The following is a 55,134-nucleotide window of genomic DNA, read 5'->3' as shown; positions in this document are numbered from 1 at the left end:
CCGCTCAGGGAGGACTTCACGGTCGACCTTTCCGACTATGACCGGCCCTGCGGCGCGATCATCCTGCCCAACCCGAATGCGCCGACGGGGATCGGCCTGCCGATCGCCGCGATCGAGGCGCTGGTGGCCGCGCATCCCGATCAGCCCGTCGTGATCGACGAGGCCTATATCGACTTCGGCGGCGAGAGCGCGATTTCGCTGACGCGCAAATACGACAACCTGCTGGTCGTCCACACGCTGTCGAAGTCCCGCTCGCTTGCCGGCCTGCGCGTCGGCTACGCGATCGGCCAGCGGCCGCTGATCGACGCGCTGGAGCGGGTGAAGGACAGTTTCAACTCCTATCCGCTGGATCGCGTGGCGCAGGCGGGTGCTACGGCGGCGATCGAGGATGTCGTCTGGTTCGACGAGACGCGGGGCAAGGTGATCCAATCGCGCGAGCGCGTCACCGGTGCGCTGCGCCAGCGGGGCTTCGAAGTGCTGCCCTCGCAGGCGAACTTCGTCTTTGCCAGACACCCTGACCATCGCGGTGCGGACATTGCGAAGGGATTGCGGGAGCGCGCGGTTCTGGTGCGGCACTTCGCCAAGCCGCGGATTTCGGATTTCCTGCGTATCACGATCGGCACGCCTGAGGAATGCGACAGGCTGGTGGCGGCTCTCGACGAGATCGTCTAAGGGCGGGCGGCAGCCTGATGTGACCGTGCAGTCGCCGCTTCGTCGCCGATGTTGCGCTGAGCGTCGGCGGCGAATTAGGGCCGAGCGAAGCTTGCGGAGGTTCAGACAGTGCAAGAGATCCTGCCTTATTTGCCGCAGCTAGCTGTCGGCTGGACGGCCTATCTGATCGCCACGGCTTCGCCCGGACCGGCGATCCTTGCGATCATCGCGACATCTGTCGGCCAGGGTCGCAGTTCGGGTTTGGCTTTGGCATTCGGCGTGCTTACAGGCTCCTACTTCTGGGCGCTGCTGACCGCATCAGGGCTGTCCGCGCTGGTGCGGGCTTACGGGCATGCGATCATCGTGCTGAAGGTCGCAGGCGGGCTGTATCTGCTCTGGCTTGCCTGGAATGCGATGCGATCGGCGATGCGCGACGGTGCGGCATATAATGCACGGCAGGTCCTGGCGGCACTTTCATTGCGCAAGCAATATCTGAAGGGGCTCGGCATCCACCTGACCAACCCGAAGGCAATTTTCAGCTGGATCATGCTGACCTCGCTCGGCATGCCGGCGGGTGCGCCGTCATGGACCATGGCCGTCTTCATCGGCGGCTGCATGATGATCGGGCTTGTGACCTTCGTCGGGTTCGCACTGGTGTTCTCGCTGGCGCCGGTGCACCGTGCCTACCTGCGCTCGCGCCGGGTGATCGAGGGCGCGATGGCGGCGTTCTTCGCCTTTGCCGGCCTCAAGCTGCTGACGACCCGGATCTGACTATTCCGCCGCCGCCTGACCCTGGCCGAAGCGCTGCTCGATATAGTCGGTAACGAGGGCTTCGAAATCGCCGGCGATATTGGTGCCGCGCAGCGTCATCGCCTTCTTGCCGTCGATATAGACGGGTGCAGCCGGCAGTTCGCCGGTGCCGGGCAGCGAGATGCCGATATCGGCGTGCTTGCTCTCGCCCGGTCCATTGACGATGCAGCCCATCACGGCGACCTTCAGCGCTTCCACGCCCGGATATTTCTCGCGCCAGACCGGCATGTTCTTGCGGATGTCGTCCTGGATCTTCTGGGCGAGCTCCTGGAACACCGTCGAAGTCGTACGGCCGCAGCCGGGACATGCGGCGACGACCGGCACGAACTGACGAAAACCCATCACCTGCAACAGTTCCTGGGCCACCTGCACCTCGCGGGTGCGGTCGCCGCCCGGCTCGGGGGTCAGCGAGATGCGGATCGTGTCGCCGATGCCCTGCTGCATCAGGATGCCGAGAGAGGCCGACGAGGCGACGATGCCCTTGGTGCCCATGCCGGCCTCGGTCAGGCCCAGATGCAGCGCATGGTCGGAACGGGCCGAAAGCATGGCGTAGACGGCGATGAGATCCTGGACATTGCTGACCTTGGCCGACAGGATGATGCGGTGGCGCGGCAGGCCGATCTCCTCGGCAAGCTCGGCGGAGAGCAGCGCAGAAGCGCAGATCGCCTCGCGCATGACCTGCTGGGCGGTGAGCGGAAAGCCCTTGGCCTGATTGTCGTCCATCATCCGGGTCAGCAGTTCCTGGTCCAGCGAACCCCAGTTGACGCCGATGCGCACCGGCTTGTCGTAGCGGATCGCGGTCTCCACGATCGCGCCGAACTGCTTGTCCTTCTTGTCCTTGAAGCCGACGTTGCCGGGATTGATGCGGTACTTCGCCAGCGCCTCGGCGCAGGCGGGGTGGTCGGCGAGAAGTTTGTGGCCGATATAGTGAAAGTCGCCGACCAGCGGTACGTCCATGCCGAGCCGCAACAGGCGCTCGCGGATCTTCGGCACGGCGGCAGCGCTCTCGTCGCGATCGACGGTGATGCGGACGATTTCCGAACCCGCGCGGAAGAGGGCTGCGACCTGTGCCACCGTGGCGTCCACGTCGGCGGTATCGGTGTTGGTCATCGATTGAACGACGACAGGCGCCCCGCCTCCGACCATGACGCCGCCGACGTCGACGCCGACGGACTGGCGGCGCGGTTTTGGCTCGAAATCGAAGGAGAAGGACATGGCTGCCTCGTCGTGGCCTTGCTGCTTGCGCCCATCGGCAGACATTGGCAGCGAAATGGGGGTTTTGTCCTCATTCAGGTGGAACAGGAAATGTGGCTTGTCAACTGCCGCGCCGGCATTGACGGCGAGTTGATGGCGCGGGCGATCCGCCTATCGCCCGACGGCTGCCGCCACGAGCCGGACGAGATCGGCGATCGCGCGCTCCGCGTCACCGAGCGAGGTCATGCGCATCTTGATCCCCTCCATGGTGTCGATGATCAGGCGGGCGAGCCTTGCCGGATCGAGGCCGCTCGCCGTGAAATCCAGCCGCCCTGCTTGCACCTCCGTGGCAAGAGCCTCGGCGAACGCCGCTTCCGCCCCTCCCATCCAGTCAACAAAGAGATCGGAGGCGATCTCCTTGTTGACGCCCAGCAGTTCGTCCCCGTGCGGAGAATCGCTGATCAGCCGGTGAGGGGAAAGAAAGGCGCCGTCGAGGGCGGCTGTGAGCTTGTCCCTGAACGCGCCGTCGCCGGCGAAGGCGGCGCTGATTGCCTGCAGCGTCGTTTCCTTCATCAGGACCACATAGGCGCGGAATATGTCGGCCTTGCTGTCGAAGTGCTGGTACAGGGCGGGACGGGAAAGCCCTGCGGCGGTGGCGATGTCACTCATGCTGGTGCGGCGGAAGCCGTAGGTGACGAAGACCTTGAAGGCGGCCTGCAGGATGAGGTCGCGGCGCGGATCGTCGTTTTTCGCTTCCATCTTTTGACGTTCTGACATTTTTTGTTATTTTGTCAAAGGCAATCGAATCCCGATAAAACCTATCATATCGAAAGACAGGCGGAAAAGCCGGTATACTGTCCGCAAAGCTCTGCGAGGAGGCGATGATGAAGCTGAACGTCAATGGCAGGGACCACGAGATCGAGGTCGAGCCCGAAATGCCGCTGCTCTGGGTCCTGCGCGACGAGCTTTCCATCCTCGGCCCCAAATTCGGTTGCGGCATCGCCCAATGCGGGGCGTGCACGGTCTTTCTGGACGGTGAGCCGGTGCGTTCCTGCTCGGTAACGGTCGGCGAGATTTCCGGGGCGGTGACGACCATCGAGGGGTTGATGCCAGACGGCCGGATGCATCCGGTCCAGCAGGCATGGCTCGACGAGCAGGTCGCCCAGTGCGGGTACTGTCAGGCGGGCCAGATCATGACCGCCGTGGCGCTGCTCGAGGCGATTCCCAACCCGACCGACGAGGATATCGACAACGCCATGTCCGGCAATCTCTGTCGATGCGGCACCTATCCGCGTATTCGCGCAGCCATCAGGCGCGCGGCCAGCGCCAATGCGGGAGCGTGACCATGGGAACGCTCGGAAAGATCGCGCGGCGCACCTTCCTGATCGGAACCGGCCTCGTCGCCGGTGGACTGGCCGTCGGCTACTACTATTATCACAGGCCCTATCCGAACCCGCTCGAGGGCGAACTCGAAGACGGCGAGGTGACCTTCAATCCCTACGTCAAGATCTCGCCGGACAATACCATCACGCTTGTCGCCCCGCGCGCGGAAATGGGGCAGGGCGTTTCCACGACCCTTGCCGCCCTCGTTGCCGAGGAACTGGACGTCCGCCTGGACCAGGTGATTGTCGAGCATGGGCCGGCGGGCCATGCCTATGCGAACACGACGATGCTGGAGGAGGGGGTGCCTTTCCCGCATTTCGACGAATCGACCATCGCCGAACTGATGCGGTCGGGGATGGCGGTTGCCGGCAAGTTCCTGGGCCTGCAGGGAACCGGCGGGTCAACCTCGATTGTCGACGGCTATTACAAGATGCGGCAGGCGGGTGCGGCGGCGCGCGAGGTGATGAAGCTTGCGGCGGCGAAGCGGCTCGGTGTGGAGCCCGGCACGCTCTGGACGGCGGACGGCGCGATCACCGATCCCGCGTCCGGCAAGATCTTCACCTATGGCGAACTGGCTGCCGAGGCGGCGGCGCTTGCACCGCCATCGGAGATCCGTCTGCGCGAGAAGGCGGACTGGAAGATCCTCGGCAAGCCGCAGAAACGGATCGACATGCGCGCCAAGGTGACCGGCGCACCGATCTTCGGCATCGACGTGCGCCTGCCGGAGATGCTGTTTGCGACGTTGCGAATGAACCCGTACCGCGGTGGGCCAATTGTGGGGCTCGAGGCAAGCGCGGCCGAGAAGATGCGCGGCGTGGTCAAGGTGATCAGGCTGGAAACGAGCATCGCCAACGGCTTTGCGGTGATCGCGGACAATACCTGGCGGGCGTTTCAGGCGGCGGACGCGGTTCAGGCCGAATGGGGAAAGGGCGCCTACCCTCCTGATGATGCCGGCATTTTCGATGCGCTCGACGAAGCGCTCAAGAGCGGCGAGGCCAGCTACGGGCGCGACGACGGCAATGTCGAGAGGGCGTTCGCCGATGCGCCGCGCGAGCGGATCGTCGAGGCGGAGTACCGCGTGCCCTATCTTGCGCACGCGACGATGGAGCCGATGAATGCGACCGCACGGCTGAAGGACGGTCGGCTCGACATCTGGGCGCCTAACCAGATGCCGACACTGGTGCGCCAGCTCGCCGCGAAGGCCGTCGGGATCGAGACGGAGAACTGTTTCGTCCACACCACCTATCTCGGCGGCGGTTTCGGCCGGCGGGGCGACGTCGACTATGCAATCTACGCGGCGCTGGTCGCGAAGGAGACTGACGGCAGGCCGGTTCAGGTCACCTGGACGCGCGAAGAGGACACGCAGCAGGACATGTATCGCCCGGCGGCTGTCGGCCGTTTCCGCGCCAGGCTTGGAGACGACGGCCTGCCGGTTGCCGTGGACATGCGCATCGCCGCGCCGTCGATCATCGCCAGCATCCTGCCGCGCTACTTTCCGAGCCTCTCGCCCGTCGGGCCGGACAAGTCGATCACCGACGGTTCGGCGAACCAGCCCTATGTGATCGCCAATTATCGGGTCGGCGGCGTCAAGGCGCCCGTTGCGATCCCGGTCGGTTTCTGGCGGTCGGTCGGCAACTCCTTCAACGGTTTCTTCCACGAGGGTTTTCTCGACGAGATCGCCGTGGCCGGAAAGCTGGATCCGCTGGACATGCGTCGCAAGCTGATGGCGGCCTATCCGACCGCCGTCAACGTCGTCGACAAGGTCGCGGCCATGTCCCGCTGGGGCGAGACGCTGCCTGCGGGCACAGCCAAGGGGTTCGCCTTCACGCTTTCCTTTGGCACCTGGGTCGCCCAGGTGGTGCAGGTTACCGATGTCGGCGGCAGGGTCAGGATCGAGAAGGTCTGGTGCGCCGCCGATCCCGGCCAGGTCATGGATCCCGCAATCTTCGAGGCGCAGATGATGTCCGGGATCGTTTACGGCTTGTCGTCAGCGATCGGTGAGGAGATCACCTTTGCCGACGGCGCCGTGCAGCAGTCGAATTTCCATGACTACGGGCCGATGCGGATGTTCCAGTGTCCGCAGATCGAAGTCGGTCTGCTTGAGACGGCGCATCGCATGGGCGGGGCGGGCGAACCCGGTACGCCACCCGCGATCGCGGCCCTTGCGAACGCCGTGCATGCCCTTACCGGAAAGCGCATCCGCTCCATGCCGTTGTCGAAGGAAGTGGAGTTCGTATGATGCGTCGGCACCTTTCCGCAATCGGCCTTGCGGCGGCGGTCTTTTTTCTGCCTGCAGCCTCCGCCGGCGCACAGGATGCGGGGCTTGAGGCGTGGGAGAAGATCTATGGCGTCTTCTCGCACCCCCGTTGCGCCAACTGTCACGTCGAGGACGAGCGCCCGCGTTGGTCTGGCGCTCACTATGGCGCAACGCGCGTTCACGGCATGAACGTCCGGCGCGGCCCAGACGGCTTTGGCAATGCCGGCATGCGCTGCTTCACCTGTCATCAGCAGGACAACGCCGCCCAATTGCATGGCCCGCCGGGCGCGCATGGATGGCATCTGGCACCGGCAGAGATGGTCTGGTGGCAGAAGTCGTCGCGGGAGATCTGCGAGCAGGTGAAGGATCCCGCGCGCAATGGCAACCGCACCCTGGAAGAAATCGCAACCCATGTGCGGGACGACGGGCTCGTCGCCTGGGGCTGGGCGCCCGGCAAAGGGCGGGAGCCCGCGCCGGGGTCGGCAGAGGAGACCTACCTGTTGCTGCAGCAGTGGGCGGCGGCCGGAGCGCCGTGCCCGGCGAAGTGACCGCCACTCATCTGGCAGCCGGCCGGGTCAGTCCTTGTGCCGCACGTCGGCGTGGACGGCATGACGGGAGAGCAGGAGCACGACCAGCAGCAGAATAGGCAAGGTCGAGAAGACCCAGGCGAAGCTCGTATGCTCGGCGATGAAGCCGATCGTGGAGGGGGCGAAGAGCGAACCGGAGTAACCCATCACGGTTGCCACCGACAGCGCCACGCCCTGGGCGAAGCCCGGCAGGTTGCCGGCCGCGGAGAAGGCGATCGGGACCATGTTGGAAATGCCGATGCCGCAGACGGCAAAACCGGCCATTGCCACATAGGCGTTCGGTGCCAAGCCCGCGATCACCATTCCGACGATCGCAAGCAACGTAGAGACGCGCAGCGTCGTCACCGCACCGAGGCGGTCGCGCACGTGATCGCCGGCAAAGCGCATGATCGCCATGGTGGCGGAGAATGCGCCGAAGGCGAAGCCGGAGAGCGCCAGCGACGCGCCGAGTTCGTCGCGCATATAGAGCGCGCCCCAGTCGAGGATCGAACCTTCCGGGATCATGCTGAAAAGAGCCATCAGGCCGATCAGCCAGGGCAATGGCGTCAGCGGCAGGCGCGCCTTCTGGCGGCCTTCGGCTGCATGGGGCTTGTCCGGCAGGATCGAGGTCCAGACGGCGGCGAGGGCGGCAAGCGCGATCACCGTGAGCAAAAGGGCGTGGCCGAAGGTGCCGATGGTCTCGATCAGGAAGCCGCCGGTCGTGGCCCCGAAGAATGCACCGAGGCTCCAGAAGGCGTGACAGGAGGACATGATCGCCCGCCGCATCGATTTTTCCACCTCCACGGCGTTTGCGTTCATCGCGATATCCATCGCGCCCGTCAGCCCACCGAACAGGAAGAGGGCGCCGGCCCCGGTCCAGACGTTGGGGGCGATCGAGAGGAGAACGAGCGTCGGCAGGAATATAAGGGTCGCCGCCTTCAGCGAGCGCGACGCGCCCAGATGGGCGATCAGAATGCCCGCCAGCGGCATGAGGATAATGGATCCGATGCCGAAGCCGACGATCATCAGGCCGAGCTGTGTTTCGCTCAAGGAGAGGCGGCTGGCGAATTCCGGTATCTTCGTCGACCAGGCGCCCATATAGGTGCCGTTCAGCAGGAACAGTGCCGAGACTGCTATCCGCGTGGCGGGAAAATAGGCTGAACGGGATGCGGTCGAGGTCGCCGCGTTCTCTTGAATGCTCATCGTGAATTCCAGTTTCCCAGGCGCGGTCGTCGCGAGCCGCATACGGTATCGCCACCGCGTGACAGCTACGAAGTGGCGTTGTTTCGCGTGCGCCGGACTGGGCGCGCCGCCGTCAGTGCAGCCCGCGTGATGCGCAAACCGGCTGCGGCAAATTCTTCGACTTCCCGCCCATCTGCATCCGCTTCTAACACGGCATGGTCGAGGCGGGAGAGGGCAACCACGGAGTAGGGGGCAGCCATGGCAAGTTTGTCGTTGGTGACGGCGGTCAGGACCGCCTGGCTGCGAAGCGCCACGAACCGCTTGAACTCGGCCTCTTCGAAACTGAAGGCCGTGACGCCCGCGTCGGGATGCAGGCCGCAGGCCCCGAGTATGCAGAGGTCCGGACGCAGAGCCTCGGCATCGAGAAGGGCTTTGGCACCGGCCGCCGCGCCGGTCTTCCTGTCGATCGGTCCGCCGATCTGAATGACGTCGATCCCGGCGTTGTCGATCAGAGCTGCCGCGATCGCCGGGGCATTCGTCGCGACCGTCAGCTGCCGGTCTGCGGGAAGCGCCCGGGCGATCGCCAGATTGGTGCTGCCGGAATCGAGGAAGATGGCGGAACCCGCAGCGACGAATGGAACCACGGCCCGCGCCAGCGCGTCCTTGCGCTCGGTGTTCGTGCCTGTGCGTTCGCTGAACGTGGTTTCTGCGGCCGGAGGAAGCGCGCCGCCATAGACGCGGCGGCAAAGGCCGGCAGCGGCCATCTCGCGCAGGTCGCGGCGGATCGTGTCTTCCGAGACGCCCAGTTCCGCGGCAAGGTCTGCCGCGATGACGCGACCGTGCAGGGCAAGCCGCTTTTCGATAAGGCTCTGGCGCTCCCCGAGCAGCAAATCCAGAACTGACATCGCTCCTCCAATCATGTATCAACGTGCGTAACTACGCACAATCATGCAGACGGATCAAGAGGAGATTTTGCCTGGTGCCAGATGGCCTATCGCCAGGAAGGCGATTTCCATGCCGCTGGCCAAAACTAAAAACCCCGCCGGAACCGGCAGGGTGAAATGTCTTACAGTGCCTGTTCGACCGAAGTCGAAGCCTGTTAGTCGTTGCGGTTTCCGAGGAAACGCAGCAGGAACAGGAACAGGTTGATGAAGTCGAGGTAAAGCGTCAGGGCGCCCATGATCGCCTTGCGACCGGCAACCGCTACCTCGTCTGCTTCGTAGTACATTTCCTTGATCTTCTGCGTATCCCAGGCCGTCAGGCCGGCGAATACGAGAACGCCGATCGCGGAGATCGCGAAATCGAGAGCCGAAGACTGCAGGAAGATATTGACGAGCGAGGCGATGATCAGGCCGAACAGACCCATCACCATGAACGTGCCCATGCCGGAGAGATCACGTTTCGTCGTGTAGCCGTACAGCGACAGGGCGCCGAAGGCTGCAGCCGTGACGAAGAAGGTCTGTGCGATGCTGGCGCTGGTGTAGATCATGAAGATCGACGACAGCGACAGGCCCATCAGGCCGGCATAGACCCAGAAGGTCATCTGCGCGGCTGAAACGCTCATCGTATGGATGCGGAAGCTCAGGAAGAAGACCAGCGCCAGCGGAGCGAGCATTACGACCCACTTCAGCGGGCTGACGTAGATCGCCTGACCGAACGCGGTGAGCTGGCCGCCCGAGAAGGCAGCCTGCGATGCGAAGAACGCGACGACGCCGGTGATCGCAAGCCCCAATGCCATCAGGTTGTAAACCCTCAGCATATAGGCGCGAAGCCCCTCGTCGACGACCGCACCGGCCTGTGCGCCGGTGTTCGTCATTCGCGTCTGATAATTGCGAAAATCAGCCATTTTTTCCTCTCAAAAGCCCCGTTAGTTGCTACGGTGTCGGGTATCCCGTCCAATCCATTCCGGATCGCGGTATCTTTCGGGCTGTCCGGTCCAGGACCAGATTCAGCCCGCACACCCAGGCGCCGCTGCGGGGCTCCAGCATGCCTTTCGTCAATATGAGCACGAACACGGCCGACTACAAGTGGCAATAGCCCGCGCTCGATCAAATTCACGCGAGGTGACGGCCGGAAACTGGGCGATTTCAAAGGCTAAAGCTCGCGCAAAACCGGTGCCGCCTTCTGTCCGAGAACGCGCCACGTGCCCGCCAGGCCAATGCCGACGGTCATCAGCAGCGCGATCACCACCGTCATGACCGCAACATCGGGCAGGAAGCTCGAAGGCAGCGTCATGATCCGGCTCACGACGAACCAGGCGGCGATGCCGCCCGAGAAGAGCGCGAAGACGGCGGTGGCGAGGCCCAGCATCATGTACTCATAGCTGAAGGCACGGATCAGCGTCGTGCGCGTGGCGCCGAGCGTCTTCAGCACCACTGCATCATGCGTCCGCGCCCGGTTTCCGGCCGCAAGCGCGCCGGCAAGGACAAGGACCGAGGCAACCAGGGCCACGGCGGCGGCGGCGCGCACGGCGGTGGCGAGCTGCCCCATCAGTTCGTTGACGATGTCGAGCGCGTCCTTCACCCGCACGCTGGTGATCGTCGGATAGGCGTTGGTTATCGCCCGCAGCGTGCTGGCCTCCTGCTGCGCGGTGGCGTTCGGGTCGATCATCGTCGCAAGCCAGGCATGTGGTGCGCCTGCGAATGTGTTGGGCGAAAAGACCATGACGAAGTTGATCGACAGCGATTCCCATTCGACATTACGGAAGTTGGCGATGCGGGCGGTGATGTTGCGGCCCAGCACATTGACGGTGACGGTGTCGCCGACCTTCAGGCCAAGCTCGCCCCCTTCCTCCGCGGAGAAGGAGACGAGAGGCTCTCTGGAATAGTCGGCTGGCCACCATTCGCCCGAAGCCAATGTGGAATTCTCCGGCAGGTTTTTCGCATAGGTGATGCCGCGGTCCCCCTGCAGGACCCAGCGGCCGGAGGCCGGCACATTGCGGCGCGAGACGTCTTCGCCGTTGAAGGCGGTGATCCGGCCGCGCAGCATCGGTACCTCGACGACCTTGCCGTCGGGCATGTTATCCGACAGCACCTTGCGGAAGCCGTCGAGGTCGTTTCGCTGGATGTCGATGAAGAAGAAATTCGGCGCGCGTTCGGGCAGGCTACCGGTCAGTTCCCGGCGCAGATTTCCGTCGATCAGTGTCAGGGTGACGAGCAGCGCCAGGCCAAGTCCGAGGGACAGGACCACGGACGGCGTCAATGCGCCGGGCCGGTGGATGTTGCCGATCGCAAGCCTGAGCGCCGGCGAATTGACCCGCGGCGCGCGCCGCGCGAGCGCGGTCACCAGATAGGCGACGAGCCGCAGCACCACGAAGGCGAACGTGATCGCGCCCAAAAACACGAAGGCGATGTAGCGGTCGTAGGCCGTCCAGACGGCGAGCCCGGCCAGGGCCGCCAGGAACAGGCCGGCGCCGGCGATATAGGGCCACGCCGGCAGGCGGGTGCGCTCGAATCCCTGCTCGCGGAACAGCGCGGTTGCAGGCACTTCGCGTGCGTGGCCGAGCGGCATGACGGCAAAGGCAAGGGCCGTGATAATGCCGAAAGCCGCCGCCAGCGCCAGCGCGCTGGGGTAAAGCGTGATCTGCGAGGGTATCGGGAGGACACCCTCCAGGAAACGCGTTGCGACGACGGGAATGATTGCACCGAGCACGAGGCCGACGGCGATGCCGATCACGGCGATCAGAACGATCTGGATAAGATAGATCGCCGAAATCAGGCGCGCTGGAGCGCCAAGGCACTTGAAGGTCGCGATCACGCCGCGTTTGGTCTCGAGATAGGCGCGCACCGCATTGGCGACGCCGACCCCGCCGACGATCAGCGCCGTGAGGCCGACCAGCGTCAGGAACTGGGAAAAGCGCGTGATGTTGTTGGTCAGCGAGGGTGTCGCGTTGTTGCTGGCGCGGATGGACCAGCCGGCAGACGGAAACGCCTTTTCCGCGGCCTTGCGGATGTCGGAGAGCTTTTTCGCATTCGGCTGGTCGAGACGGATCTTGTACTGGTTCTCCACGAGGCTGCCCGTCTGCACGAGGCCGCTTGCGGCAAGCGCTTCGCCGGACACCATCAGGCGTGGCGCAAGGCCGAAGCCGTCGGAGAGGGCGTCGGGTTCGCTGTCGATCGTGGCCATGATCCTGACCCGCGCATTGCCGAGAAGCAGGTCGTCGCCCACGCGGATTCCGAGGCGCTCCAGCAGCAGGGGGGCTGCGAGGGCGCCGAACCTCTGGCCATCCTTGGCAAAGAGCGCGGTGGTGGGTGCGGTCGGCGTGGTCTCGAGCGTTCCGTAAAGCGGATAGGCCCCGTCGACGGCCTTAAGCTCCACCAACGCCTGATCGGATCCATCCGGCAGGCGCGCCATCGAGCGCAGTCCGGCCGACACGGCAACCGCGCCGAGGCCGTCGAAATAGGCACGCTCCTCGGCGGTCGCGACCCGGTTTCTCAGCTGGAAGCGGAGATCACCTGCAAGAAGCGACTGCCCCTGCGTCTCGATCGAGCCGCTGATCGCGCTCGACACCGAGTTCACGCCGGCGATCGCCGCCGTCCCCAGCGCGATGCAGGCGAGGAAGATGTAGAAGCCGCGAAGCCCGCCGCGCATCTCGCGCAGGGCCAGGCGAAAGGCCAGCGGCAGCCAGGCTGTGGGGGACGATGCCCCGCTCATGCCGTCACCCGCTTTCCGGCGGGAGCGGCCGATGTCTCGGAAGCGTCGACGATCTGCCCGGAGCGCATGCGGACCTGTCGGCCGCAGCGGGCGGCGAGGGCCGGATCGTGGGTTACGAGCACGAGCGTCATGCCGCGCCGCTCCTGTTCGGCAAAGAGCAGGTCGGAGATCTGGCGGCCGGTGTCGCCGTCGAGGTTGCCGGTCGGCTCATCGGCGATCAGCAGCCTCGGCTGCGGCGCAAGAGCGCGCGCAATTGCGACGCGCTGCTGCTCGCCGCCGGAGAGCTGGCCGGGATAGTGCGAAAGCCGCTGGCCAAGTCCCACCGCCTCGAGCTCCTTGCGGGCGATCTCGAAGGCATCTCGGACATTGGCAAGCTCGAGCGGAACCGCCACGTTTTCAAGTGCGGTCATATTGGGAATGAGATGGAAGGATTGGAAGACAATGCCGATGTTTCGGCCACGGAAATCGGCGACCTGGTCCTCGCTCAACGCGTGCAGGGCGGCCCCGCCGATGGTGATCTCGCCGGCATCGAGGCGCTCCAGCCCGGCCAGAACCATCAGCAGCGTCGATTTGCCCGATCCCGACGGGCCGACGATGCCGACCGATTCGCCGGCTGCAATCGAAAGGTCGATCTGCTTCAGCACGTGCACAGAAGCGGCGTCCTGCCCCAGAGTGAGATCGGCCTTTTTGAGATCGATGATGGTTTCGCCCACGAAAATCTATCCTATATCTTGATGCAAAGCGGGATCGGCCGGGAAACTGCTCGCCCGCCGGTGCCGAATTCGCGCACCTCACCCCCGGCGGTTCCGGACTGCGGAGCTGTGCCAGCAACTTAGGATCAGCGAAATGCCGTTTAAAGCCACTCACGGAATTTTCATCGCCATGGCGCTTGCCATGCTGGCGCTGGCCCGCCCGGCTGCGGCCGAACCGGTCCAGATCGTCGGCTTCGGCGACAGCCTGATGGCGGGTTACGAGCTTCCGGCCGAGGCGGCGTTTCCGGTGCAGCTGGAACGGGTGCTGAAGGAGAAGGGGCTGGACGTCGCCATCGCCAATGCCGGCGTATCGGGCGATACCACCTCGGGCGGGCTGGCGCGGATCGAGTGGTCGGTGCCGGACGGAACGAGGGGAGTGATCCTGGAACTGGGCGCCAATGATGCGCTCCGCGGCATCGCGCCTGAACAGACGGAACAAAATCTCGAGAAGATGGTTTCGGATCTCAAGAAACGTGGCATCGCCGTCCTGCTCGTCGGCATGCTCGCTCCGCCGAACATGGGAGCGGAGTATGCCGAACGCTTCAACGGTATCTACGGGCGCATCGCCGAAAAGCATGAAGTCCCGCTCTACCCATTCTTTCTCGACGGGGTGGTGACCCATGCCGATTTGCAGCTCGACGATGGCATGCATCCGAACGAGAAGGGCGTTTCCGTCATGGTCGAGAAGATGCTGCCGACAGTTGAGCAATTTCTAAAAAGCCTGGGGGTAAGCGGCTAAGGGTTTTCGCGGGTGCGAAATTGGAGTTGCGCAGAGGGGTAATGCGTGATTCCCTGAGCATACGAACACAGATTCGGGGAGCTCGCCATGCCGAGACTTTTTGTTGCCCTCGAAGTGCCGCGTAACGCCGCCATGAGCCTTTCATTGCTCCGTGGGGGCCTTCCGGGAGCCCGCTGGATCGACGTCGAAAACTTCCACATCACATTGCGGTTCATCGGCGATATCGACGGCCGTACCGCCGATGAGGTGGTCGACCGGCTCGATCGCATCGAAAGACCCGAGTTCCAGCTATCTCTGTCGGGCGTCGGATCCTTCGGTTCGAAGAAGCCGCATTCCATCTATGCCGGCGTGACGCCGGCCCCGGAAATGTATGCCCTGCAGGCGGAGATTGAACGCATCTGCCAGAGGCTCGGCCTTCCCGCCGATCCGCGGAAATTCACCCCGCACGTCACCCTCGCCCGGTTGCGGAACGCCCGTCTCGACGATGTGGTCGGTTATCTTTCGGGGCGCGGCAACTTCTTCTCTTCGCCCTTCATGGTGAATCGCTTCGTGCTGATGTCGTCGAAGGAATCGGTCGGCGGCGGTCCGTATGTGACGGAGGAAGTCTTTCCGCTCTATGAGAGTGGATGGTCGCTCGGCCCCTCGACGATGGTCGCGCATCCGCGGTAAAGCAAACGGTAGACCGCCTCGAAATCGGCATGCCCACCGAAATAGGGGTCCGGCACGTCATCTGTTGCGCCGAGCGTATGGGTGCAGAAAAGCTCGATGGTGGCGCGGCTGCCCTCAGGCGCCAGTTCGCGCAGCGTCTGCAGGTTGCTGCCGTCCAACGCCAGAATCAGGTCGAAGCGATCGAAATCGTCATTCGCAACCCTTCGAGCCTTCAAGTTCGAGATGTCGACGCCATGGCCGGCGGCAACCGAAATGGCGCGCCTGTCTGGCGGATCGCCGATATGCCATGCACCCGTTCCGGCAGAATCGATAACAAAGTCGTGATGGCGGCCCTCCCTTTCGACCAGGTGGCGCAGAATCCCCTCCGCCAGGGGAGAGCGGCAGATGTTGCCGAGGCAGACAAAGAGGATGGAACGCTGCGCCAATGGAGCCTCCGAAGATGAAGGTAGGCAAATTATCTGCTAAGACGGGGCCCCGCAACGGAGGATGTCGTCGATGAAGCACGAGAAGCTCAGCACCGAAGCCATCACGTCCAGTCTCGCCGTACTCGAGGGCTGGAAGCTCGAGGACGACGGTCTTGCCATTGCCAAATCGTTCAAGTTCAAGAATTTCGGCGCCGCATTCGCCTTCATGACAGAGGTCGCGCAAGCCGCCGAGCGGCTCGATCATCATCCCGAGTGGTTCAACGTCTACAATCGCGTCGATGTGCGCCTGACGACCCATTCGGCCGGCGGGGTCACCGCGCTCGATTTCCGGTTGGCCGAAGCGATGGAGAAGGCGGCCCGCATCCATTGAGATGCTTGGTCGGGGGAGATGCTTGCTACGCAGAAGCGGCATTCCCATATTATTTGCATGGCGCTCGTGGGCGTGTGTCCGCGAGTGAGTGTGGCGGAGTGTCGGAATGGACGATGTGAAGATCGGAGAAATTCTGTTGCCCGGTGACGACGAGGAGCAGGAAGGGCAGCGCCAGCGCGTCCGCAAGCGCTTCTGGCCCGTGCTGAAGCGTGCCATCCGGCAGATCCCGTTCAGCCGCGATCTCGTTGCCGCTTATTTCTGCGCCCTCGATCCGCGTACGCCAGCACGCGTGCGCGGCATCCTGCTGGCTGCACTGGCCTACTTCGTTCTTCCGATCGACGGGATCCCCGATTTTCTTGCCGTTGTCGGCTTTTCCGACGACATCGCGGTTCTGACGGCAGCTTTTGCCGCCATACGCGGGCATATCCGCGAGGACCACTACGAATCGGCCGACCGGGCGATGATGGATGGCCTGCAGGACACCGTCTGAAGGCTTTAGTCACCTCCTTGTTCCTCGCTTACCAAAGGCGTGCATGCTCTGGGGAGCGGGCATTTCCGCCGCTGATGACGGCTGTCAAACTCTTGCCCGAATCTTTGTGAACACCATCATGCGATGGGATGGGCTTTTTCACCGGCGACTGGGCGGCCCGGACTGTGAATGCTGAGGCAATTTGCATTGTCGAGGCGTTCATAGTAACCGCGGGGTCAACGAAATAAGCATCCGTTGACGTTTTGGTAACCAGAATTAAGTCAAATTAAATCAAATCGTGACCATGCGAGGGCCACGTCCGCGTCCGGGCGACGATAGCAAGACAATCGGCAGGGAATCATGTTTGTAAGAAAGATCGCAACCGCACTCACCTTCGTCGCAGCAACGGCCGGCGTTGCTCTGGCGCAGTCACCGACGCGCATACAGCAATTCAACGCCTGGGGCGCCTACTCATACCAATCCAGCAACGGCAAGGTCTGCTACGTCCTGTCCGTGCCGAAGGAAAAGGCTCCGACCGGCGTCGACCACGGCGATATCTTCTTCCTCGTGTCGCAGCGCCCGGGCCAGAATATCTCCTACGAGCCGCAGGCGATGATGGGCTATCCGCTGCAGGACAACTCGAAGGTCAACGTCGTCATCGACGGCCGCACCTTCGTCATGTTCACCAAGGGCAATTCCGCCTGGGTCGAAAACGCCGCCGAAGAACCGGCTCTGGTCGCGGCGATGAAGTCGGGCAAGGACATGTCGGTCAAGGCGACCTCTCGCCGCGGTACCGGCACCTCCTACTCCTATTCGCTGGCGGGCATTTCAGCAGCGCTGAAGCAGATCGAAGGCTGCAAGTAAGCGCCACTGCAACCTCCATGACAAAGGGCCGGTCGTTCCGAGACCGGCCCTTTTGTTTTCCGAGGTGTAGCTGTCGGATCAAACGCCCGCCGTCGGCAGTGGATTCCGCGCCGGCCGGCCCATCGCTCAGCCCAGATTGTCGAGCTTGGATTGCAGCGCGCGAAGCTGTTCCTTCAGCTCGTCGATGTCCTTTGCTTCCGCCTTCTTCGTTTCCTTCGGCTGCGGAGCGTTCATGAAGGGCGAAAACATCTGCATCGCCTTGTGGAATATTTCGGTGTTGCGGCGAACCTGTTCCTCGACGAGTTGCATCGGCATCTGCAGGTTCTTGCCGAGCGGCGTGTCGCCGAAGGCCTTGTTGATCTGCTCGCGCATCTGCGACTGCTGCTCGGTGAACGCCTGCATCGAATGCTCGAGATAGCTCGGCACGACCATCTGCATCTGGTCGCCGTAGAAGCCGATCAACTGGCGCAGGAAGGAGATCGGCAGGAGCGTGTTGCCTGTCTTCGACTCCTGCTCGAAAATGATCTGTGTGAGAACCGAATGTGTGATGTCCTCTCCCGACTTCGCGTCCTGGACGATGAAGTTCTCCCCCTTCTTCACCATCACCGCGAGATCGTCGAGCGTGACGTAAGTGCTTGTTCCGGTATTGTAGAGGCGCCGGTTCGCATATTTCTTGATTGTGATCGGGCTGTCGTTCTTGGCCATCTGGGTCTCCTCATCCCCGTGTTCCAATCGCTCTGTGCGTCTTGAGTATCCTCAAAAAAGTACAGCATAACAAACCCTTTGTGCGTTGCGGTGAAAAAATGCTGCGCAATATGCGCGGCGCTTGCGAAGCGTCGGCCGCAATAGCGCCCCATGGCCGGACAAGCCGTTTGACTCTCCCCCAAAGCTTTGACAGTTTTGCCTTGAGGCGATTGCCGGAACAGGCGGCCGAATGGCCGGATCGGCAATCGGAAGGGCATGCCAAGCCTACACGGCGGGAACAAGCCGCGGGCGGAAATGCGACCCAGATCTTGAGGAGACACCCATGGCCAACTCTATCGTCATCGCAAGCGCGGCCCGTACGGCGGTCGGCGCCTTCAACGGCGCGTTTGCCAATACGCCCGCCCATGAACTCGGAGCCGCGGCGATATCCGCCGTCCTGGAACGCGCCGGCGTTTCGGCGGGCGAAGTGGACGAGGTCATCCTCGGCCAGGTGCTGGCGGCGGGCGAAGGCCAGAATCCGGCCCGCCAGGCCGCGATGAAGGCCGGCGTGCCGCAGGAGAAGACGGCCTGGGGCATGAACCAGCTCTGCGGATCCGGCCTTCGGGCAGTCGCCCTCGGCATGCAGCAGATCGCGACCGGCGACGCCGGCATCATCGTTGCCGGCGGCATGGAATCCATGTCGATGGCGCCCCACTGCTCCCACCTGCGCGCCGGCGTGAAGATGGGCGATTTCAAGATGATCGACACGATGATCAAGGACGGCCTGACCGACGCCTTCTACGGTTACCACATGGGCATTACCGCCGAGAACGTCGCCAAGAAGTGGCAGCTTTCGCGCGAGGAACAGGACATCTTTGCCGTTGCCTCGCAGAACAAGGCGGAAGCCGCCCAGAAGGAAGGCCGCTTCAAGGACGAGATCGTCCCCTTCACGGTCAAGACGCGCAAGGGCGACGTGATTGTCGACAGCGACGAGTACATTCGACATGGCGCCACGATGGATGCGATGGCCAAGCTGCGGCCCGCCTTCGACAAGGAAGGCACGGTCACCGCAGCGAACGCTTCCGGCATCAACGACGGTGCTGCGGCGGCATTGCTGATGAGCGAGGCCGAGGCTGCGCGACGCGGCATCCAGCCGCTGGCCCGCATCGTTTCCTGGGCCACTGCCGGCGTCGATCCCCAGATCATGGGCACCGGCCCGATCCCCGCGTCTCGCAAGGCGCTGGAGAAGGCAGGTTGGAAAGTCTCGGATCTTGACCTGGTCGAAGCCAACGAAGCGTTCGCGGCCCAGGCCTGCGCAGTCAACAAGGATCTCGGCTGGGATCCGACAATCGTCAACGTCAACGGTGGCGCGATCGCCATCGGCCACCCGATCGGTGCTTCGGGAGCACGCGTGCTCAACACGCTGCTGTTCGAAATGAAGCGTCGAGGCGTCTCCAAGGGCCTGGCGACGCTCTGCATCGGTGGCGGCATGGGCGTCGCCATGTGCGTGGAACGGATGTAAGTTTCGGCTAACGTCATTGTCACGAACCATCCGCCGCATCCGGACGCGATGCTATATTGCACCGCGCCCGGCCAAACCAAAAAATCTCGACAGGGGAGGCAGGCATGACGAGGGTAGCTCTGGTAACGGGTGGAACGCGGGGTATCGGCGCCGCGATATCGGTTGCGCTGAAGCAGGCGGGATACACGGTCGCCGCCAATTATGCCGGCAATGACGAGGCGGCAAACGCCTTCAAGGCCGAGACCGGCATCCCGGTCTACAAATGGGACGTGTCCAGCTATGAGGCGTGTGCAGCCGGCATCGCCAAGGTCGAGGCGGATCTTGGTCCGGTCGACGTGCTCGTGAACAACGCCGGCATCACGCGCGACGCCATGTTCCACAAGATGACGCCGCAGCAGTGGGGAGAGGTGATCGGCACCAACCTGACGGGTCTGTTCAACATGACCCATCCCGTCTGGAGCGGCATGCGCGATCGCGGCTTCGGCCGCGTCATCAATATTTCTTCCATCAACGGCCAGAAGGGCCAGATGGGGCAGGCGAACTATTCCGCGGCCAAGGCCGGCGATCTCGGCTTCACCAAGTCGCTCGCCCAAGAGGGTGCGGCCAAGGGTGTTACCGTCAACGCCATCTGCCCGGGCTATATCGGCACCGAGATGGTCCGTGCGGTGCCCGAGAAGGTCCTGAACGAGCGCATCATTCCACAGATCCCGGTCGGCCGGCTTGGCGAACCGGAGGAGATCGCCCGTTGCGTGGTCTTCCTTGCTTCGGACGATGCGGGCTTCATCACCGGCTCGACGATCTCTGCCAATGGTGGGCAATTCTTCGCCTGAGATAGGCGCATTACAACGAGATCAGCCCCGTCGCGTTGTCGCACGCGGCGGCCACGCGCGCCGCGGACCCTTTGGAGCAGTTCCGGCAGGGTGCATTATCCGTTTGTTTTTCCGCAGTTTGGGGTGCAAATCCGCTTCGCACTTTTGCTGAAATTGCCTTAGATGGCGAGGCAACGCGGAGGCAATGACAGGGCATGCAGTTTTCCGGAACAGCCGACTATGTCGCCGACAAGGACCTGATGATAGCGGTCAACGCCGCGATCCGGCTGGAACGTCCGCTGCTGGTGAAGGGCGAGCCCGGCACCGGCAAGACGGAACTCGCGCGCCAGGTTGCGACGGCGCTTGGGCTCGACCTGATCGAATGGAACGTCAAGTCGACCACGAAGGCCCAGCAGGGGCTCTACGAGTACGACGTGGTGACGCGCCTGCGCGACAGCCAGCTTGGCGACGAGCGGGTGAACGACGTTCGCAACTACATCCGCAAGGGCAAGCTGTGGCAGGCCTTCGAGGCGCCGCGGAAGACAGTGCTTCTGATCGACGAGATCGACAAGGCCGATATCGAGTTCCCGAACGATCTGTTGCAGGAGCTCGACCGGATGGAATTCCACGTCTACGAGACGAGCGAGATGGTGTCGGCGGCAAACCGGCCGATCGTCATCATCACTTCCAACAATGAAAAGGAACTGCCGGACGCCTTCCTGCGCCGCTGCTTCTTCCACTATATCCGCTTTCCCGATGCGGAGACGCTCGGCCGCATCGTCGAGGTCCATTATCCCGGTATCCGCAAATCGCTGCTCCAGGCAGCGCTTTCGGCATTCTTCGATATCCGCGAGACGCCGGGCCTCAAGAAGCGCCCCTCGACCTCGGAGGCTCTCGACTGGATCCGCCTGCTCGTCGCAGACGACGTCGAGCCCGCCGATTTGCGGACGGACCCGAAGACGATGCTGCCAAAGCTCTACGGCGCGCTTCTCAAGAACGAACAGGACGTTCACCTTTTCGAGCGACTGGCTTTCATGGCGCGGCGGGACGGGTAATTCTTCCGCCGTTCGGGCTTCGCCTGAGAACGACCCGCCCGCCGGCTTTCGCGCTTCCATTGCCGATGTTGATTCCGGAGCGCTCAAGCGCTATCTAGTCTTCGTTCCGTGGTGATTTGGCCGGCCGGCTTGCAGCCACGTTAAAGAAGTCGCTAAAGGGCCGCGAGAAGGGGCCTTCCCGTGGACCGGTTGCGACGAAAATCGCCGCCGGTTTTTTGTTTTTGTCGAGTGAGCCATGCCCATCAAGATTCCCGATACGCTGCCCGCATTCGAAACCCTCGTGCATGAGGGCGTGCGGGTGATGACCGAGACGGTGGCTGTCCGCCAGGACATCCGCCCGCTGCAGATCGGGCTGCTGAACCTCATGCCGAACAAGATCAAGACCGAGATCCAGATGGCGCGGCTGGTTGGCGCGTCGCCGCTGCAGGTGGAGCTTTCGCTCGTGCGCGTCGGCGGCCACAAGGCGAAGAACACCTCGGAAGAACACCTGCTGGCCTTCTACGACACCTGGGAGGAGATCAAGCATCGCAAGTTCGACGGCTTCATCATCACCGGCGCACCGATCGAGACGCTGGAGTATGAGGACGTCACCTACTGGGACGAGATGAAGCAGATCCTCGACTGGACCGTCACCAACGTTCATTCGACATTGAACGTCTGCTGGGGTGCGATGGCGGCGATCTATCACTTCCATCAGGTGCCGAAATACACCCTCGAGGAGAAGGCGTTCGGTGTCTTCCGCCATCACAACCGCAATCCCTCCTCGGTCTTCCTGAGCGGCTTCTCCGACGATTTCCAGATCCCGGTATCGCGCTGGACGGAGGTGCGGGCTGCGGACATTCGCAAGCATCCGGAACTGGAAATCCTGATGGAGTCCGATGAGACCGGCGTCTGCTTCGTGCAGGAAAAGGCAGGCAAGCGTCTCTACGTCTTCAACCATGTCGAATACGATTCGACCTCCTTGGCCGACGAGTATTTCCGTGACGCGGATGCCGGGGTGCCGATCAAGCTGCCGAAGAACTACTTCCCGCACAACGATCCGGCGATCGCCCCCTTGAATCGCTGGCGAAGCCATGCACACCTCCTGTTCGGCAACTGGATCAACCAGATGTACCAGACGACGCCCTATGAGCTGGACAGGATCGGCACGGAAGGATGACGGGATGAGCGGCCTCGAAGTCAGACCCCTGAAGCTGAGCGACGAGGCCGAATGGCGGCGGTTGTGGACGGCCTATCTCGCCTTCTATGAGACAAGCCTGCCCGAGGAAGTCTTCCGGAAGACCTTTGCCCGCCTGACGGGCGACGACGGCGCGTCGATGGCCGGCCTGCTTGCGGTGTCGGACGGAAGGGCGGTCGGGCTGGCGCATTTCCTGTTTCATCGCAGCACCTGGTCGACCGGCGACGTCTGCTATCTCCAGGACCTCTATGCCGATCCCGAAGTCCGTGGCACCGGCATCGGGCGCGCTCTGACCGAGGCCGTCTATGAAAGGGCGGCTGCGGCGGGTGCGCCTGAGGTCTACTGGCTGACGCAGGAATTCAACGCCACAGCCCGCCGGCTCTACGACAGGATTGCCGACAAGACCCCGTTCATCGTCTATCAGAAGACCCTCTGACGGCCATGTTCATATCCTTCTTCCTGGCCCTGCGGGCGGCGAAGGTTCCGGTTACGCTCCGGGAGTTCCTGACGCTGCTCGAAGGCCTGGAGGCGGGGCTTGCCGCCTTCGACGTCGAAGCCTTCTACTATCTTGCCCGCAGTGTGTTGGTGAAGGACGAGCGTTTCATCGACAGGTTCGACCGCGTCTTCGCGGAGAGCTTCAAGGGGCTCGATGCCGTGTCCGGCGGCACGCCCGACGCGATCGACGTCAACACACCTGTCGAGTGGCTGCAGAAGCTGGCAGAGAAGTACCTCACCGACGAGGAGAAGCGGCTGATCGAGAGCCTCGGCGGCTTCGAACGCCTGATGGAGACGTTGAGGGAGCGGCTTGCCGAGCAGAAGGGGCGCCACCAGGGCGGCTCGAAATGGATCGGTACTGCCGGCACCTCGCCCTTCGGGGCCTTCGGCTACAATCCCGAAGGCATCCGGATCGGGCAGGACGCCTCGCGCCACCGCAGGGCCGTCAAGGTCTGGGATCGTCGCGAATTCAAGGACTACGACGATACCGTCGAACTCGGTACGCGCAACATCAAGGTGGCTTTGAAGCGTCTTCGCAAATGGGTGCGCGAAGGGGCAGCAGACGAGCTTGACCTGCAGGGCACGATCCGTTCGACCGCCGAGCACGGCTATATCGACGTGGTGACCCGCCCGGAGCGCCGCAACGCCGTGAAGCTTCTGATGTTCTTCGACGCGGGCGGATCGATGGAAACGCATGTGCGCGTCGTCGAGGAGCTTTTCTCGGCCGCCCGCTCCGAGTTTCGGCACATGGAGCACTTCTACTTTCACAATTGCGCCTATGAAGGCGTGTGGAAGGACAACCGCCGCCGCCGCGTCGACGTCACGCCGACGCTCGATCTCATCCGCACCTATGGCGGCGACTATCGTCTCATCTTCGTCGGCGACGCCTCCATGAGCCCCTACGAGATCACCCATCCGGGCGGATCGGTAGAGCACTGGAACAAGGAAGCCGGCGCGGTATGGCTGTCGCGGCTGACGACGCATTTTCCACACGCGATCTGGATCAATCCGGTCCCGCAGGGGCATTGGCGCCACACCCAGTCGATTGCGATGATCAGCCGGCTGATGTTCGGTCGCATGTTCCCGCTGACCCTGGCGGGCCTGCAGGCGGCCACCAGGGAGTTGTCGCGCTGACGCCGCCATTTGCCTGCTGCCATTTGTATGATTTTTTGATTGCCCCGTCTGTCCATTTGCCGCAGTTTGCCCGCGCAAATCGGAAATGCCGGGAGGAATGTCGATGGCTGCGGAAAATGAAGTATTTGGCCGTCTGGAAGATGGTGAGGCGGTCTATCGGGTGACGATCACCGGCGGCGGCCTGACCGCGAAGGTGCTGACCTGGGGCGCGGTTATTCAGGATCTCCGGCTGGAGGGGCACCAGCCGCCGCTTGTCCTCGGGCTTGAAAACCTGGCCGACTATGTCGCCCATTCGCCCTACTTCGGTGCTACCCCCGGACGCAATGCCAACCGGATCGCAAACGGCCGGTTCGAGATCGACGGCCACCCCTGCCAGCTCGAGCTGAACGAACGCGGCGTCACCCATCTCCATGGCGGCAGCGACGGGATGGGAAGGCGAAACTGGCAGCTGGTCGAGCAGTCGGACAGCCATGTGGTGCTGCACATCGTCGATCCGGCCGGTCGCGCCGGCTATCCCGGCACCAGCACGACGACCTGCACCTATCGCCTGACCGGGACCGGAACGCTGTCGGTTGTCTACGAGACGACCAGCGACGCGCCGACCATCGCCAATGTCTGCCAGCACAGCTATTTCAATCTCGACGGCAGCAGCGACGCGTTCGATCACGAGATCAGCATCGCCGCCGACCGCTACCTGCCGGTGGACGACCGCCTGATCCCCACAGGCGAGATCCGCCCCGTCGAGGGAACCCCGTTCGACCTGCGAGAGATGGCGTCGATGCGGCGGCAGACGGAAGCTGGCGGCGTGGCATTCGACCACAACTTCTGCCTCGCGCCCGAACGCCGCGCCAAGACTGTGGCCGCATTCGTTCGCAGCGCAAACTCCGGCGTCTCGCTCGAGGTGAGGACGACGGAGCCGGGTGTGCAGCTCTATACCGGTGCAATGGTGAATGTGCCCGTGCCGGGGCTGGAAGGCCGGACATACGGCCCCTTCGCCGGCTTCTGCCTGGAGACGCAGATCTGGCCGGATTCCGTCAACCACCCCACCTTCCCCAAGGCGGTCCTGCGGCCAGGCGAGATCTTGCGGCAGGAGACGGACTACGTTTTCAGCAAGCGCTGACGGTGGAGGCAACTGGTGCCGCACGGGTGAACTGATCACGCCTTTTCGCGAACCTGCTTCCGGTGGCGAGGTTCTGCACAGAAATTTGCCGTAGGCGGACGGCGTCCGGCCGAATTGGTTCCGCTGTCAGAGGATGAAATCTGTCTTTACAAGCATCCGCGCATCATCGAGATGAATGGCGAAATCCGACTTGCCGTCGCCATCCAGGTCACCACGAATATAAGTGTCGGATTTCCCCTTGTCGTAGCGCAGTTCCCCCGCCTTGTCCGAGAAGTCGTCCGCTCCGATGAAGGTGAAACCCTGATCGCCACCCTTCCTCGTGCTGGCGTCGATAGCCGAAACGTCGATCTTGTCGCCCTTGGAGAAGTCGAAAATAGTATCTCGGCCGGATTTGCCGGGCGTGGAATCCTGAAGGGTTTTGAAGACGAAGATGTCCGATCCCGTGCCGCCGTAGAGCTTGTCCGCGCCGAGACCGCCAATGAGCTTGTCGTTGTTGGAGCCGCCGCTCAGCGTATTCGCGGAGTTGTTGCCGGTGATCGTGTTGGAAAGGTTGTTACCGGTACCGCTGGTCTTGCCGCTGCCGACAAGCGTCAGGTGCTCGACATTGGCCGTAAGCGTATAGCTGATAGACGACACTACATGGTCAGTGCCTTGCTTGGCTAGCTCGACTACCTTGTCGCCCTTGTTGTCGACTATGTAGGTGTCGTTGCTTGTGTTTCCTGCCAGCCTGTCAGCCCCGGTGCCGCCGTCCAACAGGTCGCTGCCGCGGCCACCCCAAAGCCCGTCGTTGCCCGATCCGCCGTAGAGCTTGTCGTTGCCTTGTCCGCCGGAGAGTTCGTCTTTGCCGCTCTGGCCGTAGAGCTTGTCGTTGCCCTTGTCGCCGCCAAGAAAGTCGTCGCCGGTCCCGCCGTCGAGCAGGTCGCCTCCGCTCCCGCCGTTGAGCGAGTCGTTACCGCCGCCGCCAGAAAGCATATCGTTGCCGCTGCTGCCGTCGAATATGTCCTTGCCAGTGCCGCCGGAAAAGCTGTCTCTCCCCATGCTGCCGACAAGTTCGACGCTTTCCACATTCTTCAACGTTACCGACGCGATAGTGAATGACGGTGCATCCGAAACCGAGAGTTTCAGGCCGGTCGTGTAGAACCGGAAGTCGAGGGACACATGGTCGGTGCCGGATCCGCCGTCTACGACGATTTCATCTTCGGGGTGGAGTACGGCCTCGAACCGGTCATTGCCGGATCCAAGGTCCACGGTATAGGAATTCGGCTTGGCCGTCGTGACGAACACAAAATCGCCTCCGTAAGTCTCGGCCAGGGTAGCGTATCGAAAGTCGCGCACGACGTCGTTGCCATTGCCGCCGCAGAACTTCCCGCCTACGCCGTGTATGATGTAGAGGGTGTCGTTGCCGTCGCCGCCGTCGACCATGCAGTTGACGCCCGCGGTGTAGAGTGTGTCGTTCCCCGCTTCGCCGTAGATCCTGTCGCTACTGGTTTGCGCGGCGTTGTATTCGTAGCTGTGGTAATCTTCATTGCCACCGAAGAGCGTATCGTCGCCGGTTCCGCCGTGGAGAGTGTCGCTCCCGTCGTCACCAATGAGCGTGTCATTGCCGCCCAGCCCCTTGATAATATCGTCCTCGGAAGTCCCCTTCAGGATGTCTTTGCCAGACGTCCCGGTAATCTCGGCCATGCTGCGTCCTCAATTCGGGTAAACAGGCGCTAGTCCTGCGGGCGCCACACTGGCTGTACTATAAGTCGTTCCGTGCGCAGCCCCAACTATCGAAGTTGTAGAAATCAGTCACCGTCTCAACCAAAGGTGCAGGGTGGATTGCACACTAGAGACCGACACTCGCTCAGAGTGACATTCACGAAACCGTCGATGGAAATATCAGGCGCAATTTCTGCGATTCCAGATGCGCCAAAACGCAAAAAAGCCCCGGCGAACCGAGGCTTGCAGCGTCTTGGAAGAATGGAGCGGGTGAAGCGATTCGAACGCTCGACCCCAACCTTGGCAAGGTTGTGCTCTACCCCTGAGCTACACCCGCTCATCGTCGACGGCCTGGGGTAGTTGGTGGCCGAAGGTCGCTGCGTTGCGGCGACGGGCGCTATATGGCCTAACCGATTTTCAAATGCAACAGGGAAATGACGGGATTTTTCAGAAATTTTCGGACGCCCTTTGGAAAGCCCGGAAACTCAGGCGATGGCGCAGCCAGGATGCGGCATGTCGCCGGTTGCCTCGTCGTTTCATCCGGCTTAAGCAACGTTCGAGGCCGCGTCTTTATGGGGCGCATGACGAATAGATGCGAAAACGAGCGGGACCAGACATGGACATGCAGCGAAGCTACATGCAGCAAGACGACATGCAGCAGGGCGCGACCCCTCCGAAGACCGACGACGAGCTCTTCGCCTATCTCGACAGTCTCGGCATCGCGCACAAGACGATGAGGCACGAGCCCGTTTTCACCGTGGCCGAATCGGTGGCGCTGCGCGATGAGATTCCCGGCGGTCACACCAAGAACCTTTTTCTCAAGGACAAGAAGGACAGTTACTTCCTGCTGACCGTCGAGGAGAATGCGACCGTCGACCTGAAGAGTGTGCACACCGTCATCGGTGCCGCAAGCCGGGTCTCCTTCGGGAAGGCGGAGAAGCTGATGGAGTATCTGGGCGTCATTCCCGGTTCCGTCACGGCGTTCGGCGCGATCAACGACACCGGGCTCAACGTCAAGGTCATCATCGACGAGGAGATGATGGGATACGATGTCATCAACGCGCATCCGCTGCGCAACGATGCCACCACCTCGATCGCCTCGAAGGATCTGCTGCGGTTCATCGAGGCCACCGGCCACGAACCGCTTGTCTTGAAAGTGACCAGCTGACATACGATCTTGTGGCGAATTCGATTGAAAGTCGGGCGAGGGTCCGCAGGAGAAGAAGATGAGCGACAATCCCTATGCGACGTCGTTTGGTGGACAGATGAACGCCGCCGTCAACTATGGCGGAGCAGCGCCCGCAGGCGACCTCATCAAGGACACCACCACGGCCACCTTCGCCAAGGACGTGATCGAAGCATCGCGCCAGCAGCCTGTCCTCGTCGATTTCTGGGCGCCCTGGTGCGGCCCGTGCAAGCAACTGACGCCGGTGATTGAAAAGGTCGTTACCGAAGCTGCGGGCCGCGTGAAGCTCGTCAAGATGAACATCGACGATCACCCCTCAATTGCCGGACAGCTCGGAATTCAGTCGATCCCCGCGGTGGTCGCCTTCGTCGACGGACGCCCGGCCGACGGCTTCATGGGCGCGCTTCCGGAAAGCCAGGTGCGGGCCTTCATCGACAAGATCGCCGGACCCGCGGGCGCGGACCAGAAGGCCGAGATCGAAGCGATCCTGGCCGAGGCGAAGACGCTGCTGGACGGGAAGGACATTGCCGGCGCGGCCGATCTCTTCGGTGCCATCCTGCAGGCCGATCCGGAAAATGCCGCAGCCCTTGCAGGTATGGCGCAGTGCATGATTGCCGCCGGCCAGATCGACAACGCCCGCCAGGCGCTGGCGTCTGCGACGGAAGAGATGGCCAAGGACCCGGCGATCGCGGCTGTGTCGAAGCAGCTCGACCAGATCGAGGAGGCGCGCAAGCTCGGCGATCCGCTGGCGCTCGAGCAGGTGCTGGCCGCCGACCCGGATGATCATGCCGCCCGGCTGAAGCTTGCCAAGATCCGTAACGTCGAAGGGGACCGCGGGGCGGCGGCAGAGCACCTGCTGACCATCATGAAGCGCGACCGCACATTCGAGGACGATGCGGCCCGGCAAGAGCTGCTGCAGTTCTTCGAGGTGTGGGGCCCGAAGGACCCGGCAACCATCGCTGCGCGTCGCAAGCTGTCGTCGATCCTGTTTTCCTGACCGCAACATGCGGTACACCTTGAGAATTCCGCTGCAAACCCCATTTCAAGGGCATACCGCCGCCGGCAACTTCAGGGATGTCGGCCAAAGTGATTGCGACGGGAAGGCGATGCAATGCATGTTGGGAATGCACGCTATCTGAAGCCGGATGACCTGCCGAGCGTCATTCCGGTGTTTCCGCTGACGGGCGCGCTACTCTTGCCGGGAGGGCAACTGCCCCTCAACATTTTCGAGCCGCGCTATCTTTCCATGTTCGACGACGTGCTTGCCGGGAGCCGGCTGATCGGCATGGTCCAGCCGGTCTTTGGCGACCACGTCGTATCAGACCCGTCCTCCGAGGCTCCGGCGCTCTGCCAGGTCGGCTGCATCGGCCGCATTACCTCCTTTGCCGAGACCGGCGACGGCCGCTACATCACGTCCCTCACAGGCGTCTGCCGCTACCGGCTGATCAACGAAGTACGGAACGGCAAGGCCTATCGTTCGTTCAAGATCGCCCCCTTCATCAGCGACCTCTCCGGTGCCGACGACGAACGCGGTGTGGACCGGGAGGCGTTGCTCTCGGCCTTCCGGGCCTATCTCGAGGCCAACAAGCTGGAGGCTGACTGGGAGAGCGTCGAACGCGCAAGCAACACCACCCTCGTCAATTCGATGTCGATGATGTCGCCCTACGGCCCGGCCGAGAAGCAGGCCCTGCTGGAAGCGCCGGACCTGAAGACGCGAGCGGAAACGCTGATCGCGATTACCGAGATCGTGCTGGCGCGCAATTTCGGCGATGTCGACACGCGGCTGCAATAGGAGCGCGACGGTGGAGAACAAGACGAACAGCGTCGATCCGAAGCTTCTCGAGCTTCTCGTCTGTCCGTTGACGAAGGGACGGCTCAGCTGGCACGCCGACACCGGCGAACTGGTCTCCGAGCGCGCCAAGCTCGCCTATCCGGTCCGCGACGGCATTCCGATCATGCTGATTTCCGAAGCGCGCGAACTGAAGGACTGAGCGCCGCCGCAAGGTATCGTTTGGTGGTGCTCGAGCTTGCCGGAGGCAATTGCCTCAGATTGCCTCGCCCACCAGCATGCGCGGCTGGTTACGGCCGGTCAGGCCCTCTGCCTGCCGTATAAAGAAGGATTTCAGACCCGGAAGCCGATCGACGATCCCCAGTCCCAGGTCGCGAACGACCCGCACCGGCGTGACGTCGTTGGAAAAAAGCCGGTTTAGGACATCCGTCGTGACCCCCATGCGGAACGTGTCGAAGCGCCGCCAGGTCTCGTAGCGTTCGAGCACGGAAAGCGACCCGATATCCAGGCCGAGCCGGTCGGCCTCGACGATCGTTTCGGCCAGCGCGGCAACGTCCTTGAAGCCGAGATTGAGCCCCTGTCCCGAAATCGGGTGAATGCCGTGGGCGGCGTCGCCGGCCAGGGCAAAGCGCGGTGCCACGAAGGCGCGAGCGAGCGTCAGCCCGAGCGGGAACGCCTTGCGACCGCCCACCACGCGCAGCGTGCCTAGCTTGTGGCCGAAGCGCCGTTCCAGCTCTTCCTCGAACACCAGGTCGTCGCTCTCAATCAGGCGATTGGCATCTTCCGTCCGCTCCGTCCAGACAAGCGACGAACGGTTGCCCGTCATCGGCAGCGTGGCAAACGGGCCGGCGGGAAGGAAATGCTCTTCGGCAGTACCTTCATGCGGCCGCTCATGCTCCACGGTCGTGACAATGCCGCTTTGGCCATACTCGAAACGCACCGTTTTGATGCCGGCGATGTCGCGCAGTTTCGAGCGAACTCCGTCGCAGGCGATCAAGAGCTTCGCCTGCCGGGCCTCGCCGTTCGACAGCGTCACTTCGGTGAGGTGCGGCCCCGTCGCGAAGTCGACCACCGACGTCTCCCAATGAACGGGAAGGCTGAGCGATCCGGCCGCTTCCAGCAGGCTGCCGGTCACCGCCTTGTTGGGGACCATGTGCGCGAAGGGTTGTCCTTCTTCCGTCGTACCAGCGCCCTCGAACGTCAGGAAGACCGGCCGGACCGGATCGCCGGCGCGCGAATCGGTGATCACCATGCGCCGGATCGGTTCGGCCTCCGGTTCGATCTTGTCCCACACGCCGAGCACGGCGAGCAGATTGCGCGCGGCTGCCACCAGTGCCGAGGCGCGCTCGTCGCGCTGCCATGCGCCGGCCGGTGCGGGATCGACAAGCTCCACCACAAGATGCGGTGCGGCCTTTTTCAGCGCCACCGCGAGCGACAGGCCGACATAGCCGCCACCCGCCACAAGAATGTCGATCATCGCGAAATCTCCCTGCCCTTGAGCGGTCAGTGCAACCTATATAGAGGACACGGGATCAGTTTCCTACCGGGGGAGAATGTCCAAATGTCGCAAGCTGCCGACGCCAGAACGCCCATGGGGGCACTGCTGTCCATCCTGGATCTGGAGACGCTGGAGGTAAATCTCTTCCGCGGGCGGAGTCCGCAGGTCGGCTGGCAGCGGGTCTTCGGCGGCCAGGTGATCGCTCAGGCCACAATTGCGGCAAGCCGGACGGTCGAGGCCGACCGCTTCATCCATTCGCTGCACGCCTACTTCATCCGCCCCGGCGACCCGAGCGTGCCTATTCTCTACGATGTCGACCGTGTCCGCGACGGCGCCACCTTCACGACCCGCCGCGTCATCGCCATCCAGCACGGCAAACCCATCTACTTCATGACCGCCTCGTTCCATCAGGACGAGGGCGGCTACGAGCATTCGCTCTCCATTCCCGACGTGCCGCCGCCGGAGGCTGTTCTCGTCGATGAGGAAGCGCGGCGGCAGTTCCTCGCCACGGCGCCCAAGGCGGTGCGCGACTATTGGGAGCGGCCGCGCCCCATCGAACTGCGCCCGGTGGAACTGACGCCGCCGCCGCTGGACGGGCAGTCGCTGCCGATTCGCCATGTGTGGATGCGGGCGACCGGAAGCGTTCCCCACGAGCAGCATCTGCAGGCTGCCGTTCTCGGCTATCTTTCGGATATGACGCTGCTCGACACTGCGCTGTTCGGGCATGGCACGTCGGTCTTCGATCCGACACTGCAGGTCGCAAGCCTCGACCATGCCATGTGGTTCCATCGCCCGTTCGACCTCGACGACTGGATCCTCTACGCACAGGACAGCCCGTCGGCATCCGGCGGGCGCGGGATGACGCGCGGCAGCCTGTTCAGCCGCTCCGGAGCGTTGATTGCGTCGGTGGCGCAAGAGGGATTGATTCGCAAAAAGGCAATTGAACAAAAATAGTGCGGTTTTTAAAAATCGCCTATTTTTTAGGCTAAGCGCGTGGCGCTTTTTTAGCTTGCGGTGCGGCTGATACATAAATCCTTTATTTAACAATATCTTACGATTCGCATCGAATCTGGCACGCCCCTTGAATGTGTAGGTCCGGCGGCTGCGGCAGAATGCCAAGCGGCAGCAAGGAGAAACGGCCTCGGCCGTGGGTGAACACGAAGGATGGGAAACCAGATGAAGATCGTGATGGCAATTATCAAGCCGTTCAAGCTCGATGAGGTGCGAGAAGCCCTCACCGCTGTCGGTATCCAAGGCCTCACCGTGACCGAAGTGAAGGGGTACGGGCGCCAGAAGGGGCACACGGAAATCTACCGCGGAACGGAATATGCAGTGAGCTTCCTCCCGAAACTGAAAATCGAGATCGCTGTCCCATCCGAGACCGTCGACAAGGCCGTCGAAGCCATCGCTGTCGCTGCCAAGACCGGCCAGATCGGCGACGGCAAGATCTTTGTCTACTCCATCGACCATGCCGTGCGCATCCGCACCGGCGAAACTGATTCTGAAGCTCTGTAAGAACGGCTGCTAGGGGAGTTGTCTCTGATGTCATTTTCTAAGTTTTCTACCGCGCTCGGTTTAGTGGGCGCGGCCGCAACCGGCCTGCTGGCGCCGGTCATCGCCTTCGCCCAGGAGGCGGCACCTGCAGCCACTGAGGCAGCAGCCGCAGCGCCGGTTCCCGAGAAGGCCGATACGGTCTTCATGTTCCTTGCAACCCTGCTCGTGTTCTTCATGCTCATTCCGGGCCTTGCGTTGTTCTATGGCGGTCTCGTTCGCGCCAAGAACATGCTCTCCGTTCTCATGCAGTGCACCGTCATCGGTGCAATGATGATGATCGTATGGGTTGTCTACGGTTACTCGTTCGCCTTCGGCGGCTCGACCAGCCCCTACTTCGGCGGATTTGCCAAGCTCTTCCTGACCGGCGTAACCGTTGACAGCACCGCTGCCACGTTCTCCGACGGCGTCGTCATTCCGGAATACATCTTCGTGCTGTTCCAGATGACCTTTGCCGCCCTGACGCCGGCCCTGATCATTGGTGCCTTTGCCGAGCGGATCAAATTCTCGGCGGTCCTGCTGTTTACGATCCTCTGGGCCACCTTCGTATACTTCCCGATCGCCCACATGGTTTGGGACGCCAACGGCCTGATCTTCAACATGGGCGCTCTCGACTTCGCAGGCGGAACCGTTGTCCACATCAACGCCGGTGTCGCCGGCCTCATCGGCGCGATCATGGTCGGCAAGCGTACCGGCTACGGCAAGGATATGATGGCTCCCCATTCGATGACGCTGACGCTCGTCGGCGCGGCGATGCTCTGGTTTGGCTGGTTCGGCTTCAACGCCGGCTCTAACCTGGAGGCATCCGGCGGCGCAGTGCTCGCCACCGTGAATACTTTCCTCGCCACCGCAGCTGCCATCCTCGCATGGTCGCTGGTCGAAACCTTCGCTCGTGGCAAGGCTTCGCTCCTGGGTGCTGCTTCCGGCATGATCGCCGGCCTGGTTGCCGTCACCCCGGCTGCCGGCTCGGTCGGCCCGATGGGCGCCATCGTCCTCGGCATCATTGTCTCGCCGGTCTGCTATTTCTTCGTCTCGGTCGTGAAGCACAAGTTCGGCTATGACGACACGGCGGACGTCTTCGGTGTTCACGGCGTTGGCGGTGTCATCGGCGCCCTCGGCACGGGCATCTTCACGGCACCCTGGCTCGGCGGCACGGGCGCTGAGGACTTCTCGATCGCTTCGCAGTTCATGACGCAGCTCACTGCCGTCGTCATCACCATCATCTGGTGCGGTATCGTCTCGGCCATCCTCTACAAGGTCGTGGACGTGATCGTCGGCCTGCGCGTCTCCGTCGAAGCCGAGCGCGAAGGTCTCGACCTCTCCTCGCACGGCGAGGCTGCCTACCACTCCTAAGACCCCCGGCCGCGCCGGCTAGCGGCGCGGCCTACAAGATCGTCACGGTGAAAGCACCGCTTCTGGCCCGACCTTTTCAGGTTCGGGCCTTTTTCGTTTGCGCGGCATTTTCGGCTACGCATACGGCCGGGCCGGCATGGTTAACATGCCTTTAACGCTTGAGCGGTTAGGGTCGCAAATCATCCATGCACCCGCGCCCGTGGAACATCCTCTCTCCGGGCCCATCGCGCGACAGGCTGAAGACACATGGCAAGAAGCACATCGGCAATGCTGGACAATCGTCCCGAACGGTTCGTTCTGTCCGCCTTCCTATGGCGACAGGCCCGGGCATTGCTGGGCTTCGGGCTGTTCATCGCGCTGGCGCTGGCGGTCGCTGCCCTTTCGACCTGGAACGTCTCCGACCCGAGCTTCTCCTATGCCTCCGGCGGCGAGCCGACCAATGCGCTCGGCTACGCCGGAGCAGCCTTCGCCGATATTTTCATGCAGTTCTTCGGGCTGGCCAGCGTCATTGCGCTTCTGCCCGTCGTCGCCTGGGCGCTCGCGCTCATCAAGAACCGCCGTCTCTCCTCCGTTCTGAAGCGCTTCGGCGCCTGGTTCCTGGGGGCCGTTCTCGCATCGGCCGCGCTCAGCTGCATCCCGGCGCCCGTTACCTGGCCGCTGCCGAACGGGCTCGGCGGCGTGTTCGGCGACATGATCCTGCGGTTTCCCGCGCTGTTCACCGGCGCCTATCCGACCGGAACGCTCGCCAGCGTTCTCGGCGCCTTCATTTCCCTGCCGTCCGGCTGGCTTCTCGTCTTCAGCGCGGGCCTGATCGCCAACGAGCCGGCAGAGGAGGACGAGGTCGCACCGCAAGCGTCCGTCGAGCGCACCCGCACGGTGAGCGATGCGGAGGAGGAGGACGAGGCGGAAGGCCCGCTGATGCTGATGGCCGGTGCGATGACGCACGCCTGGTTCACCGCCCACGCCCGCCTGCGCCGCATTTTCGGCCTCTCCGGCCGCAGCAAGACCCATTCCCGCGCCGTCGAACAGCCGTACGACTTCAATGATGACGAGTTCGGCACGTTGAACGAGCCGACACGCGCGAAGGCCTCCCCGAGACTGTCGGAACGGGTGGAGCCGTCGCTCGACGCCGGTGCGCGCCGCGCCGTCTCTCCGCCTTCGATGCCCGGCTTTGACGACGAGGAGTATGACGACGCGGACGACCTGCCGCGCCCGGCCGGCATCCTTCCCGATGACGAGGAGGACGACTGGGCGCCGCGCAAGGCACCTGCGCCCGCAGGGCTGCGCTCGCGCATCGCCGCAGCCGCTCCGAAGCCCAAGGCGGGCGCGCGCGTGGAACGCGAAGCGCAGGCCTCGTTCATGGCTCCCGGCGGCTTCCAGTTGCCTTCCCTCCATCTTCTGGCCGAACCGCGCAACGTTGCGCGCGATCCGGCGCTGTCCGCTGATGCGCTCGAGCAGAACGCCCGCATGCTGGAAGGCGTGCTGGAGGACTTCGGCGTCAAGGGCGAGATCATTCATGTCCGGCCCGGCCCGGTCGTCACGCTCTACGAGCTGGAGCCCGCCCCCGGCATCAAGTCCTCGCGCGTCATCGGCCTCGCCGACGACATCGCCCGATCGATGAGCGCGATCGCCGCCCGCGTGGCCGTCGTACCCGGCCGCAACGCGATCGGCATCGAACTTCCCAATCCCGGTCGCGAGACGGTGTATCTGCGAGAACTGATTGGGGCACGCGACTTCGAGACCAGCAAGGCCAAGCTGGCGATGGCGCTCGGCAAGACGATCGGCGGCGAACCCGTCATCACCGACATCGCCAAGATGCCGCACCTGCTCGTGGCGGGCACGACCGGCTCGGGCAAGTCGGTCGCGATCAACACCATGATCCTGTCGATCCTCTACCGGCTGAAGCCGGAGCAGTGCCGCCTGATCATGATCGATCCGAAGATGCTCGAACTCTCCGTTTACGACGGCATTCCGCACCTGCTCTCGCCGGTCGTCACCGACCCGAAGAAGGCCGTGGTCGCGCTCAAGTGGACCGTCCGCGAGATGGAAGAGCGCTACAAGAAGATGTCGAAGATCGGCGTGCGCAACATCGACGGCTTCAACAGCCGCGTCGAGCAGGCGCTGGCCAAGGGCGAGCAGATCACCCGCACCGTTCAGACCGGCTTCGACCGCCAGACCGGGGAAGCCATCTACGAGACGGAAGAGTTCGACCTCCAGCCGATGCCCTACATCGTCGTCATCATCGACGAGATGGCCGACCTGATGATGGTCGCCGGCAAGGACATCGAGGGCGCCGTGCAGCGTCTCGCCCAGATGGCGCGCGCGGCCGGCATTCACGTCATCATGGCGACGCAGCGCCCCTCGGTCGATGTCATCACCGGCACGATCAAGGCCAACTTCCCGACCCGCATCTCCTTCCAGGTGACGTCCAAGATCGACAGCCGCACGATCCTCGGCGAACAGGGCGCCGAGCAGCTGCTCGGCATGGGCGATATGCTCTACATGGCCGGCGGCGGGCGCATACAGCGCGTGCACGGCCCGTTCGTCTCCGACGGCGAAGTCGAGGCGGTGGTCGCTCATCTAAAAACGCAGGGCGCGCCGCAGTATCTCGACGCGATCACCCAGGACGACGATGACGACATGGAAGGCGGCGGCCCGGCGGGCACGTCGAACCTGGAAGATTCCGAGGATCCGTACGACCAGGCGGTGGCCGTGGTCCTGCGTGACGGCAAGGCCTCCACCTCCTATATCCAAAGACGGCTCGGGATCGGCTATAATCGGGCCGCGTCGCTGATCGAGCGGATGGAGCAGGAGGGTATCATCAGCCCGGCCAACCATGCCGGAAAGCGCGAGATCCTCGTGCCGACGGAAGACTAGATCACCAGCCGTTGACGGAAAATTGTACCGCGCTATCTGTGCCTTAACGGCCATCGACTGCAGATCTGCGCCTTGATCACGCCGCACTTGGCGGCGATGACAGCGGCATGAAGGAGACCACGATGAACGTTCATGAAGCGAGCCCGCATGGCCCCAACCTGACGCGGAGGGGCTTTGCCGGCCTGATGGCGCTGTTGCTCGTCGGCGCTCCGTCCGTGCTCCTGCCGGAACCGGCCGCGGCGCAGGCTTCCGCCACGGCCCAGAAGATCGCCAACCACTTCGCTTCCGTGAAGACGATGATGGGCGAGTTCGTCCAGTTCGGCCCCCGCGGCGAGCAGACGGGCGGCAAGTTCTACATCAGCCGTCCCGGCAAGATCCGCTTCAATTACGAAGATCCCTCGCCGATGCGGGTGATCTCCGATGGCCGCACCGTCGTTATCGGCAACCGCAAGCTCAAGACCTGGGACGTCTATCCCCTGTCGAAGACGCCGCTGAAGCTGCTGCTTGGGGCACAGATCGATCTTTCCACCAAGATGGTGCGCGGCGTGAAGGAGGAAGACGACCTCATCACGATCGTGCTTGGCGACAGGGGCATGTTCGGCACGTCGACGATCACGTTGATGTTCGATCCGCGGACCTACGACCTGCGGCAGTGGACGATCACCGATGCCCAAGGCAAGGACACGTCGGTGATGATCTTTAACGTCAAGACCGGCGTGCGGCTGGACCAGAAGATCTTTGCGATCCCCTATAACGAGATCCACGGCCGCTGATCGGCGGCTTCACCGGACCAGCGGATAGCGCGCGGGATATACTTCCACAGGGCAATCCGCCGCTATCGGTCCGTGGAACAATCGCCTGACCGAAAAGCGATTCCGGTCTTCGCTGTTCTGCGCTATGTACCTCGCGCGCCAGCTGCGGCGCAGCACGAGGACACGCCACATGCCCCTTTCCATCGCGACCTGGAACATCAACTCCGTCCGCCTGCGGATCGGCCTGGTCGAGCAGTTCCTGAAGCTCCACTCGCCGGACATCCTTTGCCTGCAGGAAACCAAGTGTCCGAACGACCAGTTTCCGTCCAAGCCGCTGAAGGCGCTGGGATACGAGTACATCGTCATGCACGGGCAGAAGGGGTATCACGGGGTCGCCACCATCTCCCGCCTTCCGCTGACCGAGCTCGTGGAACGGCGGGACTACTGCGGTGTCGGCGACGCGCGGCACGTCTCTGTCGTCTTCCGGCACGGCGGCAAGTCGATCCGCCTGCACAACTTCTATGTGCCTGCCGGCGGTGACGAGCCGGACCGGACGATCAATCCGAAGTTCGGCCACAAGCTCGACTTCATCGAGGAAATGAAGCTTCTGCATGCGGATGCGGAAGCCGGTATCTCCTCGATCCTTGTCGGCGACCTGAACATTGCGCCGCTGGAGCACGACGTCTGGTCGCACAAGCAGCTCCTGAAGATCGTCAGCCACACGCCCGTCGAGGTGGACGGCTTGATGGAAGTGATGACGAGGGGCGCCTGGGTCGACCTGATGCGCCGCAAGATTCCGGCCGACCAGAAGCTGTACACCTGGTGGAGTTATCGGGCCCAGGACTGGGCAAAGGCCGACCGCGGCCGCCGGCTCGATCACATCTGGTCGTCTGCCGACCTCGACCCGCATCTGTCGGAGATCACTGTCCTGCGCGAGGCGCGCGGCTGGGAGCGTCCTTCCGACCACGTTCCGGTGATGGCGACGTTCGATCTTTGAAGAAGAGCGCTCAGGCGAAGCGGCCGGCCAGGCCGGCCGCGCCGCTGATCATGGCCTCGAGGTTGGCGCGAATACGCTCCTGAACCATCATCGCCACGTCCGGATATTCCTCCAGCATGCGGCGGAACAGCGGCCGGTTTATGCGGATCACCTCGCTGTCTTCGATGGCCGTTGCGGTGAACTTGCGCTCGACCACGGAGATCATCGCCAGTTCCGAGAGCAGAGCGCCGGCACCTGCCGTTCCGTCGTCCTTCACAGATCCGTCGCGGGCCGTTGAATAGAGCCGGAAACCGCCGGTTGCCACCACGTAGCCGCAGTCGGCGGAGGTGCCCTCGCGGAACAGGGTCTGTCCCTCGACGAGACGGCGGCGCTCGGCACCGAACGCCATCAGGCGCAGCTTGTCTTCCGACAGGCCGGAGAAAAGCGGCACCTGCGCGAAAAGCCTGATGTCGTCAATGAGAGCCAAGCGGCGCCTCCGGCATGCCGTCGGGTTGCCTGCCTGCAGGCCCGACCTTCAACTATCGAGCGGACTCAATAGCCGACAATGCCGTCCCGCGTCCAGCCGCGGAAGCTGTTATCGCGGGACGTTTCACGGGACGATGTTCAGGGAACGATCTTGTAGCCGCCGTTCTCTGTGACGAGAATCTGCGCGTTGGAGGGGTCGCGCTCGATCTTCTGCCGCAGCCGGTACACGTGGGTTTCCAGCGTGTGTGTCGTCACGCCTGAATTGTAGCCCCAGACCTCTTCCAGTAGCACGTCGCGCGTTACGACCTTCTGGTCCGCCCTGTAGAGATAGCGGATGATCGCCGCCTCCTTCTCCGTCAGCCGGATCTTCTGGCCGTTGTCCATGGTCAGGAGCTTCTGCCCCGGCTTGAAGGTGTAGGGCCCGACGGTGAAGGTGGCGTCTTCGCTGCTTTCGTGCTGGCGCAGTTGCGCGCGAATGCGGGCAAGCAGCACGGCGAAGCGGAAGGGCTTGGTGACATAGTCGTTGGCGCCCGCCTCCAGACCAAGGATGGTGTCGGAATCGGTATCATGCCCGGTCAGCATGATGATCGGCGCCTTGAAACCACCCTTGCGCAGCAGCTTGACGGCCTCGCGGCCGTCCATGTCCGGTAGTCCGACATCCATGATCAGAAGATCGACCTGGCCGGCGCGCGCCGCCTGCACACCTTTGGCGGCCGTCGTTTCCTGAAGAATCGCAAACTCCTCGTAGAGCGCAAGCTGCTCGACCAGCGTCTCGCGCAGGTCGTCGTCATCATCGACAATGAGGATTGTTCGCGACGTCATCTTTTTCCTTTCGGTTCCAGAATGAACCTAAGCAAAATTGCCCTTTTGACAACCCTGCGCAGGTTCCATGCAAATTTCCGTGTTCAGCGCGAGGATATGCTTGCCCGAAATTTTGCGGGCAACGCACATTCGCGTGAGCATTATGTAGGTGCCGGGCATGGGACGGGCAAGAAAGACAGCAGCAGACAAACACGGCACAATCGTGTTCCACCGTGCACCGCTGGGCAAGAGGCGGGCGCGGTTGAAATCCGGCCCACTGTCCTATCTGGTTACTGTCGGCGCCCGCATGCGAAATGCCGCTAGAACGCGACACGTTGCTTCGCGCCGTTCGAGACAGATTCGCCCGATGGATTGCAGGCTGGAACTCGACAACGCGCTCCCTATATCAGCGTGGTCCAATCCATTTCCGGCCGGACCCGCCATTTGCAGGCAGCAGGCTGTTCGTATCTTTCCGACACATCCTAGTGGAGACATTTCATGACCGATACACTGACGATCGCTCTTCGCGATGGCCACGCGATTCCGCAGCTCGGGCTCGGCGTCTGGCGCACGCCCGAGGACGCTGCCGCCGCCGTCGTTCGCACCGCCATTGAAGCCGGCTATCGCCATGTCGATACGGCGGCGATCTATGGCAACGAGGAAGGCGTTGGCGAAGGCATCCGTGCATCCGGCATCGCGCGTGGGGACATCTATCTGACAACCAAGCTCTGGAACGACCAGCAGGGCTACGATTCGACCCTGAGAGCCTTCGACGAAAGCCTGAAGCGGCTCGGCACCGACTATGTCGATCTGTACCTGATCCATTGGCCGGCGCCGCAGCGCGGTCTCTATGTCGAAACCTGGAAGGCTTTCCTGCGCCTCAAGGAAGAGGGCCGTGCCCGTTCGGTCGGCGTTTCCAACTTTTATCCCGAGCACATCGAGATGATCGAGGCAGAGACAGGGGAGGCGCCGGTTATCAACCAGATCGAGCTGCATCCGGACTTCCAGCAGAAGACGGTGCGCGCCTTCCACGCCAAGCTACGAATCGCCACTGAATCCTGGAGTCCGCTTGGTCAGGGCAAGCTGCTGGACAATCCGACCGTGGCGGCCATCGCCAGGAAGCACGGCCGCACACCGGCTCAGACGATCATCCGCTGGCACATCGATAACGGCCTGGTCGTGATCCCAAAATCGGTTACGCCTGCGCGTATCGTGGAGAACTTCAAGGTTTTCGATTTCAGGCTGGATGCCGAGGACCTCGCTGCAATCGACAGGCTCGACGACCCCGGCGCACGTATCGGCCCGGACCCGAAGACCGCGGACTTCTGAGCATCGATCCCCTGACGCGGTCGCGGCCGGCGATCGCGTCCGTTCAATCCAGGGACTTCGGCGTGACGAAGCGCCGCAGCGTCGCCGTGCCTGCGTGCAGGTCGGACCAGAGATCAAGCGAGAATTCCAGCTCGACCAACCCCGCCGTCGGATATTTCTCGCCGATCCTGTGAATGGAATCGGCCTCTCCCGCACCGATGAGGGAGAGCGCCAGTTGCTGCAGGCCCGGATTGTGGCCGACCAGCATGAGGCAGCGCACGGTTGCTGCGGTGTCGCGTACGACGTCGAGCAGCCGGTTTGCCGGAGCTTCGTAGATCGCCTCGATATCGCGCTTGTCGCGCTTCTTCGGCAGCCTGGGGGCGATCAGGTTCCAGGTCTCCTGCGTCCGCCGCGCAGGCGAGACGAGGACGAGGTCGGGGACCAGCTTTTCTTTTGCCATGAAGGCGCCGATCTTCGGCGCCGCCTTCTGCCCGCGTGGCGCCAGCGGTCGATCGCGGTCGGGCACGCCATCGGGCCAGCCCGATTTCGCATGGCGCAGCAGAATGAGCCGACGGTCCGTCATGTCCGTTCCTCCCCGACGTTTCGAATTGCGCTGCCAACAGGCCCGAAATGCAAGGGGCTGCCCTGGCGGACAGCCCCGTTGATCAGGCATGGCTTGTTCGGGCCTGGCGTGCACGGCTCATCGGAGCCGTGCAGCGTACCACTCAGTTGAATTCGCGGATATCCACGAAATGCCCGGCGATCGCGGCGGCCGCGGCCATGGCCGGCGAGACGAGATGCGTGCGGCCCTTGAAGCCCTGGCGCCCCTCGAAGTTGCGGTTCGAGGTGGAGGCGCAGCGCTCGCCCGGCTTCAGCCGGTCGTCATTCATGGCCAGGCACATGGAACAGCCGGGCTCGCGCCAGTCGAAGCCGGCCTCCTTGAAGATCGCGTCGAGACCTTCGGCCTCGGCCTGCTCCTTGACGAGCCCCGAACCGGGGACGATCATCGCCGAAACGGTCGATGCGACCTTCTTGCCTTCGACCACCTTGGCGACGGCGCGCAGGTCCTCAATGCGGCCATTGGTGCACGAGCCGATGAAGACGCGGTCGATGGCGATATCGGTGATGTTGGTGCCCGGCTTCAGGCCCATGTAGTCAAGCGCACGCCACTTGGAGGCGCGCTTGGTCTCGTCGGCGATCTCGTCCGGATTGGGGACGACGCCCTGCACCGAGATGACGTCCTCCGGCGAGGAGCCCCAGGAGACGATCGGCGGCAGGTTGGCAGCGTCGAGCACGACGACGCGGTCGTAGTGGGCGCCCTCGTCGGTGTGCAGCGTCTTCCAGTATTCGAGCGCCATGTCCCAGGCCTTGCCCTTCGGCGCGCGCGGCTTGTCCTTGACGTAGGCGAAGGTCGTCTCGTCGGGCGCGATCAGGCCGGCGCGGGCCCCGCCTTCGATCGTCATGTTGCAGATCGTCATGCGGCCTTCCATCGACAGCGAGCGGATCGCCTCGCCGGCGAATTCGATGACGTAGCCGGTGCCGCCCGCAGTGCCGATCTCGCCGATGATGGCGAGGATGATGTCCTTGGCGGTAACGCCCGGCGGCAGCTGGCCGTCGACGCGCACCAGCATGTTCTTCGCCTTCTTCTGGATCAGCGTCTGCGTGGCAAGCACATGCTCGACCTCGGAGGTGCCGATACCATGCGCCAATGCCCCGAAAGCGCCGTGCGTCGAGGTATGGCTGTCACCGCAGACGATCGTCATGCCCGGCAGCGTGAAGCCCTGCTCGGGTCCGACGATGTGCACGATGCCCTGGCGGATATCGTTCTCGGAGTAGTATTCGACGCCGAAGTCGGCCGCGTTCTTGGCGAGCGCTTCCACCTGGATACGGCTTTCCTCGTTCTTGATGCCGTTCTTGCGGTCGGGCGAGGTCGGAACGTTGTGGTCTACGACGGCCAGCGTCTTCTCGGGATGGCGGACCTGACGGCCGGCCATGCGCAGGCCCTCGAAGGCCTGCGGGCTCGTCACCTCGTGTACGAGGTGACGATCGATGTAGAGAAGACAGGTGCCGTCTTCCTGCGTGTTGACGACGTGGTCGGCCCAGATCTTGTCATAGAGGGTACGGGGTGCGCTCATGGCTCTTCATCCGTGTAATGCGATGGAAATGGAAAAAATGCGGCTCGCTTGCCGCGGGTCCCGGCGATCAGCCTAGGCGGCTCGTAAGCGCCCCGCATACACGCGCGAAAAAGCGTACCGGAAGGCGCTTATGGTCCTGCAGTACGAAAATACGCGCACCGATGCATGCGAATTTGGATTCCATGGCCTGCACATATCAATTTTTTGACAGCCGGGCAATCGGTGAGATTAACGGTCGATCGCGCTCAGAGCACCTCGAACACGAAGGCCCGGACAAGCACGTCCGGCTCGGCCACGGCGAAAGCCCTAAACGGCGCACTTGCCTCCACCGGCCGCCAGCGACCGACGCTTTCCAGCGCCTCGAAAGCTCTTGTGAACCCGCCTTTCTCCAGCACCACGTCGCGCACGGTGAAAATCGCATGTCCACCCGTCCGCGTTATCCGCACGAGCTCTTCGAGAGCAGACGCGGGTGCGTGCCCTTCCGTGAAGACGCCGGTGCAGAAAAAGGCGGCGAAATGGCCATCGGGCCAGGGTAGTTTTTGCCCGAGCGTGCCGATCTTCAGGCTGGAATAGCAGGAGCGTCTGGCTGCTATCGCCAGCATTTCCTCGGACATGTCGAGGCCTTCGATGTCACGATAGCCGAGCGCTTGCAGATAGGGGCCGGACAGCCCCGTGCCGCAGCCTGCATCCAAAAGCGGTCTCGCATCTGCCGGCACATGCCGGGCGACCCAGCTGCCGATGACGAAGGGTAGACAGTAGCCGGCAACAGCCGTCTCCTGATCGTAGACGTTCGACCAGGCCGAATAGGCCGCGGAAAGCTCGTCGGCAGTGCGGGCGGCGTAGACCCGGCCCAACGCTTCGCTTTCCCGTTCGCTCATCGCTCGAACCCTTTCCGCAATCGCTTCTCCAGACCGCGCAGCGCCAAGGATAGCCCGACCGTCAGGATCAGGTACACATAGGCGACGATCGAATAGGTCTCGAAAAAGCGGAAGGAGCCGGAGGCATAGACCTTGGCCATCTGGGTGATGTCGGACACGCCGAGCACGGAGACCAGCGAGGAGTCTTTCACCATCGCCACGAAATCGTTGCCGAGCGGCGGCAGGATGACCCGGATCGCCTGCGGGAAGATCACCAGCCGGAACCGCTGGTAGCGGGAGAGCCCCAGCGCCTTCGCCGCTTCGATCTGCCCCTTGTCGACCGACTGGATGCCGGCACGGAATACCTCGCCGATGAAGGCGGAATAGCCGATCATCAGCGCGATGATCGCCCGCCACATCAGCGAGACGTCGCGCACGAGGAAGGGCTCGATATAGCCTGCCGTGACGAGCGGCGTCGCCACGAAATTGGCCAGCGCCACCAGCGCCGGCGCCCCCACGAAGGCAACGTAGAAGAGCAGGACGAGGATCGGCACGCCGCGGATGACTTCCGTGTAGAAGCGGGCAAACTGACGTGCAACAGCGCTGTCGGAAAGACCCAGCAGCGCCACGCCGAGTCCGAGCAGCGTCGCCAGCGTGAAGCCGACGACCGTGACGAAGATCGTCACCCACAGGCCCTTCAGGATCACGGCAAAGACCTGCGTGTAGATCTCGTTTGCGGCGATCATCACGGCAATGGCGACGGCGATTACGACAAGGGCGACCAGCCACCAGGGATAGTCGCCCTTCGTCGATCCGGAATGCTCGGACGGCGATGCCATGCAGGTCTTACTGACCCATCTTGTAATCGAGGAACCACTTCTTGTTCAGCGCGTCGAGCGTGCCGTCCGCCTTCAGTGCGGCGATCGCGGCATTGACGGGGGCCACTAGGTCGGAGCCCTTCGGGAAGATGAAGCCGAAGTCCTCGGTGCCGAGCGGCTCGCCCACGACTTTCAGCTTGCCTTCGGAGGCATCGACATAGCCCTTGGCCGCAACGCTGTCGGTCAGCACGAGGTCGACGTCGCCGGCCTTGAGCGCCTGCACCGTGGCGCCGAAGGTTTCGAACAGCTTGATGCGCGGGTTCTGTTCGTTGCCGTCGAGGATCTCGTAGACGGCCGCGTAGAACGGCGAGGTGCCGGGCTGCGCGCCGACGAGGCCGTCGCTGAGGGCGGCGAAGGTCTTGGCGTCGGTGAAGCGATTCTCGTCGCCGCGCACGAGCATGAACTGCTGCGAGCGCATGTAGGGATCGGAGAAGTCGACCTTTTCCTTGCGGTCGTCCTTGATGGTGATCCCGGTCATGCCGATCTGGTACTGGCCGTCATGCACGGCCTGGATCATCGCATCCCAGCTCGTGTTCTGGTACTCGACCTTGAAATTCAGCCGCTTGGCGATCTCGTTCATTGCGTCGTATTCCCAGCCGATCTGCTCGCCGGACTTCGGATCGACAAACTGCAGCGGCGGATAGGCGTTTTCGGTGACGACGACGACCGTCTTGCCGCCGAGGTCGGGCAGTTCGGCCGCAGCGACGGCCAGAGGCGTCAGGGTCAGGGGCATCAGGGCGAGGGCGGAGAGCCCGGCAAGGACGGTGCGGCGGGAAAACATGGCAATTCTCCAGAAAATGTGGCGAGCGAAAACTGTCACAGTTCAATCGCCGCTGGCAAGCAGGTTCATGCCAAAATCGTGGCCAGCCGGCGATCGGCTTTGCTTCAAATCCTTGGTCGCAGTCTCAGTGGCGCGCATACGAAAAAGCCGCCGGGATCGCTCCCGACGGCTCGAATGGATAAGTGGAAGCGCGCCTTATTCGGCGGCTGCTTCGGCTGCCTTTGCAGCTTCGGCTGCCTCTGCTGCTGCCTTCTCGGCGGCAAGAGCCTGTGCTGCCGCTACCTTTTCGGCTTCCAGACGTGCCTTTTCCTCGGCAACGGCTGCGCGTTCGGCGTCGTTCAGCTTGCGGGCGCGCGTGCCGGTGTTCTCGACGATACGAGCCGACTTACCGCGACGGTCGCGGAGGTAGTACAGCTTGGCGCGACGGACCTTACCGCGGCGGACGACTTCCACGCCCTCGACCAGAGGGGAGTAGACAGGGAATACGCGCTCGACGCCTTCGCCGTAGGAGATCTTGCGAACGGTGAAGCTCTCGTTGAGGCCGCCGCCGGAACGGGCGATGCAGACGCCTTCATAGGCCTGAACGCGGGTACGGGTGCCTTCCGTCACGCGGACGTTGACGCGAACCGTGTCGCCCGGGGAGAATTCCGGAAGGGTGCGCTTGGCGGCGATCTTGGCGGCCTGTTCGGCCTCGAGCTGCTGAATGATGTTCATCGGTTTAACCTTTACGTTTTTCTCAAACAGCCAGAGCGCTCGGCCTTCTCCCTTTGGTTGAACCTCGGGGTTATGCCCGTTGCCGGACAGGAGCGGTTTCGCCATTCTTTGCTTGCGGCTTTTCCGGGATGATCCCAAAACCGTGCGCGCAATACACCATTCGGCAGCGCTTGTCATCAGTTGCCGGCGAGAAATCGCTGTCGTTTTGAGCTTTCGTAAGGATTGCAGATCGGCGCTGCCCCCGATATCAGCCGATGTCGGAGGAGCGGCACGTTGTGCTGCCAGGAGGAGGATCAGCATGTCGATCGCCGATGCGGCGCTTTTGTTCGTGGCCGGCTTCATGTCCGGTGTGGTCAACGCCATTGCCGGCGGCGGGACCTTTCTGACGTTCGGCGCCATGACGCTGACCGGCCTGCCGCCGATCATGGCGAATGCGACGTCCTCGATCACCCAGTTTCCGGGCTACGTCACTTCCGCGCTGGCCTACTGGAAGGAAATCCGCGCGGACTGGAAGGAGGCAATGGTGGTCGGGGTGCTATCGCTCGTCGGCGGTCTGGCCGGTGCGCTGCTGCTGCTTTCCATGTCCAATCCCGGCTTCCGCGCGCTCGTGCCCTGGCTCTTGCTGGCCGCGACGGCGATTTTTGCCGCCGGTCCGCTTCTGCGGCCGAAACATCTGCACGCCGAAAAGCCGATCGGGCCGCTCGGGCTTGTCGGCCAGTTCGCAACCTCGATCTATGGCGGCTTCTTCGGGGCCGGCATGGGCATCATGACGCTCGCCGTGCTCGGTCTCTCCAAGGGTGGCGATTATCATCGGCTGAATGCGCTGAAGAACTTCCTTGCCATGGTGATCGCCGGCATCGCCATCGCCGTTTTCGCCAGCGGCGACGTGGTCGGCTGGCCGCAGGCGGCCGTCATGGTTCCGGCAGGTGCGATGGGCGGCTATTCAGGCGTCTGGGTCGCCCGGCGCGTGCCCCAGAACATCATCCGCGCGCTGGTCGTCGCGGTCGGCGGGATCCTGACGATCTACTACTTCGTCACCGATTGACGGGCGATCAGGTCGGGGCGGCGCGTCTCGGTCAGGCGGCGCGCCTCGGCCTGCCGCCACTTCTCGATCTCGCCGTGATGGCCGGAGGTCAGGACCGCCGGGATCTCCCTGCCTTCCCACACCGGCGGGCGGGTGTAGTGCGGATGCTCCAGCAGCCCGCCCTCGAAACTCTCATGGATACCGGAAAGCGCATTGCCCATCACACCCGGCAGGATGCGCACGACCGCGTCCAGCAGGATCATTGCCGCCGGCTCGCCGCCGGACAGGATGTAATCGCCGATGGAGACCTCCTCCAGCCCGCGCGCATCGATGACCCGCTGGTCCACGCCCTCGAAACGGCCGCAGACAATCACCGCGCCCACGCCGGCCGCAAGCTCGCGGACGCGCTCCTGCGTCAAGGGTCGGCCGCGCGGGCTCATCAGCAATCGGGGACGCGGGTCGCCCTGCGGTGCGGCATGGTCGATCGCTTGGGCCAGCACGTCGGGTTTCAGCACCATACCGGCGCCGCCGCCGGCCGGCGTATCGTCGACCGTGCGATGGCGATCGGTGGCGAAGTCGCGGATCTGCACCGTTTCGAGGGCCCAATCGCCCCGCGCGAGCGCCTTGCCGGACAGCGACTGGCCGAGAAAGCCCGGAAACATCTCCGGGTAGAGCGTCAGGATGGTGGCGCGGAAAGCCACGTCATTCCTCCTCGCGCGGCGGGCGCCGCTTACGGCTGCCCGGACCGTCCTCGTCCTCGCCATCGAGCCCGGCCGCGACCGGGTCGATCAGCAGACGGCCGTTCTCGAAATCGATTTCCAGCACGGCCGCTTCGGAAAAGGGTATGAGTACCGGCCGCTTGCCCGGCCCCTTGAGTTCGAGCAGGTTGCCGGCGCCGAAATCGAAGATGCCGGTGACTGTGCCATGGTTGCGGCCAGCACCGTCCACCGCCTCGAGCCCCTCGAGGTCGGCATAGTAGAATTCGTCGTCGTCCAGCTCCTCGTCCGGCAGCTTGTCGCGCTCGATAAAGAGGTCGAGCCCCCGCAGCGCCTCTGCGGCATTGCGGTCGTTGACGCCGCGAAAACGGACGATGGCGAGATTCTTGGCCTCGCGCACCTCGAGGATTTCGAAGACGCGGCCGTCCTCGCTATGGAGATTTCCATAGTCGCCGAGCGCACTGGGATCCAACGTGTAGGACTTGATGCGGACTTCGCCGCGCAGGCCCTGGGCTGCGCCGATCGTTCCCATCAGTACGGGGTTCTGAAGCTTGGTCATCAATCCGATCCGGCCAATACTCAAACAGGAAAAGCGGAAGACAAAACAAAAGCGGGCGGCATGAGACACGCCGCCCGCCCGTCATTCGACTGGCCGGGATTACTCGGCAGCGGCAGCAGCGGCGGCGTCTTCAGCCTTCTGCTTCTTCTCGGCGATGCGCTCGAGTGCCTTCTTGCCCGGCTTTGCCTTTTCCGGGTTGTTGCGGGTGTCGCGCTTGGCAAGGCCGGCCTCGTTCAGGAAGCGCAGGACGCGGTCGGTCGGCTGTGCACCCTTGGCGAGCCATTCCTTGATGCGCTCTTCGTTCAGCTCGATGCGCTTTGCATCTTCCTTGGAGAGCATCGGGTTCCAGGAACCGACCTTCTCGAGGAAGCGGCCGTCGCGCGGGCTGCGGGCATCGGCAACGACGATCTGGTAGTACGGGCGCTTCTTGGAACCACCACGGGCGAGACGGATCTTGAGGGACATTTCTTTTTCTCCTTGAGCGAATTAGGGGCCGCTTGACTTCAAGCGGTATGCTGGTTGTTGGAGCCGCTGAAATCGGCGGCGATGGCTTCATGATGCCGGATCACCTCGCGGATGATGAAGTTCAGAAACTTCTCCGCGAAATCCGGATCCAGATTGGCGTCCTTCGCCAGCCGGCGGAGGCGTTCGATCTGGTATTCCTCGCGCGCCGGGTCGGCCGGCGGCAAATCGTGGGTGGCCTTAAGCACGCCGACCGCCTTGGTGCAGCGGAAACGCTCGGCCAAAATGTGAACCAGGGCGGCATCGATGTTGTCGATCGACTGGCGGTATTCCGCCAGCTGCTTCTTGATTTCCGGATCGATCATCGTTTCCTCACTTCTTTTTCGGCAGACCGGGCAATCCCGGGAATCCGCCACCAAGGCCCGGCAGCTTTCCGCCAAGACCGGGGAGGCCGCCGCCGCCCGGCTTCAGGCCCGCGGCCTCCGCCTGCTTCTGCAAGGCTTCCAGCTGCTTCGGGTCGAGCTTGGACAGGTCGGGCATGCCGCCCATGCCGCCGCCGAGGCCGCCAAGCCCCATCTTGCCGGCCAGGCCGCCCATCATCTGCTTCATCATGCCGCCGCCCTTCTTGCCGCCCATCATCTTCATCATGTCCGCCATCTGGCGATGCATCTTCAGAAGCTTGTTGATGTCGCTGGCATCCGTGCCGGAGCCGGCCGCGATGCGCTTCTTGCGCGAATGCTTGAGCATGTCGGGATTGGCGCGCTCGGCCTTGGTCATCGACGAGATGATCGCGAGCTGGCGGCCGAACATCCGGTCGTCGAGGCCGGCGGAGGCCATCTTGTCCTTCATGCCGGCCATGCCGGGCATCATTCCCATGATGCCGCCCATGCCGCCCATCTTCTGCATCTGGCGGAGCTGATCGGCGAGGTCGTTCAGGTCGAACTTGCCCTTCGCCATCTTCTCGGCCATCGCCGCCGCCTTCTCGGCGTCGATGTTTTCCGCTGCCCTCTCGACGAGCGAGACGATGTCGCCCATGCCGAGGATCCGGTCGGCGACGCGGCGGGGATGGAATTCCTCCAGCTCGCCCATCTTCTCGCCGACGCCGATCAGCTTGATCGGCTTGCCCGTCACGGCGCGCATCGAAAGCGCCGCACCGCCGCGGCCGTCGCCGTCCATGCGGGTGAGCACCAGGCCGGTGATGCCGACGCGTTCGTCGAAGTTGCGGGCGAGGTTGACGGCGTCCTGACCGGTCAGTGCGTCGGCAACGAGCAGGATCTCGTGCGGATTGGATTTCCGCTTGATCTCCGCCATCTCCATCATCAGCGGCTCGTCGATATGCGTACGGCCGGCGGTGTCGAGGATGACGACGTCATGGCCGCCGAGCTTGGCGGCCTGCACGGCGCGCGCGGCGATATCGGTCGGCGACTGGCCGGCGATGATCGGCAACGTATCGATGCCGGTCTGCACACCGAGCTGGCGCAACTGTTCCTGGGCTGCCGGACGGCGCGTGTCGAGCGAGGCCAGCAGGACCTTCTTCTTGTCGCGCGTCTTCAGCCGGTTGGCGATCTTGCCCGAGGTGGTCGTCTTGCCCGAGCCCTGCAGGCCGACCATCATGACGACGACCGGGGCGGACGCATTGAGGTCGATCGAGACGCCCTCGGAGCCGAGCATCGAGACGAGCTCGTCATGCACGATCTTCACGACCATCTGGCCGGGCTTGATGCTTTTCAGGATTTCCGCGCCGACCGCCTTCTCGCGCACCGCTTCGGTGAAGGAGCGCACCACTTCCAGCGCCACGTCCGCTTCGAGCAGCGCGCGACGGACCTCGCGCAGCGCCGCCGAGACATCCGCCTCGGAGAGCGCGCCACGGCCTGTCAGGCCATTCAAGATGGCGCCAAGGCGGTCCTGGAGTGTTTCAAACATTGCTTCGTCCTTCTTGTTTCCGTGCGTGCCGGAAACGTCGGTGCATCTGCAGGCAAAAACAAGACGCAAAGCCAAAAACCACCCGAGGGCGCATCGCGCTGTCGGGTGTTGACCTCCGGGATCTCTTTATACCTTCACGGGTCCCGGTCGGCGGCTTCAAGTGTCTGAACTTGTCGCAGATGCGCGGCATAAACAGGAAAGCGGGCGGAAAGTCAAGTTTCGACGCTGGCAATCCGAAATCGTCGACGCCAGATTAGGAATTCAATGGCGCTGAAACGTCACGCGCGTAACAAACTGGACAGCCGCCCATGCCGGAAAGGCCCCGGAACCCCTATTACAACGGTCCTGTCTCGGATCATTTCGACGGTACGCAGTTTTTCAATCCGGGTGGCGACCCGCCCCGCGGCCTCCGTGATCTCCTGCGCTGGCAGTTCGGCGGCGGGCGGGCGCGCTGGCCAAAGTCTGCGCCAAGCCCCTTTCCCCCCGCCCGGCCGGAGGAACGGATCGACGGCAGGGATCTGCGCGTCACGATGGTCGGCCATGCGACATTGCTCATTCAGGTGGCGGGCCTGAACATTCTCACCGACCCCGTCTGGTCGGTCCGCACCAGCCCGTTCACCTTTGCCGGGCCAAGGCGTGTCGTCCCGCCCGGCATCGGTTTCGACGACCTGCCGCCCATCGATATCGTGATCGTCACCCATAACCACTACGACCATCTCGATCTCGTCACGCTGAAGCGGCTCTTTGCGCGGCATGCGCCGCACATCGTCACCCCGCTCGGCAACGACACCATCATCCGCCGCGCCATTCCCAAGGCGAAGATTTCCGACATGGACTGGGGGGACCGGATGTCCCTGTGGGACGATCTGGTGATCGATTGCGAGCCCTGCCACCACTGGTCGGCGCGCGGCACGCGCGATCGCCGCATGGCGCTATGGGCAGCCTTCGTGCTGACGACCCCGGCCGGAAACATCTACCACATCGGCGACACCGGCTTTCACGACGGCCTCAACTACCGGGCGGCTGCCGACAGGCACGGAGGCTTCCGCCTCGCCTGCCTGCCGATCGGGGCCTACGAGCCCCGCTGGTTCATGAAGAGCCAGCACCAGAGCGCCCATGAAGCGGTCGACGGCATGCTCGCCTGCAGGGCGGCGCACGCCGTCGGCCATCATTTCGGAACGGTACAACTGACCGACGAGGCAATCGACGCGCCGGTCGACATGCTGAAGGCCGCGCTTGCCGGCAGGGATATCGCCCCCGCGCGGTTTCGCGCGCTGCGGGCGGGCGAAGTCTTCGACGTGCCGGAGGCGTAAGGTCGCGTGCCGCCCGGGCTCCCACGCCCGTCTTCTGCCGGGAGCGGCTGCGGACAGGGTGCCGGACTTGGGAAAGCCATTGCGCGCGTCCGCCGGCGCGCCACTGGTATTTTCCCTGCATTTCCGCCATATAGACGGCCGAACGCAACGAAGGCATCCTGATGAGCAACACGGTCGAATTCGCGAAGATGAACGGGCTTGGCAACAAGATCCTCGTCGTCGACATGCGCGGCCGCGCCGACCGCGTCGCGCCGCAGGCTGCGATCGCACTTGCCGGCGACGCCGAGACCGCCTTCGACCAGATCATGGCGATCCATGATCCGAGGGTCGACGGCACCGACGCCTTCATCGACATCCTCAACTGCGACGGCAGCAAGGCGCAGGCCTGCGGCAATGGCACGCGCTGCGTCGTCCAGGCGCTCGCCGCCGAGACCGGCAAGAAGACCTTCACCTTCCAGACCGTCGCCGGCATCCTCAATGCCGTCGAGCATGCGGACGGCACGATCTCCGTCGACATGGGCAGGCCCGTCTTCGAATGGGACCGGATCCCGCTTGCCGAGGAATTTCACGACACGCGCCGGATCGAGCTGCAGATCGGCCCGATCGACGATCCAGTGCTGCATTCGCCTTCGGCCATGTCGATGGGCAATCCGCACGCCGTCTTCTGGGTCGATCGCGACGTCATGTCCTACGACCTTGCCCGCTTCGGCCCGCTTCTGGAAAACCACCCGATCTTCCCCGAGCGCGCCAACATCACGCTGGCGCAGGTGACCTCGCGCACCGCCATGACCACCCGCACATGGGAGCGCGGCGCGGGACTGACGCTCGCTTGCGGCTCGGCCGCATGTGCTGCGGCCGTCAGCGGCGCCCGCACCGGCCGTACCGGCCGCAAGGTCGACGTGCACGTCGCCTCGGCCAACCCACCCGGCATCCTCACCATCGAATGGCGCGAGAGCGACGACCATGTCGTCATGACCGGCCCGGCCGAATGGGAATGGTCCGGCATGCTCGACCCCGCAACCGGGGCCTGGCAGCGCGATCACGAAAAGCCCGCTGACGGGGCGGCCGCACTTTGAGCGGCGTCGAGGTCATAACCTTCGGCTGCCGTCTCAACACCTACGAATCGGAAGTGATGCGCGGCGAAGCCGAGAAGGCCGGGCTGAACAACGCCATCCTCGTCAACACCTGTGCCGTCACCGGCGAGGCGGTGCGCCAGGCCCGTCAGGCGATCCGCCGAGCCCGCCGCGACAACCCGCATGCCCGCATCATCGTCACCGGCTGTGCGGCGCAGACGGAGAAGGATAGCTTTGCCGAAATGCCGGAGGTGGATGCGGTGCTCGGCAACGAGGAGAAGCTGAGGAGCGCCTCCTATCGCTCGCTGCCCGATTTCGGCGTATCGGCGGAAGAGAAGGTCCGGGTCAATGACATCATGAGCGTGACGGAGACCGCGCCGCAGATGGTCAAGGCCATCGACGGACACGTCCGCGCCTTTATCCAGGTGCAGAACGGCTGCGATCACCGCTGCACCTTCTGCATCATCCCCTACGGTCGCGGCAATTCCCGCTCCGTGCCGATGGGGGCGATCGTGGACCAGGCGCGCACGCTCGTCGAAGGCGGGTATCGCGAGATCGTGCTGACGGGCGTCGACGCGACCAGCTATGGCGGCGACCTGCCGGGGCAACCAAGCCTCGGCCTGCTTGCCAAGACCCTCCTCAAGCAGGTGCCCGACATCATCCGGCTGCGCCTGTCCTCGATCGACGGCATCGAGGCGGATCGTCATCTCTTCGACCTGATCGCCGACGAGCCGCGCTTCATGCCGCACCTGCATCTGTCGCTGCAGCACGGCGACGACCTCATCCTGAAGCGGATGAAGCGGCGTCATTCGCGCGACGACGCGATCGCTTTCTGTCGAACCGCGCGAGAACTGCGTCCGGAAATGAGCTTCGGCGCCGACATGATCGCCGGCTTTCCGACGGAAACCGAGGAGATGGCGGGCCAAAGCGCCAGCCTCGCCGAGGAATGTGGCATCGCGCAACTGCACGTCTTTCCCTACAGCCCGCGCCCCGGTACCCCGGCCGCGCGCATGCCGCAGCTGGACCGGGCGCTGGTCAAGGAACGGGCGGCCAGGCTGCGCGAGACTGGACAACGGCTGCAACTGGACCATCTTTCCGCCATGGCCGGAAGCCGGCAAACGATCCTTGTCGAAAACAACGGACTGGCGCATACGGAGAACTTCACGCTGGCCGATGCCACGGGGTTTGCGCCCCGCGACCTTGTTTCGGTGATCGTCACCGGCCACAATGGCAAGCACCTGACCGTGCGGGCGGAGCCCGCATCTTTACGCAACTAGCGGAATTCATTCATGGCCTTCGGCTTCATCAAGAAAGTCTTCACCTTCGGCAAGGACACCGCGCCCGCGAAGGAGGTGCCCGAGGAGGCGTTGAAGCAGGAGGACGTACTTTCGACAGAAGACGTTCCTGTTCCGCACGCCGATGCCGTCGATGCCGAGCCTTT

Annotated in this window: 57 protein-coding genes, 1 tRNA gene and 1 riboswitch (2 of these 59 running past the window's edge); of the genes, 33 read left to right on the top strand and 25 right to left on the bottom strand. The window is 63.4% G+C overall.

Annotation, left to right across the window (positions count from 1 at the left end):
• Both hisC and HV823_RS01350 read left to right on the top strand, forming a co-directional pair.
• Positions 1-672: the 3' portion of a histidinol-phosphate transaminase gene (gene hisC / locus HV823_RS01355; RefSeq protein ID WP_176947948.1), read on the top strand. Its footprint begins 384 nt before the window's first position; the window shows 672 of its 1,056 coding nt (coding positions 385-1,056); the start codon falls outside the window, past its left edge; it ends in the stop codon at positions 670-672.
• 108 nt (positions 673-780) lie between these two features.
• Positions 781-1,422 (top strand): LysE family transporter, encoded by a 642-nt coding sequence (locus HV823_RS01350; protein WP_176947947.1) that lies wholly within the window; start codon positions 781-783, stop codon positions 1,420-1,422.
• On the opposite strand, the gene ispG is transcribed toward HV823_RS01350, so the two are convergent.
• Both ispG and HV823_RS01340 read right to left on the bottom strand, forming a co-directional pair.
• Entirely contained in the window at positions 1,423-2,676 is a 1,254-nt protein-coding gene (gene ispG, locus HV823_RS01345) for a flavodoxin-dependent (E)-4-hydroxy-3-methylbut-2-enyl-diphosphate synthase (protein ID WP_176947946.1), read from the bottom strand.
• Positions 2,677-2,826: 150 nt separating this feature from the next.
• Complete coding sequence (locus tag HV823_RS01340; protein WP_176947945.1) at positions 2,827-3,414, bottom strand: TetR/AcrR family transcriptional regulator; 588 nt, start codon at positions 3,412-3,414, stop codon at positions 2,827-2,829.
• A 125-nt stretch (positions 3,415-3,539) separates the two neighbouring features.
• Here HV823_RS01340 and HV823_RS01335 point away from each other — a divergent pair, with 125 nt between their 5' ends.
• From HV823_RS01335 to HV823_RS01325, 3 genes are read left to right on the top strand one after another with little or no spacing between them, the layout of a single operon-like run.
• A complete protein-coding gene (locus HV823_RS01335) occupies positions 3,540-3,998 on the top strand; it encodes a (2Fe-2S)-binding protein (RefSeq protein WP_281373922.1) in 459 nt (152 codons plus the stop codon).
• 2 nt (positions 3,999-4,000) lie between these two features.
• Positions 4,001-6,277 carry a xanthine dehydrogenase family protein molybdopterin-binding subunit gene (locus HV823_RS01330; RefSeq protein WP_176947943.1) on the top strand — a complete coding sequence of 759 codons (2,277 nt, stop codon included), beginning with the start codon at positions 4,001-4,003 and terminating at the stop codon, positions 6,275-6,277.
• Positions 6,274-6,843, top strand: a complete 570-nt coding sequence (locus HV823_RS01325) for a hypothetical protein (protein WP_246300635.1) — start codon at positions 6,274-6,276, stop codon at positions 6,841-6,843. The genes HV823_RS01330 and HV823_RS01325 overlap by 4 nt, the downstream gene beginning before the upstream one ends.
• Before the next feature lie 27 nt (positions 6,844-6,870).
• On the opposite strand, the gene HV823_RS01320 is transcribed toward HV823_RS01325, so the two are convergent.
• The 5 genes from HV823_RS01320 to HV823_RS01300 all read right to left on the bottom strand — a co-directional run bounded on the left by HV823_RS01320 (position 6,871) and on the right by HV823_RS01300 (position 13,409).
• Positions 6,871-8,064 carry an MFS transporter gene (locus HV823_RS01320; RefSeq protein ID WP_246300625.1) on the bottom strand — a complete coding sequence of 398 codons (1,194 nt, stop codon included), beginning with the start codon at positions 8,062-8,064 and terminating at the stop codon, positions 6,871-6,873.
• A gap of 65 nt (positions 8,065-8,129) precedes the next feature.
• Complete coding sequence (locus HV823_RS01315; RefSeq protein ID WP_176947941.1) at positions 8,130-8,948, bottom strand: DeoR/GlpR family DNA-binding transcription regulator; 819 nt, start codon at positions 8,946-8,948, stop codon at positions 8,130-8,132.
• A 194-nt stretch (positions 8,949-9,142) separates the two neighbouring features.
• On the bottom strand, positions 9,143-9,889 hold the full coding sequence (locus HV823_RS01310; protein ID WP_176947940.1) for a Bax inhibitor-1/YccA family protein: 747 nt from the start codon (positions 9,887-9,889) through the stop codon (positions 9,143-9,145).
• 248 nt (positions 9,890-10,137) lie between these two features.
• On the bottom strand, positions 10,138-12,696 hold the full coding sequence (locus HV823_RS01305; RefSeq protein ID WP_176947939.1) for an ABC transporter permease: 2,559 nt from the start codon (positions 12,694-12,696) through the stop codon (positions 10,138-10,140).
• A complete protein-coding gene (locus HV823_RS01300) occupies positions 12,693-13,409 on the bottom strand; it encodes an ATP-binding cassette domain-containing protein (protein WP_176947938.1) in 717 nt (238 codons plus the stop codon). The genes HV823_RS01305 and HV823_RS01300 overlap by 4 nt, the downstream gene beginning before the upstream one ends.
• A 169-nt stretch (positions 13,410-13,578) precedes the next feature.
• Here HV823_RS01300 and HV823_RS01295 point away from each other — a divergent pair, with 169 nt between their 5' ends.
• Positions 13,579-14,187, top strand: a complete 609-nt coding sequence (locus tag HV823_RS01295) for an arylesterase (protein WP_425487624.1) — start codon at positions 13,579-13,581, stop codon at positions 14,185-14,187.
• Positions 14,188-14,274: 87 nt separating this feature from the next.
• Complete coding sequence (thpR, locus tag HV823_RS01290) at positions 14,275-14,856, top strand: RNA 2',3'-cyclic phosphodiesterase (RefSeq protein ID WP_176947936.1); 582 nt, start codon at positions 14,275-14,277, stop codon at positions 14,854-14,856.
• Here thpR and HV823_RS01285 read toward each other — a convergent pair.
• Positions 14,802-15,281 carry a low molecular weight protein-tyrosine-phosphatase gene (locus HV823_RS01285; RefSeq protein WP_176947935.1) on the bottom strand — a complete coding sequence of 160 codons (480 nt, stop codon included), beginning with the start codon at positions 15,279-15,281 and terminating at the stop codon, positions 14,802-14,804. The two genes, thpR and HV823_RS01285, sit on opposite strands and share 55 nt — an antisense overlap.
• 70 nt (positions 15,282-15,351) lie before the next feature.
• On the opposite strand from HV823_RS01285, the gene HV823_RS01280 reads away from it, so the two are divergent.
• The 3 genes from HV823_RS01280 (at position 15,352) to HV823_RS01270 (ending at position 16,984) form a co-directional block, all read left to right on the top strand.
• Positions 15,352-15,651 carry a 4a-hydroxytetrahydrobiopterin dehydratase gene (locus HV823_RS01280; protein WP_176947934.1) on the top strand — a complete coding sequence of 100 codons (300 nt, stop codon included), beginning with the start codon at positions 15,352-15,354 and terminating at the stop codon, positions 15,649-15,651.
• Between the two features lie 106 nt (positions 15,652-15,757).
• Positions 15,758-16,141 carry a YkvA family protein gene (locus HV823_RS01275; protein WP_176947933.1) on the top strand — a complete coding sequence of 128 codons (384 nt, stop codon included), beginning with the start codon at positions 15,758-15,760 and terminating at the stop codon, positions 16,139-16,141.
• A 339-nt stretch (positions 16,142-16,480) separates the two neighbouring features.
• Positions 16,481-16,984, top strand: coding sequence for an invasion associated locus B family protein (locus tag HV823_RS01270; protein WP_176947932.1), 504 nt, complete (start codon positions 16,481-16,483; stop codon positions 16,982-16,984).
• Between the two features lie 126 nt (positions 16,985-17,110).
• On the opposite strand, the gene phaR is transcribed toward HV823_RS01270, so the two are convergent.
• A complete protein-coding gene (phaR, locus tag HV823_RS01265) occupies positions 17,111-17,689 on the bottom strand; it encodes a polyhydroxyalkanoate synthesis repressor PhaR (RefSeq protein ID WP_176947931.1) in 579 nt (192 codons plus the stop codon).
• A gap of 322 nt (positions 17,690-18,011) precedes the next feature.
• Here phaR and HV823_RS01260 point away from each other — a divergent pair, with 322 nt between their 5' ends.
• From HV823_RS01260 to HV823_RS01230, 7 genes are all read left to right on the top strand, one after another.
• Positions 18,012-19,190, top strand: a complete 1,179-nt coding sequence (locus HV823_RS01260; RefSeq protein ID WP_176947930.1) for an acetyl-CoA C-acetyltransferase — start codon at positions 18,012-18,014, stop codon at positions 19,188-19,190.
• Between the two features lie 104 nt (positions 19,191-19,294).
• Positions 19,295-20,020: a beta-ketoacyl-ACP reductase gene (phbB, locus tag HV823_RS01255; RefSeq protein ID WP_176947929.1), complete on the top strand. Its 726-nt coding sequence runs from the start codon at positions 19,295-19,297 to the stop codon at positions 20,018-20,020.
• 194 nt (positions 20,021-20,214) lie between these two features.
• Positions 20,215-21,054, top strand: a complete 840-nt coding sequence (locus tag HV823_RS01250) for an AAA family ATPase (protein ID WP_176947928.1) — start codon at positions 20,215-20,217, stop codon at positions 21,052-21,054.
• A gap of 98 nt (positions 21,055-21,152) precedes the next feature.
• Positions 21,153-21,230, top strand: a riboswitch (SAM riboswitch).
• 59 nt (positions 21,231-21,289) lie between these two features.
• Positions 21,290-22,213, top strand: a complete 924-nt coding sequence (metA, locus tag HV823_RS01245; protein ID WP_176947927.1) for a homoserine O-acetyltransferase MetA — start codon at positions 21,290-21,292, stop codon at positions 22,211-22,213.
• Positions 22,214-22,217: 4 nt separating this feature from the next.
• Entirely contained in the window at positions 22,218-22,667 is a 450-nt protein-coding gene (locus HV823_RS01240; RefSeq protein ID WP_176947926.1) for a GNAT family N-acetyltransferase, read from the top strand.
• A 5-nt stretch (positions 22,668-22,672) separates the two neighbouring features.
• Entirely contained in the window at positions 22,673-23,860 is a 1,188-nt protein-coding gene (locus HV823_RS01235) for a vWA domain-containing protein (protein WP_176947925.1), read from the top strand.
• A 97-nt stretch (positions 23,861-23,957) separates the two neighbouring features.
• Positions 23,958-24,980, top strand: coding sequence for an aldose epimerase family protein (locus HV823_RS01230; RefSeq protein ID WP_425487619.1), 1,023 nt, complete (start codon positions 23,958-23,960; stop codon positions 24,978-24,980).
• 126 nt (positions 24,981-25,106) lie between these two features.
• Here HV823_RS01230 and HV823_RS01225 read toward each other — a convergent pair whose 3' ends face one another.
• Together HV823_RS01225 and HV823_RS01220 are read right to left on the bottom strand one after the other, a co-directional pair.
• Positions 25,107-26,663: a calcium-binding protein gene (locus tag HV823_RS01225; RefSeq protein WP_176947923.1), complete on the bottom strand. Its 1,557-nt coding sequence runs from the start codon at positions 26,661-26,663 to the stop codon at positions 25,107-25,109.
• 280 nt (positions 26,664-26,943) lie between these two features.
• Positions 26,944-27,018, bottom strand: a tRNA-Gly gene (locus HV823_RS01220).
• A 285-nt stretch (positions 27,019-27,303) separates the two neighbouring features.
• On the opposite strand from HV823_RS01220, the gene HV823_RS01215 reads away from it, so the two are divergent.
• The 4 genes from HV823_RS01215 to HV823_RS01200 all read left to right on the top strand — a co-directional run bounded on the left by HV823_RS01215 (position 27,304) and on the right by HV823_RS01200 (position 29,858).
• Positions 27,304-27,849, top strand: coding sequence for a prolyl-tRNA synthetase associated domain-containing protein (locus HV823_RS01215; RefSeq protein ID WP_246300688.1), 546 nt, complete (start codon positions 27,304-27,306; stop codon positions 27,847-27,849).
• Positions 27,850-27,946: 97 nt separating this feature from the next.
• Positions 27,947-28,864, top strand: a complete 918-nt coding sequence (trxA, locus tag HV823_RS01210) for a thioredoxin (protein ID WP_425487623.1) — start codon at positions 27,947-27,949, stop codon at positions 28,862-28,864.
• A gap of 114 nt (positions 28,865-28,978) precedes the next feature.
• Positions 28,979-29,659 carry an LON peptidase substrate-binding domain-containing protein gene (locus tag HV823_RS01205; protein ID WP_176947921.1) on the top strand — a complete coding sequence of 227 codons (681 nt, stop codon included), beginning with the start codon at positions 28,979-28,981 and terminating at the stop codon, positions 29,657-29,659.
• A gap of 10 nt (positions 29,660-29,669) precedes the next feature.
• Positions 29,670-29,858: a Trm112 family protein gene (locus HV823_RS01200; protein WP_343051688.1), complete on the top strand. Its 189-nt coding sequence runs from the start codon at positions 29,670-29,672 to the stop codon at positions 29,856-29,858.
• Between the two features lie 54 nt (positions 29,859-29,912).
• On the opposite strand, the gene HV823_RS01195 is transcribed toward HV823_RS01200, so the two are convergent.
• Entirely contained in the window at positions 29,913-31,133 is a 1,221-nt protein-coding gene (locus HV823_RS01195; protein WP_176947919.1) for a ubiquinone biosynthesis hydroxylase, read from the bottom strand.
• 84 nt (positions 31,134-31,217) lie between these two features.
• On the opposite strand from HV823_RS01195, the gene HV823_RS01190 reads away from it, so the two are divergent.
• From HV823_RS01190 to HV823_RS01165, 6 genes are all read left to right on the top strand, one after another.
• Positions 31,218-32,108, top strand: a complete 891-nt coding sequence (locus tag HV823_RS01190; protein WP_176947918.1) for an acyl-CoA thioesterase — start codon at positions 31,218-31,220, stop codon at positions 32,106-32,108.
• A gap of 222 nt (positions 32,109-32,330) precedes the next feature.
• Entirely contained in the window at positions 32,331-32,669 is a 339-nt protein-coding gene (locus HV823_RS01185) for a P-II family nitrogen regulator (RefSeq protein ID WP_176947917.1), read from the top strand.
• Positions 32,670-32,696: 27 nt separating this feature from the next.
• Complete coding sequence (locus HV823_RS01180) at positions 32,697-34,058, top strand: ammonium transporter (protein ID WP_176947916.1); 1,362 nt, start codon at positions 32,697-32,699, stop codon at positions 34,056-34,058.
• A 246-nt stretch (positions 34,059-34,304) separates the two neighbouring features.
• Positions 34,305-36,935, top strand: a complete 2,631-nt coding sequence (locus HV823_RS01175) for an FtsK/SpoIIIE family DNA translocase (protein WP_176947915.1) — start codon at positions 34,305-34,307, stop codon at positions 36,933-36,935.
• 107 nt (positions 36,936-37,042) lie between these two features.
• Positions 37,043-37,708, top strand: coding sequence for an outer membrane lipoprotein carrier protein LolA (locus HV823_RS01170; RefSeq protein ID WP_425487618.1), 666 nt, complete (start codon positions 37,043-37,045; stop codon positions 37,706-37,708).
• A gap of 169 nt (positions 37,709-37,877) precedes the next feature.
• Positions 37,878-38,684, top strand: coding sequence for an exodeoxyribonuclease III (locus HV823_RS01165; RefSeq protein WP_176947913.1), 807 nt, complete (start codon positions 37,878-37,880; stop codon positions 38,682-38,684).
• 10 nt (positions 38,685-38,694) lie between these two features.
• On the opposite strand, the gene HV823_RS01160 is transcribed toward HV823_RS01165, so the two are convergent.
• The gene (locus tag HV823_RS01160; protein WP_176947912.1) at positions 38,695-39,150 is read right to left on the bottom strand and encodes a cyclic nucleotide-binding domain-containing protein; all 456 of its coding nucleotides are present in this window, start codon (positions 39,148-39,150) and stop codon (positions 38,695-38,697) included.
• A 137-nt stretch (positions 39,151-39,287) separates the two neighbouring features.
• Complete coding sequence (locus HV823_RS01155; RefSeq protein WP_176947911.1) at positions 39,288-39,971, bottom strand: response regulator transcription factor; 684 nt, start codon at positions 39,969-39,971, stop codon at positions 39,288-39,290.
• Between the two features lie 477 nt (positions 39,972-40,448).
• On the opposite strand from HV823_RS01155, the gene HV823_RS01150 reads away from it, so the two are divergent.
• Positions 40,449-41,279, top strand: a complete 831-nt coding sequence (locus HV823_RS01150) for an aldo/keto reductase (protein WP_176947910.1) — start codon at positions 40,449-40,451, stop codon at positions 41,277-41,279.
• 43 nt (positions 41,280-41,322) lie between these two features.
• On the opposite strand, the gene HV823_RS01145 is transcribed toward HV823_RS01150, so the two are convergent.
• The 6 genes from HV823_RS01145 to rplS form a co-directional block, all read right to left on the bottom strand.
• On the bottom strand, positions 41,323-41,841 hold the full coding sequence (locus HV823_RS01145) for a SixA phosphatase family protein (RefSeq protein WP_176947909.1): 519 nt from the start codon (positions 41,839-41,841) through the stop codon (positions 41,323-41,325).
• 142 nt (positions 41,842-41,983) lie between these two features.
• Complete coding sequence (leuC, locus tag HV823_RS01140) at positions 41,984-43,393, bottom strand: 3-isopropylmalate dehydratase large subunit (RefSeq protein ID WP_176947908.1); 1,410 nt, start codon at positions 43,391-43,393, stop codon at positions 41,984-41,986.
• Between the two features lie 245 nt (positions 43,394-43,638).
• Positions 43,639-44,271, bottom strand: coding sequence for a class I SAM-dependent DNA methyltransferase (locus HV823_RS01135; protein ID WP_176947907.1), 633 nt, complete (start codon positions 44,269-44,271; stop codon positions 43,639-43,641).
• Positions 44,268-45,089 carry an amino acid ABC transporter permease gene (locus tag HV823_RS01130; RefSeq protein ID WP_176947906.1) on the bottom strand — a complete coding sequence of 274 codons (822 nt, stop codon included), beginning with the start codon at positions 45,087-45,089 and terminating at the stop codon, positions 44,268-44,270. The genes HV823_RS01135 and HV823_RS01130 overlap by 4 nt, the downstream gene beginning before the upstream one ends.
• Positions 45,090-45,096: 7 nt before the next feature.
• Positions 45,097-45,909 (bottom strand): basic amino acid ABC transporter substrate-binding protein, encoded by an 813-nt coding sequence (locus HV823_RS01125; protein WP_176947905.1) that lies wholly within the window; start codon positions 45,907-45,909, stop codon positions 45,097-45,099.
• A gap of 195 nt (positions 45,910-46,104) precedes the next feature.
• Entirely contained in the window at positions 46,105-46,623 is a 519-nt protein-coding gene (rplS, locus tag HV823_RS01120; RefSeq protein ID WP_097141154.1) for a 50S ribosomal protein L19, read from the bottom strand.
• A 298-nt stretch (positions 46,624-46,921) separates the two neighbouring features.
• Here rplS and HV823_RS01115 point away from each other — a divergent pair, with 298 nt between their 5' ends.
• A complete protein-coding gene (locus HV823_RS01115; protein ID WP_176947904.1) occupies positions 46,922-47,668 on the top strand; it encodes a sulfite exporter TauE/SafE family protein in 747 nt (248 codons plus the stop codon).
• On the opposite strand, the gene trmD is transcribed toward HV823_RS01115, so the two are convergent.
• The 5 genes from trmD to ffh all read right to left on the bottom strand — a co-directional run bounded on the left by trmD (position 47,650) and on the right by ffh (position 51,307).
• Complete coding sequence (trmD, locus tag HV823_RS01110; protein WP_176947903.1) at positions 47,650-48,348, bottom strand: tRNA (guanosine(37)-N1)-methyltransferase TrmD; 699 nt, start codon at positions 48,346-48,348, stop codon at positions 47,650-47,652. The two genes, HV823_RS01115 and trmD, sit on opposite strands and share 19 nt — an antisense overlap.
• Position 48,349: 1 nt before the next feature.
• The gene (gene rimM, locus HV823_RS01105) at positions 48,350-48,922 is read right to left on the bottom strand and encodes a ribosome maturation factor RimM (RefSeq protein WP_176947902.1); all 573 of its coding nucleotides are present in this window, start codon (positions 48,920-48,922) and stop codon (positions 48,350-48,352) included.
• Positions 48,923-49,021: 99 nt separating this feature from the next.
• Positions 49,022-49,387 (bottom strand): 30S ribosomal protein S16, encoded by a 366-nt coding sequence (gene rpsP / locus HV823_RS01100; protein WP_176947901.1) that lies wholly within the window; start codon positions 49,385-49,387, stop codon positions 49,022-49,024.
• Positions 49,388-49,425: 38 nt separating this feature from the next.
• Positions 49,426-49,749, bottom strand: coding sequence for a chorismate mutase (locus HV823_RS01095; protein WP_097141159.1), 324 nt, complete (start codon positions 49,747-49,749; stop codon positions 49,426-49,428).
• A 7-nt stretch (positions 49,750-49,756) separates the two neighbouring features.
• Positions 49,757-51,307 carry a signal recognition particle protein gene (ffh, locus tag HV823_RS01090; RefSeq protein WP_176947900.1) on the bottom strand — a complete coding sequence of 517 codons (1,551 nt, stop codon included), beginning with the start codon at positions 51,305-51,307 and terminating at the stop codon, positions 49,757-49,759.
• 308 nt (positions 51,308-51,615) lie between these two features.
• Here ffh and HV823_RS01085 point away from each other — a divergent pair, with 308 nt between their 5' ends.
• The 4 genes from HV823_RS01085 to ftsY form a co-directional block, all read left to right on the top strand.
• The gene (locus HV823_RS01085; RefSeq protein ID WP_176947899.1) at positions 51,616-52,620 is read left to right on the top strand and encodes an MBL fold metallo-hydrolase; all 1,005 of its coding nucleotides are present in this window, start codon (positions 51,616-51,618) and stop codon (positions 52,618-52,620) included.
• A 161-nt stretch (positions 52,621-52,781) separates the two neighbouring features.
• Complete coding sequence (gene dapF, locus HV823_RS01080) at positions 52,782-53,696, top strand: diaminopimelate epimerase (protein ID WP_176947898.1); 915 nt, start codon at positions 52,782-52,784, stop codon at positions 53,694-53,696.
• Positions 53,693-54,970 (top strand): tRNA (N(6)-L-threonylcarbamoyladenosine(37)-C(2))-methylthiotransferase MtaB, encoded by a 1,278-nt coding sequence (gene mtaB / locus HV823_RS01075; RefSeq protein ID WP_176947897.1) that lies wholly within the window; start codon positions 53,693-53,695, stop codon positions 54,968-54,970. Before dapF ends, mtaB begins: the two co-directional genes overlap by 4 nt.
• Before the next feature lie 12 nt (positions 54,971-54,982).
• On the top strand, positions 54,983-55,134 hold the beginning of the coding sequence (ftsY, locus tag HV823_RS01070; RefSeq protein ID WP_176947896.1) for a signal recognition particle-docking protein FtsY. Its footprint extends 1,528 nt past the window's final position; only the first 152 of its 1,680 coding nucleotides appear in the window; its start codon is at positions 54,983-54,985; its stop codon lies off the right edge, out of view.

It is taken from the genome of Mycoplana rhizolycopersici, assembly GCF_013378445.1.
Lineage (GTDB): Bacteria > Pseudomonadota > Alphaproteobacteria > Rhizobiales > Rhizobiaceae > Mycoplana > Mycoplana rhizolycopersici.
Note: the sequence above shows the minus strand (reverse complement) of the source record. Positions and strands in the feature narration are given on the sequence as shown.

Bases quoted from the DNA above. Each gene is read 5' to 3' on its own strand.
- ispG (WP_176947946.1), bottom strand. From the start codon at position 2,676: ATGTCCTTCTCCTTCGATTTCGAGCCAAAACCGCGCCGCCAGTCCGTC.
- HV823_RS01340 (WP_176947945.1), bottom strand. From the start codon at position 3,414: ATGGAAGCGAAAAACGACGATCCGCGCCGCGACCTCATCCTGCAGGCC.
- HV823_RS01335 (WP_281373922.1), top strand. From the start codon at position 3,540: ATGAAGCTGAACGTCAATGGCAGGGACCACGAGATCGAGGTCGAGCCC.
- HV823_RS01330 (WP_176947943.1), top strand. From the start codon at position 4,001: ATGGGAACGCTCGGAAAGATCGCGCGGCGCACCTTCCTGATCGGAACC.
- HV823_RS01325 (WP_246300635.1), top strand. From the start codon at position 6,274: ATGATGCGTCGGCACCTTTCCGCAATCGGCCTTGCGGCGGCGGTCTTT.
- HV823_RS01320 (WP_246300625.1), bottom strand. From the start codon at position 8,064: ATGAGCATTCAAGAGAACGCGGCGACCTCGACCGCATCCCGTTCAGCC.
- HV823_RS01315 (WP_176947941.1), bottom strand. From the start codon at position 8,948: ATGTCAGTTCTGGATTTGCTGCTCGGGGAGCGCCAGAGCCTTATCGAA.
- HV823_RS01310 (WP_176947940.1), bottom strand. From the start codon at position 9,889: ATGGCTGATTTTCGCAATTATCAGACGCGAATGACGAACACCGGCGCA.
- HV823_RS01305 (WP_176947939.1), bottom strand. From the start codon at position 12,696: ATGAGCGGGGCATCGTCCCCCACAGCCTGGCTGCCGCTGGCCTTTCGC.
- HV823_RS01295 (WP_425487624.1), top strand. From the start codon at position 13,579: ATGGCGCTTGCCATGCTGGCGCTGGCCCGCCCGGCTGCGGCCGAACCG.
- thpR (WP_176947936.1), top strand. From the start codon at position 14,275: ATGCCGAGACTTTTTGTTGCCCTCGAAGTGCCGCGTAACGCCGCCATG.
- HV823_RS01280 (WP_176947934.1), top strand. From the start codon at position 15,352: ATGAAGCACGAGAAGCTCAGCACCGAAGCCATCACGTCCAGTCTCGCC.
- HV823_RS01275 (WP_176947933.1), top strand. From the start codon at position 15,758: ATGGACGATGTGAAGATCGGAGAAATTCTGTTGCCCGGTGACGACGAG.
- HV823_RS01270 (WP_176947932.1), top strand. From the start codon at position 16,481: ATGTTTGTAAGAAAGATCGCAACCGCACTCACCTTCGTCGCAGCAACG.
- phaR (WP_176947931.1), bottom strand. From the start codon at position 17,689: ATGGCCAAGAACGACAGCCCGATCACAATCAAGAAATATGCGAACCGG.
- HV823_RS01260 (WP_176947930.1), top strand. From the start codon at position 18,012: ATGGCCAACTCTATCGTCATCGCAAGCGCGGCCCGTACGGCGGTCGGC.
- phbB (WP_176947929.1), top strand. From the start codon at position 19,295: ATGACGAGGGTAGCTCTGGTAACGGGTGGAACGCGGGGTATCGGCGCC.
- HV823_RS01250 (WP_176947928.1), top strand. From the start codon at position 20,215: ATGCAGTTTTCCGGAACAGCCGACTATGTCGCCGACAAGGACCTGATG.
- metA (WP_176947927.1), top strand. From the start codon at position 21,290: ATGCCCATCAAGATTCCCGATACGCTGCCCGCATTCGAAACCCTCGTG.
- HV823_RS01240 (WP_176947926.1), top strand. From the start codon at position 22,218: ATGAGCGGCCTCGAAGTCAGACCCCTGAAGCTGAGCGACGAGGCCGAA.
- HV823_RS01235 (WP_176947925.1), top strand. From the start codon at position 22,673: ATGTTCATATCCTTCTTCCTGGCCCTGCGGGCGGCGAAGGTTCCGGTT.
- HV823_RS01230 (WP_425487619.1), top strand. From the start codon at position 23,958: ATGTCGATGGCTGCGGAAAATGAAGTATTTGGCCGTCTGGAAGATGGT.
- HV823_RS01225 (WP_176947923.1), bottom strand. From the start codon at position 26,663: ATGGCCGAGATTACCGGGACGTCTGGCAAAGACATCCTGAAGGGGACT.
- HV823_RS01215 (WP_246300688.1), top strand. From the start codon at position 27,304: ATGCAGCGAAGCTACATGCAGCAAGACGACATGCAGCAGGGCGCGACC.
- trxA (WP_425487623.1), top strand. From the start codon at position 27,947: ATGAACGCCGCCGTCAACTATGGCGGAGCAGCGCCCGCAGGCGACCTC.
- HV823_RS01205 (WP_176947921.1), top strand. From the start codon at position 28,979: ATGCATGTTGGGAATGCACGCTATCTGAAGCCGGATGACCTGCCGAGC.
- HV823_RS01195 (WP_176947919.1), bottom strand. From the start codon at position 31,133: ATGATCGACATTCTTGTGGCGGGTGGCGGCTATGTCGGCCTGTCGCTC.
- HV823_RS01190 (WP_176947918.1), top strand. From the start codon at position 31,218: ATGTCGCAAGCTGCCGACGCCAGAACGCCCATGGGGGCACTGCTGTCC.
- HV823_RS01185 (WP_176947917.1), top strand. From the start codon at position 32,331: ATGAAGATCGTGATGGCAATTATCAAGCCGTTCAAGCTCGATGAGGTG.
- HV823_RS01180 (WP_176947916.1), top strand. From the start codon at position 32,697: ATGTCATTTTCTAAGTTTTCTACCGCGCTCGGTTTAGTGGGCGCGGCC.
- HV823_RS01175 (WP_176947915.1), top strand. From the start codon at position 34,305: ATGGCAAGAAGCACATCGGCAATGCTGGACAATCGTCCCGAACGGTTC.
- HV823_RS01170 (WP_425487618.1), top strand. From the start codon at position 37,043: ATGAAGGAGACCACGATGAACGTTCATGAAGCGAGCCCGCATGGCCCC.
- HV823_RS01165 (WP_176947913.1), top strand. From the start codon at position 37,878: ATGCCCCTTTCCATCGCGACCTGGAACATCAACTCCGTCCGCCTGCGG.
- HV823_RS01155 (WP_176947911.1), bottom strand. From the start codon at position 39,971: ATGACGTCGCGAACAATCCTCATTGTCGATGATGACGACGACCTGCGC.
- HV823_RS01150 (WP_176947910.1), top strand. From the start codon at position 40,449: ATGACCGATACACTGACGATCGCTCTTCGCGATGGCCACGCGATTCCG.
- HV823_RS01145 (WP_176947909.1), bottom strand. From the start codon at position 41,841: ATGACGGACCGTCGGCTCATTCTGCTGCGCCATGCGAAATCGGGCTGG.
- leuC (WP_176947908.1), bottom strand. From the start codon at position 43,393: ATGAGCGCACCCCGTACCCTCTATGACAAGATCTGGGCCGACCACGTC.
- HV823_RS01135 (WP_176947907.1), bottom strand. From the start codon at position 44,271: ATGAGCGAACGGGAAAGCGAAGCGTTGGGCCGGGTCTACGCCGCCCGC.
- HV823_RS01130 (WP_176947906.1), bottom strand. From the start codon at position 45,089: ATGGCATCGCCGTCCGAGCATTCCGGATCGACGAAGGGCGACTATCCC.
- HV823_RS01125 (WP_176947905.1), bottom strand. From the start codon at position 45,909: ATGTTTTCCCGCCGCACCGTCCTTGCCGGGCTCTCCGCCCTCGCCCTG.
- rplS (WP_097141154.1), bottom strand. From the start codon at position 46,623: ATGAACATCATTCAGCAGCTCGAGGCCGAACAGGCCGCCAAGATCGCC.
- HV823_RS01115 (WP_176947904.1), top strand. From the start codon at position 46,922: ATGTCGATCGCCGATGCGGCGCTTTTGTTCGTGGCCGGCTTCATGTCC.
- rimM (WP_176947902.1), bottom strand. From the start codon at position 48,922: ATGACCAAGCTTCAGAACCCCGTACTGATGGGAACGATCGGCGCAGCC.
- rpsP (WP_176947901.1), bottom strand. From the start codon at position 49,387: ATGTCCCTCAAGATCCGTCTCGCCCGTGGTGGTTCCAAGAAGCGCCCG.
- HV823_RS01095 (WP_097141159.1), bottom strand. From the start codon at position 49,749: ATGATCGATCCGGAAATCAAGAAGCAGCTGGCGGAATACCGCCAGTCG.
- ffh (WP_176947900.1), bottom strand. From the start codon at position 51,307: ATGTTTGAAACACTCCAGGACCGCCTTGGCGCCATCTTGAATGGCCTG.
- HV823_RS01085 (WP_176947899.1), top strand. From the start codon at position 51,616: ATGCCGGAAAGGCCCCGGAACCCCTATTACAACGGTCCTGTCTCGGAT.
- dapF (WP_176947898.1), top strand. From the start codon at position 52,782: ATGAGCAACACGGTCGAATTCGCGAAGATGAACGGGCTTGGCAACAAG.